General features: G+C 44.3%; 32 protein-coding genes. 4 read left to right on the forward strand and 28 right to left on the reverse strand.

All coding sequences use genetic code 11. The features are described from left to right. The 6 genes from T525_RS0109690 to T525_RS0109715 all read right to left on the reverse strand — a co-directional run. The coding region (locus T525_RS0109690; protein WP_037325592.1) for an MIP/aquaporin family protein at positions 1–575 on the reverse strand (575 nt) is incomplete at its 3' end. Positions 576–712: 137 nt separating this feature from the next. Continuing rightward, positions 713–2,212 (reverse strand): glycerol kinase GlpK, encoded by a 1,500-nt coding sequence (gene glpK / locus T525_RS0109695; RefSeq protein WP_027407046.1) that lies wholly within the window; start codon positions 2,210–2,212, stop codon positions 713–715. Between the two features lie 168 nt (positions 2,213–2,380). Next, positions 2,381–3,601 (reverse strand): anaerobic glycerol-3-phosphate dehydrogenase subunit C, encoded by a 1,221-nt coding sequence (locus T525_RS0109700; protein WP_037325593.1) that lies wholly within the window; start codon positions 3,599–3,601, stop codon positions 2,381–2,383. A gap of 19 nt (positions 3,602–3,620) precedes the next feature. Further along, entirely contained in the window at positions 3,621–4,862 is a 1,242-nt protein-coding gene (glpB, locus tag T525_RS0109705; protein ID WP_027407048.1) for an anaerobic glycerol-3-phosphate dehydrogenase subunit GlpB, read from the reverse strand. Continuing rightward, on the reverse strand, positions 4,862–6,484 hold the full coding sequence (glpA, locus tag T525_RS0109710; RefSeq protein ID WP_027407049.1) for an anaerobic glycerol-3-phosphate dehydrogenase subunit GlpA: 1,623 nt from the start codon (positions 6,482–6,484) through the stop codon (positions 4,862–4,864). Before glpA ends, glpB begins: the two co-directional genes overlap by 1 nt. Positions 6,485–6,767: 283 nt before the next feature. Beyond that, on the reverse strand, positions 6,768–7,214 hold the full coding sequence (locus tag T525_RS0109715; protein WP_027407050.1) for an Rrf2 family transcriptional regulator: 447 nt from the start codon (positions 7,212–7,214) through the stop codon (positions 6,768–6,770). Positions 7,215–7,507: 293 nt separating this feature from the next. Here T525_RS0109715 and T525_RS0109720 point away from each other — a divergent pair, with 293 nt between their 5' ends. The 3 genes from T525_RS0109720 to T525_RS0109730 all read left to right on the forward strand — a co-directional run bounded on the left by T525_RS0109720 (position 7,508) and on the right by T525_RS0109730 (position 10,070). Continuing rightward, the gene (locus T525_RS0109720; RefSeq protein ID WP_027407051.1) at positions 7,508–8,566 is read left to right on the forward strand and encodes a methionine ABC transporter ATP-binding protein; all 1,059 of its coding nucleotides are present in this window, start codon (positions 7,508–7,510) and stop codon (positions 8,564–8,566) included. Continuing rightward, on the forward strand, positions 8,535–9,188 hold the full coding sequence (locus T525_RS0109725) for a methionine ABC transporter permease (RefSeq protein WP_027407052.1): 654 nt from the start codon (positions 8,535–8,537) through the stop codon (positions 9,186–9,188). Before T525_RS0109720 ends, T525_RS0109725 begins: the two co-directional genes overlap by 32 nt. Before the next feature lie 66 nt (positions 9,189–9,254). Beyond that, positions 9,255–10,070: a MetQ/NlpA family ABC transporter substrate-binding protein gene (locus T525_RS0109730; RefSeq protein WP_027407053.1), complete on the forward strand. Its 816-nt coding sequence runs from the start codon at positions 9,255–9,257 to the stop codon at positions 10,068–10,070. Positions 10,071–10,174: 104 nt separating this feature from the next. Here T525_RS0109730 and T525_RS0109735 read toward each other — a convergent pair whose 3' ends face one another. The 5 genes from T525_RS0109735 to T525_RS0109755 form a co-directional block, all read right to left on the reverse strand. Beyond that, positions 10,175–13,216, reverse strand: a complete 3,042-nt coding sequence (locus tag T525_RS0109735) for an efflux RND transporter permease subunit (protein WP_027407054.1) — start codon at positions 13,214–13,216, stop codon at positions 10,175–10,177. Position 13,217: 1 nt separating this feature from the next. Then, on the reverse strand, positions 13,218–14,300 hold the full coding sequence (locus tag T525_RS0109740; protein ID WP_027407055.1) for an efflux RND transporter periplasmic adaptor subunit: 1,083 nt from the start codon (positions 14,298–14,300) through the stop codon (positions 13,218–13,220). Then, a complete protein-coding gene (locus T525_RS0109745) occupies positions 14,297–14,761 on the reverse strand; it encodes a MarR family transcriptional regulator (protein WP_027407056.1) in 465 nt (154 codons plus the stop codon). Before T525_RS0109745 ends, T525_RS0109740 begins: the two co-directional genes overlap by 4 nt. An 813-nt stretch (positions 14,762–15,574) precedes the next feature. Next, positions 15,575–16,876, reverse strand: coding sequence for a M18 family aminopeptidase (locus T525_RS0109750; protein ID WP_027407057.1), 1,302 nt, complete (start codon positions 16,874–16,876; stop codon positions 15,575–15,577). A gap of 42 nt (positions 16,877–16,918) precedes the next feature. Then, on the reverse strand, positions 16,919–18,115 hold the full coding sequence (locus T525_RS0109755; protein ID WP_027407058.1) for a multidrug effflux MFS transporter: 1,197 nt from the start codon (positions 18,113–18,115) through the stop codon (positions 16,919–16,921). 359 nt (positions 18,116–18,474) lie between these two features. Between T525_RS0109755 and T525_RS0109760 the strand changes: the two genes are divergently transcribed. Continuing rightward, positions 18,475–19,257 carry a DeoR/GlpR family DNA-binding transcription regulator gene (locus T525_RS0109760; protein ID WP_027407059.1) on the forward strand — a complete coding sequence of 261 codons (783 nt, stop codon included), beginning with the start codon at positions 18,475–18,477 and terminating at the stop codon, positions 19,255–19,257. 209 nt (positions 19,258–19,466) lie between these two features. On the opposite strand, the gene T525_RS0109765 is transcribed toward T525_RS0109760, so the two are convergent. The 17 genes from T525_RS0109765 to T525_RS14935 form a co-directional block, all read right to left on the reverse strand. Then, positions 19,467–21,806, reverse strand: coding sequence for an FAD-dependent oxidoreductase (locus tag T525_RS0109765; protein WP_027407060.1), 2,340 nt, complete (start codon positions 21,804–21,806; stop codon positions 19,467–19,469). 17 nt (positions 21,807–21,823) lie between these two features. Further along, positions 21,824–23,455, reverse strand: coding sequence for a glutamate synthase-related protein (locus T525_RS0109770; protein ID WP_027407061.1), 1,632 nt, complete (start codon positions 23,453–23,455; stop codon positions 21,824–21,826). After that, positions 23,443–24,549: a glutamate synthase gene (locus T525_RS0109775; RefSeq protein ID WP_027407062.1), complete on the reverse strand. Its 1,107-nt coding sequence runs from the start codon at positions 24,547–24,549 to the stop codon at positions 23,443–23,445. The genes T525_RS0109770 and T525_RS0109775 overlap by 13 nt, the downstream gene beginning before the upstream one ends. Positions 24,550–25,031: 482 nt before the next feature. Continuing rightward, complete coding sequence (locus tag T525_RS0109780; RefSeq protein WP_037325595.1) at positions 25,032–25,607, reverse strand: HD domain-containing protein; 576 nt, start codon at positions 25,605–25,607, stop codon at positions 25,032–25,034. A 314-nt stretch (positions 25,608–25,921) separates the two neighbouring features. Further along, the gene (locus T525_RS14915; protein ID WP_051533541.1) at positions 25,922–26,527 is read right to left on the reverse strand and encodes a YafY family protein; all 606 of its coding nucleotides are present in this window, start codon (positions 26,525–26,527) and stop codon (positions 25,922–25,924) included. Between the two features lie 20 nt (positions 26,528–26,547). Continuing rightward, the gene (locus T525_RS0109790; RefSeq protein WP_027407064.1) at positions 26,548–30,366 is read right to left on the reverse strand and encodes a PolC-type DNA polymerase III; all 3,819 of its coding nucleotides are present in this window, start codon (positions 30,364–30,366) and stop codon (positions 26,548–26,550) included. A gap of 121 nt (positions 30,367–30,487) precedes the next feature. Then, positions 30,488–30,862, reverse strand: a complete 375-nt coding sequence (locus tag T525_RS0109795; protein WP_027407065.1) for a hypothetical protein — start codon at positions 30,860–30,862, stop codon at positions 30,488–30,490. Further along, positions 30,859–31,233 carry a hypothetical protein gene (locus tag T525_RS0109800; protein WP_027407066.1) on the reverse strand — a complete coding sequence of 125 codons (375 nt, stop codon included), beginning with the start codon at positions 31,231–31,233 and terminating at the stop codon, positions 30,859–30,861. Before T525_RS0109800 ends, T525_RS0109795 begins: the two co-directional genes overlap by 4 nt. 137 nt (positions 31,234–31,370) lie before the next feature. Further along, the gene (locus T525_RS0109805) at positions 31,371–32,375 is read right to left on the reverse strand and encodes a hypothetical protein (RefSeq protein WP_027407067.1); all 1,005 of its coding nucleotides are present in this window, start codon (positions 32,373–32,375) and stop codon (positions 31,371–31,373) included. Positions 32,376–32,389: 14 nt separating this feature from the next. Then, positions 32,390–33,181, reverse strand: a complete 792-nt coding sequence (locus T525_RS16355) for a hypothetical protein (protein WP_072031652.1) — start codon at positions 33,179–33,181, stop codon at positions 32,390–32,392. Between the two features lie 230 nt (positions 33,182–33,411). Beyond that, the gene (locus T525_RS0109820; protein ID WP_027407068.1) at positions 33,412–33,993 is read right to left on the reverse strand and encodes a hypothetical protein; all 582 of its coding nucleotides are present in this window, start codon (positions 33,991–33,993) and stop codon (positions 33,412–33,414) included. Further along, on the reverse strand, positions 33,977–34,843 hold the full coding sequence (locus tag T525_RS0109825) for a hypothetical protein (RefSeq protein WP_027407069.1): 867 nt from the start codon (positions 34,841–34,843) through the stop codon (positions 33,977–33,979). Before T525_RS0109825 ends, T525_RS0109820 begins: the two co-directional genes overlap by 17 nt. A gap of 77 nt (positions 34,844–34,920) precedes the next feature. Then, on the reverse strand, positions 34,921–35,982 hold the full coding sequence (locus T525_RS14925; RefSeq protein ID WP_051533542.1) for an ATP-binding protein: 1,062 nt from the start codon (positions 35,980–35,982) through the stop codon (positions 34,921–34,923). A gap of 42 nt (positions 35,983–36,024) precedes the next feature. Beyond that, positions 36,025–37,170 carry a VWA-like domain-containing protein gene (locus T525_RS0109835; RefSeq protein WP_027407070.1) on the reverse strand — a complete coding sequence of 382 codons (1,146 nt, stop codon included), beginning with the start codon at positions 37,168–37,170 and terminating at the stop codon, positions 36,025–36,027. A 143-nt stretch (positions 37,171–37,313) separates the two neighbouring features. After that, positions 37,314–38,318, reverse strand: coding sequence for a WYL domain-containing protein (locus tag T525_RS0109840; protein WP_027407071.1), 1,005 nt, complete (start codon positions 38,316–38,318; stop codon positions 37,314–37,316). A gap of 153 nt (positions 38,319–38,471) precedes the next feature. Then, positions 38,472–40,523, reverse strand: coding sequence for an AAA family ATPase (locus T525_RS15690; RefSeq protein WP_051533543.1), 2,052 nt, complete (start codon positions 40,521–40,523; stop codon positions 38,472–38,474). A gap of 157 nt (positions 40,524–40,680) precedes the next feature. Continuing rightward, the coding region (locus T525_RS14935) for an Rpn family recombination-promoting nuclease/putative transposase (RefSeq protein ID WP_051533544.1) at positions 40,681–41,412 on the reverse strand (732 nt) is incomplete at its 5' end.

The raw sequence follows: 41,412 nt of genomic DNA on the forward strand, positions 1-41,412 counted from the left end.
GCGTTCATTGCATAACCAGTGCAGCCGCCAAGGGAAAGACCAAGAGCCCAGATCAAGCAACCTACGAGATAAGGGCCAAAGCCAGGAGCAAGGCCGATGGAGCCCTGAACACCCTTGGAGAAGATGCACCAAATACCGAACATCAGGAAGAAGGTAGCGATAAACTCGCCGAGGAAACCAGTCATCTGGTTACCGCAAGCATTTGCAGTGGAGAATACACCCAACTTGCTGCCTTCAGTCTCAGCCCAATGTGGGAGATATGCAAGGTAAACAATGATTGCACCGAGGATACCACCGAGAATCTGAACGATGGAAGTAGCAGCGAACTGATCCCAAGTGTAAACACCAGCCAAAGTCTTGGCAATAGTAACGGAAGGGTTGATATCTGCCTGAGGAGCACCGAGAGCAACGGAAGTGTAAACACCCATTACTACTGCGAAACACCATCCAGTAGTTGTGCAGATCCAGCCGCCACCGCGACCATAAGACTTAGCCAAAGACATGTTTGCGTTAACACCGCAACCAAATACCATCAGTACCATAGTACCGACGAACTCGCCTAACAAATTATCCATTTTTACATCCCTCTTTCATTAAAATAAATATGAATGAATACTATAATCCATATCTGACACCGGCACCCCTTATGAGCCGGTGCCAGATAATGAATCCTCACTTAATCAGCTGTTACGCTGATACTTTGGAGTAAATATTACTCCTCGTCAAGCCAATGCATGGAGTGCTTAACAGCCTTCTGCCAGCCCTTGTAAAGCTTGTCAGCCTCAGCCTTGTCCATAACAGGCTCGAAGCGAACATCAAGCTTCCAAGCAGACTTCAGGTCTTCCTTGTTTGCCCATACGCCTTCAGCAAGACCAGCGAGGTAAGCAGCACCAAGTGCAGTAGTCTCGATGATCTGAGGACGATCAACAGGAACACCAAGGATGTCAGCCTGGAACTGCATCATCAGATTGTTGGCAACAGCGCCGCCGTCAACCTTCAGGGAAGCCAACTTAATGTTGGAATCAGCTTCCATTGCGCCCAGAACATCTCTGGTCTGATAAGCAAGGGACTCAAGAGTTGCACGAACGATATGAGCCTTGGTAGTACCACGGGTAATACCGATAATCATACCGCGGGCATTCTGATCCCAGTATGGAGCACCAAGACCTACGAATGCAGGTACGAGGTAAACACCAGCAGTGTCACGAACCTTCTTGGCAACCCACTCAGAATCTGGAGCGGAATCAACCATGCGAACGCCATCACGCAGCCACTGAATAGCGGAACCTGCAACGAAGATGGAGCCCTCAAGAGCATACTCAACTTTGCCGTCGAGACCCCAAGCGATGGTAGTAACCAGACCGTTCTTGGAATCATAAATGTCAGTACCAGTGTTCATGAGCATGAAGCAGCCAGTACCATAGGTGTTCTTAGCCATACCAGGCTCGAAGCAGTTCTGGCCGAACAGTGCGGACTGCTGGTCACCTGCTGCACCGGATACAGGTACGGAAGCACCAAGGATGGATGGCTCAGTGAAGCCATAACGGCAAGAGGAAGGCTTAACCTCTGGCAGCATCTTTGCTGGAACCTTGAGGTAAGACAGGAGCTGCTCATCCCACTTCAGTTCTTTGATGTTGTACATCAGAGTACGGGAAGCGTTGGAATAGTCAGTAACATGTACTTTGCCACCAGTTAACTTCCAGATTAACCAAGTGTCAATAGTACCGAAGAGTAAGTCGCCTGCTTCTGCGCGGGCACGGGTGCCCTCTACATGCTCGAGAATCCAAGTAATCTTGGTACCAGAGAAGTAAGCATCAATGGTCAAACCAGTCTTGGTCTTGAACTCATCAGTCAGGCCCTTCTTCTTCAGATCTTCTGCAATGCTTGCAGTCTGACGGGACTGCCAAACGATTGCATTGTATACAGGACGGCCAGTGTTCTTGTCCCATACAACAGTGGTCTCACGCTGATTAGTGATACCAATGGCAGAAATGTCGTTAGCGGACAGGCCACTCTCTTCCAGAGCTTCCTTCATAACAGTAGTCATTGTGCTCCAGATCTCATCAGCATCATGCTCAACCCAACCTGGCTGTGGGAAAATCTGCGTGAATTCCTTCTGGGAAACGCCTACAATCTTGGAGTTCTCATCAAAGATGATAGCTCTGTTGCTAGTAGTACCTGCGTCTAACGCCATTACATACTTCTTTGCCATTTTAAAAATCCCCCTTAAAAAATAAAACTATTGCCAGACCAACGAGGCCTCTCTCAAACCCCATGGTCTATATATGAAATGACTCAGGCTTGGGGACTCAAAAGCGAATCCCCTATTATTATCTCCCTAAATAATATATGCCCAAATCTTTTCACCTAAGTAAGTGACTTACTGCTCGTAAGCCTTTGCCAATACCTGGATTGGATGAGTTGTCTTGGCATTGGTGCCATGCTTGATCTGCTCACGGCAAGTACCGCAATCGCAGACAACCTTATGAGCACCGCTGGCATTAATCTTGTCAAACAGCTCGGAACCAATCTTCATGGAAGTCTCATAGTTTTCCTTGTGGAAACCATAAGAACCGGACATACCGCAGCAGCCTGCGTCAGCGCTGTCGATATTTACGCCAATCTCCTTCAGGAGATCAACAGCTGGCATGCCCATACCCTGTGCACGCAGATGGCATGGTGCATGATAAATGAACTTCTTATCGGAAGAAACCTGTACCTTCTTCAGCTCACCCTGGTCTGCCAGAATAGTCAGGAACTCGAAAGCATCATATACGTTCTTTGCTGCCTGAGCCATTTCCTCCTGAGCAAAGAGCTCAGTGTACTCAGCCTTCAGCATCAAGGAACAGGAGGTGCAGCATGCGATTACAGGAATGTTCTTTGCAGCATACTCATTGATTACTGCAACATTGCTGTCTGCATGGCTTCTTGCCTCATCCAGATAGCCGCCTACAACCAGTGGGGAACCGCAGCACTTGAAGCGGTCATCCATCAGAACCTTGTAGCCGTTAGCGTTCATAACCTTAACGAAAGCAACGCCAACCTCTGGATCATTTACGTCGATAAAGCAGCCAGGGAAGAACAGAACTTCCTTGGTAAGACCCTCAGGCTGCTTGATTTCTTTGTACAGCTCGCGGAAATACTTGGTAGCAAATCTTGGAGACTTACGCTGAGGTGCAATACCCATAGCACCCATCATGCCCATAGCCTCACCGATGGACATACCGAGATTTGCGCAGCTTCTGCCAAATGGAATGCTCTTGAGCATATCAGCCATCTGGAAGTTGTGGCTCAGCATCTGATCAGCCTGGGTGTGCTTCTCTGGATGAGCCTTGTAATACTTGGCACGCTCCAGCATGTTAAGAGTTGCAACGGATACACCGTTAGGGCAGGTAATGTCGCAGTTCTTACAGTTGGAACATAACTTTAAGGAATCTTCATAATCGCTCTCATCGGAGAAGTGCATACGATTATGAGCAGGACCTACGAGTTTTGGTCCTCTATAGTCTGGATTAGCCTTGGTAACTGGGCACACTGCAACACAGGATGTGCAGGCAATACAATTATCGGCTGAATCTCTTGCTCTTTCTTCTAACTCCATAATATAATACCCCTTTCAATCAAGCCTTGGCTGCTTTATAAGCAGAAGCTAAAGCCACACCATTGCCGGAATGCTCAAAGCAGAAATCATAGCCACTGAGGTTACGGCCTGCAACATAAACGTTCTGAAGAACTACATTGCCGGACTCATTAACACCGCGGAGAGTTGCATCAACCCTTACGCCAGTCTTGGCGAAGGTCTGTTTCTTGTCGGAGAAGAGCTGCTTGTTAACCCAACGCTCCTCAACGCAATCGCACTCAATTGGGAGACCGAAAATAACTTCCTTGGCCTCACCAAAATCACGCATGGTGATACCGCCGCTGTAGAAACCGCCGGTTGCAACAATGAACTTGTCAGCATTGTAAGTCTGGAGACGAACCTCGCCACCAGCCTTAACAGCTACAGCCTTGCTGCCTTCGATAACAGCTTCTTCAGCCTTGGAATTCTCAATAACAGTGATACCCTTCTTCTTCAATGCACTCAGGAGTACATCACGGAGACGGAGACCATTTACAGATGGTGGCATTGCAGTAGTCTCAACTACTGGGCAGCCCAACTCTGCAACGATTTTCTTCCATACAACATTGCCCTTCAGACCGAGAATCTGAGGAACAACAATTACCTTGCCGGCGCCAGCGCTTTCCTTAACCTGGGAAACGAAATCAGAATAACCGGCATCAGTATCCATCCAAGAAGCTACGTCCTTGGTGGTAAGGTCACGAGCGCCCTTATAATGAGGATCTACAGTAACAACAGTGTACTTCTTGTCATTACCAAGCTCCTTGGCAAGGTTCTCTGCAACCATGTCTACATAATAATCCTTTAAGCCCTTAACGCCTACGAGAACAATCTCGGAAGCCTCAAAGCACTTGGAGCCCTGCATGGACTCTGGAATCAGGCAGGATGGCTTTAAGGTACCAACACCAGTAATCAGCCACTGCTGCTCATTGAGGGAACCAACATAAGGGAATCCCTCAGCTGCAACCACGTCCTGGAAGAACTTTACGGACTCTTCCAGAGCCTGGGTGCCAATCTTTTTATATGGATGCTCATCAGCAACTGCGCCAACAGCCTGAGCTGGGTTGGCTACAGCCTTGCCGGAGTCATCATAACCTAATACGTCGATAACGCCACTGTTAAGAGGGAAAGTACCCGCACCATAGGACAGCAGTGTTACCTTTTTGCCCTGGTCTGCGCTAACAAGAGCGGACATCAGGCCAGCAAAACCATTACCGATAACAACTACATCTGACTTGCTCATTAACGTCTACCCCCATTTACATTGAACAATACTTCATACATGCCTCTGGTCATTTCAGCCTCACGGAGAGTCTTACCTGCCATTACTGGAGTAATACCCTTCCATCTGGCCTGCAGGAAGTTCTTCATATCGCTGAGGGAATCGCCGCAGCCCTCAAGCTTGTCCTTGAACAGCTTGTTTGCAATTGCAGCACTGCGGATTGCGCAGTAGTTACCCTGGCAAGTACCCATACCAAGACGGGTTCTTCTTCTAACATCGGCTACGCTATGGCTGGTAGGCTCCTGAGCAATACGCATAACCTCTGCCATAGTAACGTTCTCGCACTCGCAGAGAACTTCACGGGTCTCTGGGTTCTCCTTCAGGGTCTTAACAACCTCAGGGAACTTATCAGTACCCAGACGGGTAGCCGCCAGATTTACACCATAGGATGGGAAGTACTGACGGGCAGCCTTCTTGTCAGCCTCGGAAACAGCTGGAACCAGATCCTCTTCTGCAGTACGGCACTTAGCAGTGTTGCCAAGTTTTGGAGCCAGAACATCGCAGAACTTCTCAGCCATGAGGCGGTAGGTAGTGAACTTACCACCGCAGATGGTCATCATACCCTTCAGACCGTCTTCCTTCTCGTGGTCGAGAGTTACGAAGCCACGGGAAGCATTACGGCCGCCATCAGCTCCCTTAGGAACATACAGCGGACGGGAGCCTGCGAATACACGGAGGATACGGTAGTCGCGCAGATGCTCGAATACGCCCTCACCAGTCTTCATGAGCTCTTCAACCTCATCCCAGGAAGTGGAAGTATCCTCAGGATCTGGAATAGTAATAGAAGAAGTACCAAGAATGGTAATGGAACCATGTGGTACGAAAATATCACCATTGGATGGCTTGCGCAGACGATTTACTACGCGGTTGGAAATTCTCTGGTTAAATGCAATCAGAGTACCCTTGGAAGGACTTACGGAGCAGTCCAGACCGGCCATCTGTGCAACCTTGCCAGCCCAAGGACCAGCAGCGTTTACCAGGATCTCGCATTCAATATCATATTCTTCCTTGGTAACGTTGTCGCGAACGGTAATGCTCTTAACAGCGCCGCCCTCAACGTTAATCTTTATAAGTTCAGTATAGGTCTTGTAACGGCCACCATAACGTGCAGCAGACAGTACATTCTGCCAGGACATACGGAAACCATCGATGGCACCATCCGGAACTTCAAAAGCGCGAACCAGTTTGCGAGAAAGGTTTGGCTCCAAACGGAGAGCCTCCTCCTTGCTCATCTCACGGGTCTTGATACCACTTTCAGCACAACCCTTTACCCAAGGATCTACGAAATCAGGATCATCACCCTCCACCTGAACGAACATACCGGAAATAGCCTCTACACAAGACTTACCGATACGACGCAGAATGGTATTTTCCTCGATACACTCTTTTGCTGCTTCCTGGTCTCTTACTGCATAGCGGGCACCACTGTGCAGAAGGCCATGATAGCGGGAGCTGGCACCATTAACCATATCAAGCTTCTCAATCAGCAGGGCATCAATGCCACGCATAGAGAGGTCACGCAGGATACCAACACCTGTAGCTCCGCCGCCAACAACGACAACCGTAGCTTTGTCCTTTACCATAACAATCCCCCATTTTCATTAATACACATATACAATTCGAGTACCCCCGAACCATTGAATTTTTGTACAATTGCACATCGATTCAAGTGTAATAGTCACAAAATTTCAATTACCTCGTACAGTTTATACCATAGTCCTTGATTTTGTCAATAAAAAAAGGACATTATAAGATAGCAATTAATAATCGTTAACTCTTAATCTGATGATTTGTCAGACCAAATTTTCCTGAAAAATAGTAATAATTAACCTCATAGCAGATAATTATTACTTATGCTAATAGGCTTTAAATAAAATACATTAGGTTATCCGGCTCTTTTAGCTTTTCTACATTATTTAATATATCCTCCAGGGAAATGGCTTCCAATGAGGATTTTATAGCATCATCAAGCTGGGAAAAGACTACTGTCTCCAGGGCCTTGTCCAAAATCGGCTGCTTTTCGGCCACCGTGGAATCCGTTTTTTCCGTCATGGTGGTTTCAATGGCTGTCAGCACTTCATATACACTTATCCCATTTGGCTCCCTGTTCAACAGATATCCTCCCTGGGAGCCCTTAATTGATATAACAAGTCCAGCCCTTTTTAATAATGAAAAAACTTGCTCCAGATAAATCTTGGAAATTCCCAGAGTTTCAGAAATGTGCAGTACGGTAATTGCCATGCCGTTTTTGTAATTGGCTGCCAGATATGACATGGCTGCCAGACCATAGCGGCCCTTTGCTGAAATACGCATAAAATCATCCTTTCGTAGTTTTAACTCATATTAATTATATATGTTTTTAATATTTTTTCAAATACCTATTGCTATAGTAGGTAAAATACCGTATAATTCATAACTATAAAACATATATGTATATTGTCCATGGACTTAATTCATTTATTACCGGATTAAACATTCCCCATACTTTCCATTTACAGTGAAAACGGGTATAATATTTTCTGTGTATTCTTTGATTTACAACTATACACATGGATTGAATATTATATTTATTTTCTTCCATATAATAATGACAGGATGTGAGTATGGTGATTGATTTATCTCATATTGAGAAAATCTATGACAGTACCGCCGGTCCGGTTCATGCCTTAAAGGATATAAGCCTTCATATTAATAAGGGCGAAATTTATGGCATTATCGGTCTCAGTGGTGCCGGCAAATCCACCCTGGTTCGCTGCATCAATCTTCTTGAGCGTCCTACCAAGGGTACAGTTACAATAGAAGGAAAAGATATCACTGCCATGAACAATGCGGAGCTCCGTGAGGCACGCAAGGGAATTGGTATGATTTTCCAGCATTTTAATTTGCTTTCAACCTCCACGGTATTTGATAACATCGCATTTCCACTGCAGCTTTCAAATACCCCAAAGGATGAAATAAAGAGCCGTGTTACCGAGCTGCTTGATCTGGTAGGGCTTGCCAACAAGGCAGACCAGTATCCATCTCAGCTTTCCGGCGGACAAAAACAGAGGGTGGGCATAGCCAGAGCTCTGGCCAGCAATCCCCACATTCTTCTTTGCGACGAGGCCACTTCTGCCTTGGATCCGCAAACCACAAAATCTATCCTTCATTTAATTAAGGATATAAATAAGAAGCTTAAGCTTACTGTGGTGGTCATCACCCATGAAATGCAGGTTATAAAGGAAATCTGTGACAAGGTGGCTGTTATTGACAAGGGTATCATTGCAGAGCAGGGTGATGTGCTGGATGTATTTATAAATCCACAAGAGCCAATAACCAAGGAATTCATCAGCGTATTGCTCAGCAATGAGCTGCCGGTGGATTTCAGAAACATTGAAATTGCCGATGAGCCTTTTGAGGACAGCATTCTTCTTATGAGACTCACCTTTATTGGCGAAACTGCCAATGACCCGATTATTTCCTCCCTGGTGAAGAAATACGATGTCAGCGCAGACCTGTTCTTTGGAAGTCTTGATGATATAAAGGGTGCCCCATTTGGCAGACTTATTATTGGTCTGGATGGCAGCCAGAAGGATATCCATTCTGCCATGGATTATCTGCGTGAACAAAAAGTTAAGATGGAGGTGATTGGCTATGTCAGCAGACATGCTTCCTCTCATCACTAAGGCTTTGGGAGAAACGGTTTACATGGTGGTTGTATCCATGATAATTTCCTCCCTTTTGGGCATTCCTTTGGGGGTACTGCTTCATACCACCTCAAAGGGTCAGATCCTGGAATGTCTTCCTGTTAATAGAGTTGTGGGTGCTGTAGTAAACGCCATCCGCTCCATTCCATTCATTATATTAATGGTAGCAATAATTCCGCTTACCCGCCTTATTGTGGGCAGCGCCATTGGAACTACTGCAGCCATGGTACCTCTGGTACTGGCTTCAGTGCCATTCATTGGCCGCCAGGTGGAAACTTCACTTAGGGAAATTCCTTACGGCATAGTGGAAGCAGCCCAGGCCATGGGAGCAACTCCGTTACAGATTATCCGCAAGGTATTTTTGCCGGAGGCCATGCCAAATATTGTGGCCCAGCTTACCACTGTTATCATCAGCCTTATTGGCGAATCTGCCATGGCGGGAGCCATTGGTGGCGGTGGCCTTGGTGATTTGGCAATCCGCTATGGTTATCAGCGTTTCCGCCCGGATATTATGATTGCCACCGTTATCGTCCTTATTATCATGGTTCAGATAGTGCAGTTTGCCGGCAACAAGCTGGCCAAGCATCTGGACAAGCGTTAATACGGGTGTAGCTTTCATTATTATTTAACGAAAGAAAAATATACACTAATTTAAGGAGGTCTTTTAATGAAAAAGGTATTACTTATTTTATCAGCCCTTGTATTTGCCATTGTGGCCCTGGCCGGCTGCGGTGCAGGCAACAAGCAGGCATCCAACGACAGCAAGACGCTGAAGGTTGGTGCCACTTCCGTTCCACACGCTGAAATTCTTGAGCAGATTAAGGATGATCTGGCCAAGGACGGCGTTAAGCTGGAAATCGTTGAGTACAGTGATTATGTACAGCCAAACCTTAATCTGAACGACAAGGAACTGGATGCCAACTACTTCCAGCACATTCCTTATCTTGAGGATTTTGTAAAGCAGCATCCTGAGGTTAAGCTGGTAAGCGCCGGTGGTATTCACATTGAGCCAATGGGTGTTTACTCCAAGAAGGTTAAGAACCTTAAGGATCTTAAGGATGGTGCTTCCATTTCTATTCCTAACGATCCTACCAACGGCGGCCGTGCTTTGGCTCTTCTTGCCAAGGCTGGTGTTATCACCCTTAAGGATGGTGTAGGGGTAACCGCTACTGTTCAGGATATCGCTTCCAACCCTAAGAACATCAAGTTCCAGGAGCTGGAGCCTGCACAGGTGCCTCGTACTCTGGATGATGTAGATGCTGCTGTTATCAACAGCAACTTTGCTATGCAGGTTCAGCTGAACCCAGTTAAGGACAACATCTTCATCGAGGATTCCACCTCTCCTTATGTTAACATCGTTGCAGTCCGCGCTGGTGATGAAAACCGCCCTGAAATTCAGGCTCTCATGAAGGCCCTGAAGTCCGAGAAGGTTAAGAAGTTCATTGCCGAGAAGTACAACGGCGCTGTAGTTGCAGCATTCTAAGATATTGTAGATAATCAAAGCAAAATTAAAGAGCTGGGGCTCACAATGTGAATTCACACATTGAGCCACAGCTCTTTTTTTGATTATTTAATTACTATATTATTTTATTCCTTTTCTACCTTATATACTGCCGCATACATGGTAGGCAGTACCAGCAGTGTCAGCACCGTTGCCACAAAAAGTCCACTGGCAATGGCCACTGCCATCGGCCCCCAGAAGTTGCTGACCATCAATGGTATCATGCCCAAAATGGCCGCTGCTGCAGTAAGCATAATCGGTCTGAAGCGCATAACCGCAGAATCCATAATGGCATCCCAAGGGGTTTCTCCCTCTTCCAAATGCTTTTGAATCTGGTCGATAAGAATAACCGAGTTTCGTATAATCATGCCACTAAGGGCCAAAACACCCAGAATAGCCACGAAACCCATGGCCTTATCAAAGATGAGCATACCTGCTGCTACACCAATAAGTCCCAAAGGTGCAGTAAGTACAGTTAGAATCATCAGCTTAGCGTTTTTCAGCTGGAACATAAGCAAAGTCATAATGGCAAATATCATGGCCGGAACAGGCTTCGTAATATTACCCATGGATTTTTCGCTGTCTTTTAAAGCACCGGCAGCCTCAATCCTATAACCCGGAGGCAGATTATCTGAAATATCCTTAACTGAAGCTAATGCCTTTTTAGTGGCATCATTGGCTGTTCCGGAAAGAATATTGCCCTGAACAATTACGCATGGAACTAATCTCTCACGACCAATAACACCATTTTCAGTCCGAAGGGATATATCTGCCAGCTGTTCTAAAGGAACATAGCCCCCCGCAGTATAAACAGGTAATTTCTTCACCGTGGATATATCTGTACGATCCACCTCTGCCATCTCCAGAACTATATCCACAGTACGGTCACCCTTATAGAACTGGGCTGCTGTGGCCCCAGTGAGCTCCGTATACACCATCTTTGAAACAGCCTGAGCAGTCAGTCCCATGGCTTTCAGCTTATCCTGATTATATTCAAGATGAAGTACCTTGCTTTTTTCATGCCAGTTAAGATGGATTTCAGTATTATTTTCATCCTGAGCCACCCGATCTGCCACCAATTCGCCGATTTCACGGACCTTTTCCTTATCAGAGCCGTAAACCTTTAGCATAATAGGATAATCAGACGGTGGACCCGTCTGAATGAACTTTATATCGTGACGAGCCTCAGGGAAGTTATTTTCAAGCTCCTCCCTGATTTTTCTGGTCAATTCAGCTCTGTTGTCCGGGTCCTTGGATACCACAATAAACTGGGAATAACTATCTATTGGAGGCTCTGGCGTAAATGGAAGCACAAATCTTGGAGCCCCTTCTCCCACATAGTAGCTGTAATTTTCAATTTCATCAGCGTGTTGATCCAGAAAATCAGCAAAGCGTTTGGACACTTCCTCGGATTTTTTTAGGGAGGCACCATCATTCAGGCGCATGGAAATAATAATTTCCGGTCTGGTGGATGGTGGGAAGAATTCATTACGAACCAACTGCATGCCCAAAATTGAAAGGGCAAATATTCCCACAGTAGCCGTAAGAACCAGCTTTTTGTGGGTCAGGAACCATGTTAAAACCTTGCGGAATATTGTATAGAATTTACTCTGATACTGAACCGCCTCCCCCTCATCATTACGCTTAACATCTACCTTAATAAGATGATAGCCATATAATGGTGCCACCATGACAGAAACAATCCAGGAAATAAGTAATGCCATGGAAATAACCGGGAACAGGGCACTACAGAATTCTGCTGCCAGACCTGCAGAAAATCCAACGGGAATAAAGCCGGCGCATGTAATAAGTGTACCCGTAAGCATCGGCTTAGCCGTAGCCTTAAAGGCATAACAGGCCGCCTCGAATCGGTCCAGCCCCGCCTCCAGCTTTACACTCATCATTTCTACGGCGATTATGGCATCATCCACCAATAATCCCAAGGCGATAATCAAGGCACCAAGGGATACCTTTTGAAGATCAATGCCCAATATATACATGCCGCAAAAAACAGCAGCCAGCACCAGCGGAATACAAAGGGCCACCACCATGCCGGTTCTTACTCCCAGACTGAGGAAGCTCACTGCCAGCACGATGATAATGGCTTCACGCAAAGTACTGATGAACTCCTCAATTGATTCCTCAACCACCTTTGGTTGGTCTGAAACCTGATGAACTTCCAGCCCCACTGGAAGCACTTCATTTACAGACTTCATCAGACTGCCCAAATCTTCGCCAAGGGTAATAATATTCTGCCCTGGCTCCATGGATACGGCTATCCCCACTGCTGGCTCACCATTATAAAACATCTTTGGGTCAGAGGGCTCTGCATAACGCATTTCCACCTTGGCAATATCACCCAGACGAAGCACCTTCCCCCCCGCATTAATAGGGGCATTTTTTATATCATCAATATTCTCAAAGGTTCCGGAATATCTTAAATATACATTGTCCGTACTGGTCTCTATCATGCCGGAGGGAGTCATCTGATTTTGCCCCTTCAAGGCATCGGACAGGGCTGTTGGACTTATGCCCAGCTCAGCCAGCTTGGCACTTTCGATTTCCACATAGACTTTTTCAGTCTGAACGCCAACCAGCTCCACCTTCTGAACACTTTTTACATTGGCCAGAATCATGCGGCGTATTTCTTCTGCCTGCTGTCGCATTTCCTCATAGGAAAAGCCATCGCCAGTTACGGCATAGAGAGAGCCATATACATCATCAAAACGGTCATTGAAATATGGTCCGTAAACCCCCTCTGGCAAATCCTTTTCAATATCATGGCAGAAATTTCTTACATCACGCCATGAAGAACGAACATCACCATTATAATCATCCTTTAAAAGCACATGAATAACAGTGGTGCCATCCCGGGTGGTACTCTTAACATAATCAATACCCGGCAAATCATTTATTTTTGATTCCAGCTTATCTGTAACCTGCTGTTCCATCTGCTCTGCAGTGGCACCAGGCCAAGCGGCAGTTACTACCATATCCCTTATAGTAAAGTTAGGATCTTCCATACGTCCCAGTTTTATATATGAAAAGATTCCCCCTACCACAAAGACAATAATGAAGTACCATACCAGGGCCCGGTTTTTCAGGGATACCTCTGTGAGATTAATCATATCATTGGTCCTCCATCAGCCTTACCTTCTGGCCCTGGCGCAGCTTGTGTACACCAGCTGTTACTACAATATCACCAACATTAAGGCCCATTACCCGCACGGAGTTATCACCAATTTCTTCAAATTTTATGTCTTTGAGACTGACAGTGTCCGTACTCTTATCTACCACCCAAACCTGGGAAGTGTCGTTTACCTGATAAATGGAAGACAATGGCAATACCAGTCCGCCTTCGCTATTTCCGAAGCTTTCCTGGCACTTTACACTGGCAGTCATGCCCAGCTGCATTCCCTTTGGAGGATTTGGAATGGAAATTCTAACCTTGTAAGTACGGGAGACTGGGTCGGCTATAGGGGAAATTTCTCTGACACTGCCCTCTGCAGTAACACCCTTTAAAGCCCAGAAGGATATCTGGGCAGTTTTTCCCAGCTGAACATCTTCAAGGCGATTTTCCGGAACGTTGATTTCTATTTCCAGCTCGTTGGACTGAACAAGAGTCAGCACAGTCTGGCCGGCACCTACCACCTGTCCGGCCTCAGCTGTAACGGAGGAAATAACCCCAGCAGCAGGAGCCACCAGAGCAGTATAGCCCAAGGCATTATGCCCTGTCTCAGCAGCGGCAACTGCCTGATTGTACTGGGCCAATGCTGAATTATAGGCAGTCTGATACTGATCCAGAACCATGGCTGGAATAGCTTCCTTTTCATAGAGCTGCTGATAACGGCTTAAATTAGATTGGGCCAGATCTAACTGAGTTTTGGCAGCTGCCACCTGGGCATCCCCCTGATTTGACTGCTGCACCACATCACGGGGATCGATGGACATAAGAACATCCCCGGAGTTTACTCTGTCACCAAGCTGAACATTGCGGCTGAGAATTTTCCCCCCAACCTGAAATGACATATTGGTTTCATAACGTCCACGTACAGTACCAGTATAAGTTCCTTCCACATTAATATCACCGTTTCCCACCTGTTTGGTTTTCACCAGCTGTGGCTTCTGCTCTTCTTCGCCATCCTTGCCGCAGCCGGAAAACAGGGAAACTGCTGTCATTATTGCCAGCAAAATTGCTATTATCTTCTTCACTTCGTTCCACGCCCCTTTTTGCCAAACACAGCCTCATAATCCGCCATGCCCAATCTCGTTGCAAGTGTATCAATTCCCTTAATCATAAATTCACCATCAGCCTCGGAAAAATCAGCCGCCAAGAAATCCATTATTTTTTTCACGATACCCTTAATAACAGGTTCAAGCTTCTTCCCTTCCTCAGTAAGAAACAACCTTTTTAAGCGGCGGTCTACATCGTCCTGCTTTCGATAAAGAAAGCCCTTTTTTTCCAGTATCTTGATTACCCTGGTAATAGCAGCCTTATCCACATGAAGAAATGAAGTCATATCATCCTGGCTGCAGCCTTCCTTATCAAATAACATCAACAGGAGGGAAAACTCAGAGTAAGTAAGCCCTAAATCCATTGTGGCCTCCACCACCAGAGCCTGAACCCTTCTTCTGATAATTCCAAAATTTACTGATGCACTGAAATAGTCCATTGATGAGCCTCCAAAAATATATCAAAAAAGAAGTTGATTTGTTCAACATTTATAAGTTTAATTCTAGCAAAGTCGCCCTATATATTCAATAAGAAAAAAATTAAATCCTACTATTTTCCTGCATAATGTACAAATCTGTTGATATATTTTCGGCAGCAATATATTTTTAGACACGAAAAAAGCTGTAAAAACGATAGGCGTTCGTTTTTACAGCCTTTTTCTTCCATTCATTTATATAATGAAAGTGGGTAAATAAAAGAGAGGGGTTTATACGCGACACAGGGGAATGTCGCTTATAAGGGGTATATCAAAGTTCCAGCAGGAGAAAAAGGATTCTATCTGGGGATCAGATGTTGTCCTTGGCTTTCCCTTTGACATGACTTATTATATGATTATCTTATGAGTATGTCAAGGGACTTTTTGGATTTTTTTTGATTTTTTTAGAAAATTTTGAGTACATGTCCCAAAATGTACATAAATCAATTGTTCAAACTGTGCCAAAACATCCCTAAATATGCCAAATATCCAATATTTTTAACTCCATGCAACCCTTTGTTTATGCTAATTCACACTATTATTGGTAACATTCTGTACCTTTGTTACAGAACATCAATGCAAGTAAAGAAATATTCCTTTTCTAAAAAGAAAAAGTGGTACATTTTTGAGTATGTTGCAAAAAGTACCACTTATCAACAGGGAGAATATTAAATTTACACAGTTTTCCAATCATTTTCCCTAGTTATCCACACTTATGAACAGTTATCAACACGGAAAATGTGGATAACTGTGGATAATACAAGGTATAACAGTTTTTTAATACCTAAACAGTTCCCTGATAACTCTGCACAGGGAACTCTGATCCACAGCACCCATAGTTTCCCTGGCAGAATGCATGGCAAGGATTGGCACGCCAATATCCACAGTCCGAACAGGAACCAGAGCGGAGGCAATAGAGCCCAGCGTTGCTCCCCCCGGCATATCGGAGCGGTTCACATAGTGCTGACACGGTATGTCATTTCCCTGACGGCACAGCCCCTTAACCATGGCCACAGCTTCAGCATCACAGGCATAGCTCTGGGATGAGGCCTGCTTGATCACAAAGCCCTTATTAAGCAGAGGACGGTTGGTTGGATCGGTCTTGTCAGGATAATTTGGATGAAGTCCGTGGGCCACGTCTACAGACAGCATAAAGCCGCCGTTAATCCCCTGCCACATCTGCTCCCTGGTATAGCCCATACAGGTATATATCCGCTCCAGAAGCTGCATAAGATTGGCAGAGGCTGCCCCCTGCTTGGTACGGCTGCCAATTTCCTCATTATCAAAAAGGGCGGTTATATTTAATCCGGCCCCCAGTGTCTCAGTTATGCCCTTAAGACAAGCTGTAACGGATGTAATATTATCAAGTCTTGGGGCGGAAACCAGCTCTCCTGCTACCCCCAGCTGGCAGCCTGCTTCATAGGGATAAATATTAAGCTCATAGGAGAGAATCTCCTCCCTGGCAACACCCAGCTCAGCAGCCAGCAAATCTACCAAAAAGGCCTGGGTACCATCAGTGCCCTTTTCACAACCAAATACTGCCGCCAGAGGAAGCATATCCTTTTGCTTGTTGAAGGCCATTCCTTCATTAATTTTCTTGTTCATGTGAATGGCCAGAGACGGAATCGTAAGCAGGGGACGGGCAAAATCCAGCAAAACCGTCTCAGGATTCATGGCATCTGATCCCCTTACCACCACCTTGCCCGCAATGGACAATGGACGGTCCAGCCACGAATAAAGTATGGCTCCGCCATAGCCCTCTGTATTCAAAAGACCATAGCCATCCTTTATTACTCCTGCCTCCGGCTTAATGCGAAATCCTGGGAAATCAGTATGGGCCGCCGCCAGCTTCAGGCTGTTCTTTGCTGTCAGATCACCATTTCCCAGGGTGAAAGCAAAAACAGATGAACCGTAAACCCTGGTAAAATATCTGCCATAACGTTGCAGTTCCCAGCCCTCGGTCCAGTCCAGCTCCTGAAATCCCGCAGCCAAAAGCTGCTCAGAAGCTGTGCTGACAGTATGCCATGGGGACGGGGACTTTCTGATAAATTCCAATAAATCCATAATATCGCCGTACATATTCCTACCTCCCGTGAAACCCTCTATATATAAAATACAAGATTATGCCTTTTTATCTTCTTTGTGTCCAGGGACAATGTACCACTGGAAGGCCACTATAGCCAGCACAAAGCCCACCAGCATCATCACTGCCATAGGAATACCGCTGTCAGTGCCAAAAATTCCCACTACAGGCATCATTACAGCACCCAGTATCATGGAAGCACATCCCAGGAGAGCTGATGCGCTGCCAGCATTTCTGCCCTGAGAGGAAAGAGCCAATGAAAAGCTTGCGGTACCCACAACGGAAAGGGGGGCAATCGCCAATAGCAACAATCCTACAATTACAGGGAAAGGAGCATTTAGCATAAAAGCTCCTATAAGAAGTGCCGACATTACAGCCTGAATAATAATAGAATATTTCAGCATATCCTCATCCCGCACCCTGCCGGCCAGCTTCCCCGGAATACCGCCGGAGAATAAAAGGGATGCTCCAATACCGCCAAAAATATAGCTGTACACCTGGGGAGAAACATTATAAATACCCTGGAAAACAAAAGAAGAGCTGCCAATATAAGTAAAGAAGGCGGCAAATTCAAACATCTGCACCAGACAATGCCCCACAAAATACTTATTTCTCATAAGTATAGGAAAGCTCAAAAGGGTTCTGGTTACATTTTTAAGACGTCGCTCCTGGGGAAGACTTTCCTTAAATATAAGTGTTGACCCTGACATAACAAGACCAACAATGGCCAGTACCCAAAATACGTGACGCCAGGTGCCAAAAGCCAGTATCTGGCCGCCCAAAACAGGGGCCAAAATAGGAGCCAGACCGTTTACCATCATTAATACTGAGAAGAATTTTGTCAGCTCCGGCCCCTTGCACATATCTCTGGCAATAGCTCTGGATATTACTATTCCACAGGCGCCGGAAAAACCCTGCACAAAACGGGCAACGAGAAAAACTATTATATCCGTTGCCAGTGCACAGATAGCGGACACAGCCATAAATACCACCATGCCTGCCAGCAAAGGCATCTTCCGCCCCTTAAGATCACTGATGGGTCCCGCGAAAATCTGGCCAATTGACATGCCCAGCATAGTCATGGTCAATGTCATCTGGGTCAAAGAAGTGCTGATACTATAATCATTTTGCAGCACCGGCAGGGCTGGCAGGTACATATCTGTAGCCAATGGGCCCATGGCAGACAAAATCCCCAAAAATATGACCAGCCAAACCGAGCTTTTTGTTGTACTCATATATGCCTCCTAAAATAATTAAAGAAGAAGCCAATCCTGGATCAGCTTCCCCTAAATCAATATAATCTTTCAACTCTTGTGGGTTAATTATATCTCATTTGTTTATTTTTTTCCATAAAGTAAAAACCATCTATATTAATGTATCTTTTATTAATTATCCGCATTGTATTAATGTGCACGAATATTTTAACAATTATGACAATGGCACACTTTTGGTATTTTTTTATAAATTCTCTTGTTTTAGCTTGTGCATTACGATATAATTATCACAAACATACTCATAATATTATCAACTTTTTATGATTTTTTACACATGAGTATCAAATGCGTTTAATCTTTGCGAGAATACAGGTGAATGAATGAAAGTCAATCGTCTCCGTAAAATCCAGGATCTGCTGGAAGAAAAGAAAAGCATTACCATTAACGACCTCTGTTCCAACTTTGACGTTTCCAAGAATACAGTTCGCCGCGACATTGCCGAGCTGGAAAAGCGTGGTATCATCAGCAAGGTATACGGCGGCGTTGTCCTCCAGGAGCAGAAAACTCCACAGGAAAAATCCGAGCCTGAGGCACCTGCGGAAAGCAGCGACGACGTTCGCAAGAAGAAAATTGCCCGCATGGCAGCCAGTCTGGTTCAGGATGATGATGTTATCTATATTGATTCCGGAACCACTACCATGCACATGATGCCTTATCTTGAGGATAAGCACAACATCACCATAGTTACTGCCAGCATTCATGTAATAAACATAGCTGCCGCATCTGCCAAATTCAACATTATTGCCACGGGTGGTACCATTTATGCCCCTACCAAGGCCTTTGTGGGACCAAGCGTGCTGAACTGCCTCAAGCAGTACAACATTTCCAAATTCTTCATCTCCAGTACGGGAATTTCCATTGAAAACGGACTTACCACAGCTTCCCAGCTGGAATGTGATATTAAGCGCTATCTGGTGGATAAGAACGGCAAGAAGATTCTTATGGTGGACAGCACAAAAATAGATTCCGCCTCTCTCATTTCCTTCTGCAAGCTGGATGAAATTGACTGTATTGTAGTGGATGAGGAGCTGCCTGAACGCTACAGGGAATTCTTCGAAGAACATGAAATAGAAGTTATTGTGTGCGACTCTGAAAATAATTAAAGCATAAACAAAAAATGCGACCTGCAGAATTTTATCTGCAAGTCGCTTTTTTATTGCTTTGTATTACAATAATATGTCGGAGACCATCTGAAGGACATTTTTTGCCTTGGTACTTAGTGAATCCAAGCTGAAAGCGCAGGATGAACTTAGTACCGCTAGGCAAAATACTAAGCGCGAGCGGTCCGAAGATGGTCTCCAACATATCACAATTACTTATTATATGTACGGTACATCTTTATTGGCTCAGGATTGTCACTGATGCTCCATACGCCGCATGGACATACACCTGCACAAACACCGCACCCGATACACCTATCAGGGTCAGATATATAGGTCCAGGAGCCGTCCTCGTTTTCAATGCGGCTGATGGCCTTTTCCGGACATGATTCCAGACACATCTTACAGTCACGGCAAGTACCGCAGCTTACGCAGCGGGTATGATCATCCGCCGGGTCCCCCAGCTGGCAGTGATGACACTTTTCAAAATATGCCTTGGAAAGGCGCTCAGCCGGAATCTTCTCCTTTTCAGGGAACGGAACAAATTCCTGTCCCATTACATAAAGATCAGCATAATATGCAGCCTTGATGCCGTCACCTATGGCATCAGTCAGACGGCCTGGCTTGATAACATCGCCGGCAGCAAATACTCCTGGCATAATGGATTTGTCCTTGTCAGTAATCAGCCAGCTGTTACGGAACTTCTTAATGGAATCATCCTCTGGCAGGAAGTCCAAAATTGGCGCCTCACCAATGGATACAATAACCTCATCTGCGGGAATAAAGCGTCCGTCATTGGCGTAAACGCCCTCCTTGGTAATCTTTTCAGTAAAGAATGGCCAAACCAGCTTGCCGCCCCGGCCCTCAACATACTGAATTTCATCAGCAAAAGCCGCCGGCTTCTGAACATCCACAGCCACCACGGACTCAGCTCCCATATCAAATGCCGCACGGCATGTATCCATACCGGAATTTCCGCATCCGATTACCACAACACGCTTGCCAACCTTTGGATTTTCGCCCCGGTTTACCTTCTTCAGGAACTCCAGCCCCATGGTCAGAAGCTCCTTGCCCTCCCAGTTAAAATAGCGGGATTCGTGGCCACCGTTGGCGATGATAACTGCATCATAGGTGTCACGGAAATGCTTGAAGCTGTCCTTAGCCACTTTGCAATTTGGAATAAACTTGACACCTATTTCCTCAATGCGCTTCAATTCAGCCTCCAACAGGTCATGGGACAATCTGCCTCTAGGAATAACCTGCTCCAGCTTACCACCCATTTTCTCCGCATCATCAAAAACGAATACCTCATGTCCCTTGCGGGCCAGCTGCCAGGCTGCAGAAAGACCTGCAACACCGCCCCCAACAATACCCACCTTTTTGCCCGTGGAAACAGTCGGCTTCTTAACCTTGGTGAAGGCGGAGAGATAGCCCAAAGGACCAATCTGAATTGCCTCATCGATACTGCCACGGGTACAGCCATCCATACACGGATTAGGGCAAACACTGCCACAAACTGAACCCGGGAACGGGGTATACTGAAGCTCCAGCTCAATGGCCTCCTGAAGTCGGCCCTGGCGAATCAAATTATAACGAAGCTGAGTAGGAATACCAGTCGGGCAGCTGAACTCACAAGGAGCCGCATACTTGGCATTATCCCAGCTTGGAACTCTCAGGCGGTAAAGTCCATTGGAAATGGTGTTATGAACCTCAAAATCATCCATGGCCACATCGGAGAAAATTCCCCCCTTCACCCATTCCTGGGTGCGGAACTCCTTAAGAGTCATTTTCTTTGTTGGTGTGGCACTCTTTTCCTCAAAGGTAAGAGGACGGAGCTTCTTCCACTGACTCCACTGGGAAAGCTCACCCTTTAATTCCTGGCGCTCTATTTTGCCAAGGAATTCCTCCATGCCGGAGGCAAGAAAATCAATATCCTCCTGCTCCAGCTCCAGACACTTAATATCCTTTGGATAGGTGGACACTGGGCCACGGACGTATACAACGCCGCCAACCATGCCCACACAGGCCCGCTCACCAAGAACGGAGTCAAACTGCTCCGAATCGTAGCCACACACAATGGCACGGCCGCCTCCCATAAACTCGAAGGAGAAGGACCCGGTATTCTTCAAAATCCACAGCTCCGGAGCCTCATATAGAGGATCGTGCTTCATCAGGGAACCGCTGCGGGTACCAGCACGGCCCCCGATAAAAATCTTGCCCCCAGCAGAGCAATGGCCTGCAGTATCACCAGCATCACCTTTAACAGTAATAACACCGCCTGCATTCAGCCAGCCCACATCTGCAGAAGTGGAGCCCTCAACGAAAATTTCAGTATTTGGCAGGCACATGGAACCAACACGCTGACCAGCATTGGTAACGTGGAAGGTAAGCTTCTTTCCTTCGCTGTTCCACAATGGACCACCTATATCATGCTGACCAGAGGCAGCAATTTCAAACTCTGTTTCTCCGGACCGTACAGCCTCCTCAATTTTAAGGAGCAGGTCCTGGGTGGACATGCGCTCATGTCCGTTCATTGTATCAATCTTAAACATACCTTACCGCTCCTTCCTTAGCACACATACTGAATTCCCAGCTTGTCCGCAATAGCCTTGTCAGTGGAAACAAGGGCATCACTGCGGCCCACAGGCAGGGAGCTGTTGCCGATAGGAGCCATAAGCTTCCTCAGCTCCGCATCGAAGGCCAGGACGTAGTCCACAATCTTCTGGGCACCCTTGTCCACATCAAGGCGCTTAACCAGACGAGGATCCTGAGTACAAATGCCCATTGGGCACTTGCCCGTATTACAGGAGTTGCAGCGCCCATGCTCATTGCCCACACAGCCCAGCAGCTGAATGAGAACCTTGCCCACGAATACGCCGTTGGCACCAAGACAGATCATCTTAAAGGCATCTGCCGCTGCATTGCCCGTAAGGCCAATACCGCCGCCGCCATAAAGAGGAATCTGGCCCTGAAGGCCCTGCTTTACTGCCGCATTGTAGCAGTCACGAATCTTGGAAACCACCGGATGACCAGTATGATCAAGGGAAACCTCATTGGCAGCACCAGTACCGCCCTGAATACCATCAAGGAAGAAGCCGCCGCAAATCTTATAAGGATCACGGAGCAAATTATTATATACGGATACAGAAGTGGCAGAAGCTGCGCACTTAATGGCAACAGGCACTCTGAAGCCAAAGGCTGCATTCAGTGATAAGTGCATCTTCTGAACAGATTCTTCTATTGAATACAGGCCCTGATGATTTGGTGGTGAGGAAAGGGTGGCCTTTGGAACACCACGGATGGCCTGAACGTGCTCAGCCACCTTGGCTGCAGGCAAAAGACCGCCATCCCCCGGCTTTGCACCCTGACCGATTTTAATAAGCACCCCCGCAGGATCTGTAACCATGTGGGGAATTGCCTTTATAATACGGTTCCAGCCGAAATGCCCGGAGGCAATCTGCAAAATAAAATACTTTAAATAATCGGATTCCATAAGCTTTACAGGCATACCGCCCTCACCGGAGCTCATGCGAACCGGCAGACCGCACTTCTCATTGAGATAAGCGCAGGCCAGGGCCACAGCCTCCCAGGCCCTTGTGGACAGAGCACCAATGGACATATCGGAAAAAATAAGGGGGTAAATCCAGTTTACTGGAGGAGCCTTGTGGTCCATAACCATCTTGCCGTTTTCCAGCCTAAATGGCAGCTCCTTTGGTGAAAGGACACGTCCCAAAGGTGAACGTATATCAAAGGTATGACGGGCAGAATCCAGAGACGGGTCTGTCATTTGGGAAATACGGCCGACCACAATACTGTCCAGAGTGCGCTGGGCATTGAGATTGGTACGGCCGCCCCGCTTGATTGGGCCACTGTCCTTTGAAAGCAGCACCTGACGGGTATCAACATTGCGGACAGGGCGAATGGCATTATTCGGGCACACCTTTTCGCACATACCGCAGCCACGGCAATAATCAGTAAGACTTGCCTTCTGGCAAATAATCGGACGGGCAATATGACGATGCTCCGGATTTGGCTGACTGTCGGTGGAAACCACAATGGACTGGGCCTGGGTCTTTACCTCAATAGCCTTAAAGGAGCAGGTGGCCACGCAGCTTCCACACATGGTACAGCGTTCAGCATTATATTCTATTTTCCAAGAAAGGTCATTAACTGACACATCCTGAGTCTTTACTGCTTCCATCTCTGTACCTCCAGTTCATTATCGATAACAATTACTTCACGCTCGTTAGGATAGATGTCCTTCTCCCTGTCCCGGTCCGGCATGATTTCATTAAGACCGCAAACCTCGGAGGAAATGGCAATCATATTTTCATCCTGGCCGAGAACAACAGGACGGAGCTTCTTGGAATCACAGCAGGTAATCATGCGATTATCCGGCAAGGTGGCAATAATAGTATTCGGGCCGTTGATTTCAAGATGGGCCAGGGACTGACGGATGGCCTTAAGCACCTCCTTGTCCTCCCGCTCCTCGATTTCCTCGAAAGGCAGAGGGGTAATGACATGCTTGTAATAATTGATAGGCCACTTCAGCTCATGAAGCACATAATGAAGGGTGTACAGGAAGCACTGGGAATCGGACTCAAAACCTATGTAGCCACGATGCAGTGACTTCTGGAATTCCTTGTTTTTTGTATAGAAGGTATTCTCCCCGTTGGCGCAAAGAGTGTAGCCCTGCAGGAAGAATGGATGGGCCGCATAACGGACAATATCATAATTGGTGTTCTGACGGCACTGTACCACAATATTTTTGGCCATGAGGCCGCCATGATCGTCCCAGAGATGGAAATAGGTGGCAATATCACGGGGATCACCGATTTCCTTTAAAGTAAGCACATCCGGCCAGAAGGAATAAACAAAGCCCTCACCTGCCTCCTCCAGCATCTTGCGGAGAGCCAGGCGGGTATCCAAAAGAACATTCTGCTTTTCCTCCTCGGAGAGCTCGTTGTAATGCTCCGGAAAATCATAATTTCTGAAAACATAATATGGCATGGCCTGAATATCCAGCCCTGGGCGCTTGTCAGGAATAGGAATCCACTCTGCCAGCTGCACAAAGTTATGGGCATCCATGTATTCCTCTACCATCTGATTGCCCTTCTGGGTGCAGGCCATGGAAAGGAGGGGTTTGTCTTTATAGTTGGCAAAAGTACCATATAAATCCTGCATAACCATGGCAAAGCCTGAATTATCATGCCCCTCCTGCTGAGGCAGCATCAAATGCAGGGCTTTGGATGGATGAACAGGCACCTTACTTTTTATTGAACCAATTCTACACATCGTAACACTCCTCCAATACTTAAAATCCTTTTTCCACCATAATCGGGACCGTATTTTACCAAAATTCTTTGTTTTGTGGACATTTGTCTTTGTGCAATACATCCCGTTTACGTAACAAATACTATTATATGTATCAATATTCTATGTGTCAATATAATTATTCATATATAAATATAACAAAATCGCCATTTTCTCAGTTTATATTTGTATTTGTCACTATTTATTCTGCATAATTATACCATATTTTAGATTTGTTATGCGGTTTTATAAAAAATATATTGTATACAACTCCAGTGAACCCTTGTCTTTTCTACGTTGACGAATTTGGCATACTATAACTGATTATGTATGTTTTGTATTGTTTTACGGTATACAAAGCATACTCCCCCAAAATAAAAAACAGACGCAAGGGGAAATGCAAAATTTTGCATCCCTTCTTACGTCTGATAATAAAGCCAATGATGAATTTACCTTTATTGATTTCATTTCTCCAGCACGAAGCCGCTCCAGGTATCGGCATATTGCAGCAGCAAAGTGAGAGGGGTTTCATGGGTGGCTACGCTACGGTTGTCCTCCACATATTGCCCATCATGATATACAATGGCCTGCACCTCTTCCTCTGTTAGGGGAAATCTTTGGGCCACCAGATAAAGGCTGCGCACCGGAACACTTAAATAGGTAAGATTATTGTTCCAAAAATAAGGGTTCTTGTATTTGCTGTCCGGGGGATTTTTGATGTAGAGAGGGTTCCCTGGCATTCCCGTTTTGCCAAGATCATGCATAAGGGCCACTATCACGCAGCTTTCATCTGAAATATCCGGGGCAATGGCTGCCTTTATTTTCAGCATGGTTTCCGCCACATTGATGCTGTGCTCCAATAAGCCCTGCTCACAGTTAAGATGATATTTAGTGGACGCAGGAGTGGTAAGATACACTGTTTCCTTTTCCACAAATTCCATCAATTCCTCAAACTGCTCCCGCCTGGTTACCACCTTATCCTTTAAAGCCTTAAGCCGCCCCATAAGCTCTGCTGTCCTAATATCCTTCTGATCTGTCATTATATCTTACCTCCAAAATGCATTTCTTACATTATTTATCTTGCCTTGGTCATAATATATCAAGATTAATGTACATTTTATTGCACATATTATATTATTTATAGTCATTCTGTTCAACATTGACCAGAATGATTATTTTCCCAACATCAATCTTTATAACGCCATTGTTCAAATTTTTCTTCTTTAGAAGAAAAATCTTCCAATTAGCGTTTCCCTAAAGGACTAACTCACTTTGTTCGTGTCGCAACGAGCTGGGAGATATGCTCGCCAGCTGTTGTAGTTTGTTTTCCCCATCTAAAGAGGTGGTGGACATCTTAAAGCTCGTTATATTTCTCCCACATTACCTGCACGTCTATTTTTATCTGGTCCCGCAGTGTCAGGGGGGATATTATCTCCACATAGGGGCCGTACTGAAGCACCCAATGGCGCAGGGCAGAATAATTGCATTTCAGCAGCACAGTGATACTGTCCCCAGCTTCTTCCTTTATGAGAAAATTTGTCCCGAACCAGTCCGTCAGAACCCACATCATGTCAGATGTGGTCCTTATCTCTGCCCACACACTTTCCCCGCTGTACATGTATATTTTTTCTGCCCTATGTTGGGGAAGCTTAAGTTCCCTGGCTGAGGCGTAATTATTACTTATATCCCTGCTGCTTTCCTCAAGGTACTCCACGTCAGTCATCTTATCCAGCCGAAAATTGATTACATCATCATATTCTTCAGTACCTCCAATTAAATATAGCTTTTCATTGGCAGAAACCACCCTACAGGGACTGACAATATATGGCTCCTGCCTTTTCAGGTGCAGTTTAAAATCAGTACCCAGATCATTGTAAAAAAATCGGATTTTCTTTTTATTCTCTATGGCAGCATTTATGACGTCCTGCCACTCCTGTATTCTATTATTCCATCTACACATAAAATCACCTTCCGGAATCCTCAAAACAGAGTCATCTGGTCACTTTCATCCATGCCATCCAGGCAGCCGTGCAAGCGCAGGGCTTCAATGCTTTTTTTATTAATACCGGTTCTTTTTTTAAGGTTTTCAATTGATAAAAAAGGTCCCTCTGCCCTTTTTTCTACAATGGCCCTGGCATCCACTGCCCCAAGCCCGTTTAGGGTTGTAAATGGCGGCAATACGGCATTTTCCTCCGTAACCATCTGAAAACGGGTTGCCCCGGATTTATACAAATCCACCCTTTTGGTTTTAAAGCCCCGAAGGTACATTTCCCAGGCCAGCTGAAGCACAACATACAAGGCCTTATCAGCATCACTTGGTGATTTCATGGCCTCAATCTCCTCCATTTTCTTCTTCACGGCATCCTTCCCCCGGACAATAATATCCGAATCAAAGGCCGCTGCCCGAATGGAAAAATAGGCCGTATAATAAGCCAGGGGATAATGGACCTTGCAGAAGGCAATTCGATAGGCCATCATTACATAAGCCGTGGCATGGGCTCTCGGAAACAGATACTCTATCTTTTGACAGGATTCAATATACCAGTCCGGGATACCGGCCTTTTTGAGTATTTCCACCACATCCTGGGTAATACCCTTGTTTTTGCGCACATTTTCCATGGTTTTGAAGGCCAATAATGGGTCCACGCCCTTATGAATGAGATACACCATAATATCATCCCTTGCCGAAATGGCATTTTGCAGGGTACAGGTGCCAGCCCTGATAAGATCCTGGGCATTACCCGTCCATACATTGGTACCATGTGAAAAGCCGGAAATCCGCACCAGATCTGAAAAGCATTTCGGATGGGTATCATCAATCATCTGACGTGTAAAAGGAGTACGAAATTCCGGAATTCCAAATGTCCCGGAATTGGCTCCCAGCTCCTCCTCTGTTATTCCCAAAGCCTTTGTACTGCTAAACAGGCTAAGGGTAGCCGGATCATCAAAGGGAATGGTCTTTGGATCGAGGTGAGTCAGATCCTCCAGCATTTTTATCACCGTGGGATCATCGTGTCCCAGTATATCCAGCTTCACCAGCCGGCTGGATATGGAGTGATAATCAAAATGTGTTGTAATGATACTGCGTGTCTTGTCACCGGCAGGGTGTTGAAGGGGCGTAAAGAAATGAACATCCATATCCCTTGGCACTACCATGATACCTGCAGGATGCTGGCCACTGGTTTGCTTAACACCAGTGCATGATGCTGCAATTTTCTTTATATATGCTTCATGTTTGGTCTGTCCCTTATCCCGATAATAATTGCGCACAAAGGCGGGAGCTGTTTTTTCCGCAATAGTTCCAATGGAACCGGCCCTAAATACATTATCCTTGCCAAATAACTCCTCGGTATATCTGTGGGCTACTGGCTGATACTCCCCGGAGAAATTTAAATCAATATCAGGCACCTTGTCCCCGTCAAATCCCAGAAATACTGCAAAGGGAATTTCATGGCCATCCTTCACCATCTTGGTGCCGCAAACAGGGCAATTCTTATCAGGCAAATCATAGCCACAGCCATAAGAACCATCCGTAACAAACTCACTGTGCTTGCAGTGAGGGCAACGCCAATGGGGTGGCAAAGGATTTACCTCGGTAATATCTGTCATGGTGGCCACAAAGGATGAGCCTACAGAGCCACGGGAACCCACCAGATAGCCATCCAGATTTGACTTGCGCACCAGCTTGTGGGCAATGAGATACAACACCGAAAACCCGTGGGCAATAATCGGCTTCAGCTCCTGGTCAATACGGTCCTGAACTATTTTCGGCAATACATCACCGTAAAGGCTTCTGGCCTTGTTGTATGTCATGGAGGTAATTTCCTCATCCGCCCCTGGAATCATTGGTGAATACAGCTCATCCGGAATAGGCTTAAATTTCTCGCACATTTCCACAATTTTCCTTGGATTGGTAACCACCGCCTCGTATGCGGCTTCTTCTCCCAGATACTGGAATTCTGCCAGCATTTCCTCAGTGTTTCTGAGATACAATGGAGGCTGCAGATCAGCATCCTCAAAGCCCTTGCCCGTCATGACAATGGCACGATATATCTGATCCTCAGGATTGAGGAAATGAACATCGCAGGTGGCAACAAGGGGCTTGTTCAGCTTCTTGGCCAGCTCCGCAACCTTCATGTTGATCTTAATAAGGTCATTGTCGTTCCTTATATTTGGGAAATCATCACATCTTACAAGAAATTCGTTGTTGCCAATGGGCTGGATTTCAAGATAGTCATAGAAATCTGCTATTTTCAGCAATTCCTCATCCTTCTCTCCCGCCACAATGGCCCTGACAAGCTCCCCCGCTTCACAGGCAGAACCGATAATTAATCCTTCCCGATATTCCTGAATCAGCTGCCGTGGCAGTCTTGGATTTTTATAGAAAAAACGCAGATGGGACATGGTTATCAGCTTATAAAGATTCCGGAGCCCATGGGGATTTTGGGCCAGCAAAATAATATGGTTGGCGCGATCCTGTCTGTAATCCTCATCCACCAGATAACCTTCCACACCATAGATAATCTTAATATCCAGTTTTTCCTTGCCCCAAACCGTCTCCATGGCTTCGGGAAAAGCCTGTACCACGCCATGATCTGTAATGGCTATGGCAGGCCACCCCCATTTTGCAGCTGTTTTTATTAAACTTTCGGCGGAAGCAACACCATCTCCGGCACTCATTTTAGTATGGCAATGAAGCTCCACACGCTTTTCTGTTGCCTTATCCTGGCGGGATTCCAAATCCACCAATAATACGCTGTCAACAAAAAGAACATTGTCATTGTCAAACTTGTCATAGCGCATTCTGCCCCTTATTTTTACAGTACCGCCAGCCTCGGCGGCCTTTTTTAAGCGGTCCAAAACCTTGGTATAATCTTCTGGCTTTTTGAAAAAGCTTTTACATGTTATGCCATCGGTATCATCAACCACCGATAAAAGAAGTATATTTGTATCCAGAAGCTGTTTCCCATCTACACTGACAATTACTCCCTGAACCACCACATCCTTCATTTCCCCTTCAAGCTGGGAAATAGGGGTAAGGCTGCCAATAATGGGCTCACCAAATACCAATGGGCTGTCATCCTTGCCAATCTGAATAGCACTCCGTTTTGGATGGAATTTTTTACTGCTGTATTTCTTTTTGCCAACCGTATCAGAAGAAGCAACACCACCTGCTTTGGAGCCGCCCCCCCGGGCTGTTTTATGTACCGGGGCCTGGGCAGCCTCCAGTGCCTCCTTATATTCCTTGGTCTCATGGAGGGTCTCCTCCACGGATATATTTTCAATTTCCTCATAAATAGACTGACACTCTATGGAGATTGGATAGCCAATTATCTTGATCCCGGCCTCGTAAAAGGCCAGTGCTACATTATTTTCCTCCAACAGGTACTTGCTGAAATCCCCATTTACCTGCAATATAATCCGGGAATCCTTGTAAATGCGGTTTGTTCCCAGCAGAATATGGTGTATGCTTTGGTTATTTCCCGCAACGTGATTTACCAGCTTTTCCCAATAGGGCTCCACCATTTCTTTCAATGAAATTACAGTCTGATAAATAATGACCTTTGCCAGGCTGTTCTTTTGGGCAACAAATTCTGTAATCCTCTTGATAATATTCTCCGGAAGCTCCCTTACGGACCAAACCAATATTTCCCACATACTGCTATTAAGGGATATTTCAACATGGCGAATGAAGGTATCCTTTAAAAGCTTTTCTTCTTTTTTATTAAGTTCCATTCCCTTGGCCAAATCAGACAGCAGCCTGCTTTTTTGCGGAACAATATAATACTTGTCCTCCATATAACCGCCTCCAAAATCCCTTGATAATTTATTTGGTGGCTATATCTTAACAAAGTGAATGTACAAATAACTGCACATAAAAAAAAACGGACTGAACTGATCAGCCCGAATCCTTAAGATTTCATATCATTATCCAGCCCTTAACACGAGCATACCTCTCATCTTTAAAATAAAAGTAAGGTGTATCGTAATAAACTGCACTCAAAGCAGTTAAAGCTTTAAATATCACATAATCCTCCGTTTCCTGTATTAAAACCAACGTCTTCACTTCCGGTGGCATAGGCATATACTCGTCACCATAAGGTCCTGGTGCATTATCACTGGATTCCTCTATATAAACTTTATCTTGCCCTAAATATTTTTTCTTATATTCTGGTTTTAATACACGTGGAATTATATCTGTCAACTGTATTGTTAATGGGGTAAATGTCACCGTAAACTCCTTGGTATGCTTATTAAGCAAATAAACTCTGAGGGCGCCTTCATATAAGCTCATAATACTATCCACCCTTTCGCATGAGTATAAAACTCATCCTTATACCTAAAAAGCTGGTTAGGGTAGTGTGTTGCATCCCAATAATCTATTGCTTTAAAGACTACTATATCCTCTGTTTCAGAGAGTAAAACCAAAGTGTCTCTCTGCAAAGGAATTTGGTACATCTCATCAATATATGGTCCTGGGGGGTCTTCACAATCTGGTTCACGATAATACTGAGAACCATTTAAATATTGCTTAGTGTATTTTTCTGTCAAAAACCCTAGCTCCGGAAATGTAGTTTCCATATCTACTTCAGTGAATGTGGACCTAAACTCTTTTGTGTGCTTATTAAGCAGATAAATTTTAAGTACGCCTTTTTTTCTTGACATAATGAATCTCCTCCTTCGCAATCTCTAACTTTCTGGTTGCTTGAAGCATATCATAAATAAGGTGCAAATTTTCGCACATTAAAACTCCCAGATGATTTTTTTATAATCACCTGGGAGTTCTGGACATCAATCCTTATTTACTTATTCTTTATTCCAAAAGAATGTTCAAATTTTACAGTTCCCGATTTCATTTCCTCCAAATCACTCTGTAATATCATATAGTGCAATTCGAGTTTATCACCTGTACCTGGAATTTCTATCTGTTCCCCGGCATAACTTGGCTCAGTATCCCCTTTAGGCATGGCTACGACACAATCTATTACATATTTTTCTTTAATCTGATTTTCCATACCCCAAATTTTCATCCAATCTTTTCCTGCATCTGAATGAATCAGCTCACTGATAAACACAGCATAGGAAATTGCCTGTTTCATGGCAGCATCAAAGGATTCCTTCTTTATATTTTCATCCTTTACTTCTATGACTACAAGCCTACTTTTATTTCCAATTTTACGCCTACATAAAATATCAACCTCACCACCAGTTTTGGATTGTTCAACATCATCATGTTTGGCAGCACTTGCTTTTAAAGCTGTCTTCATATGGATTCTGGTATTCTCAAATGATACTGGTTGGATTCCACATAATGTTTTATTAACAGAGGTTGTCTTCTCTAACTCTGAGAATAACGCACTCTCAACCATATGCTCTTCTTGTCTTGGTGCCCCCGTTGCATGATTTATATAATAATCACGAAACTTTTTAGCATTAGGGCCTTTTGACCAGTCCTCATCTTTTATCGCACCTAAATCATAACCAAAATATATACTACTATTGTTCTTTTTCTCATCCACGGACAGCTTAGGAATATTATCCTTTACTTTAATAGTTCCAACACTCTGACCTAAATATCTAAGATCAAATTTTAATTCTTTATCTTTTACCTTACCAATAGTCAAATATACATACAATGGTTTAATTTTATTAAATTGCCCCTTTGCCTCACTGAAAATGGCGCTATTAGCCACCATCTTCTTGGCATACTCTCCATATCGTTCAACCCATTCATCTTTATTTGTCTCCAGCTCTTTTTGTACCTTATTTACCCAATCTTCATAATCTTTTCTTAATGCTTCGTCCATAGTCCTTATCTCCCTCACTTATTGTTACGTTCAGCCAACCATTTCTGATGAATAGCATACCATTTTTGACTGCTTCTCCCCAATCTGGCAATTTGTCTTGGGTGAGCTAAAGGCAATACTTTAATCATTTTTCCACCAATTTCAACATCAGTACACCTTCCATATCCAATATTTTTTTTGTAATCATCAAGCCTTTTATATGATTCTTTTTCAACTATATGTAAGTATTGTTGTATTGGCTTATCTCCAAGTAAAATCAGCAAATCTGCCTGAGATTCCAGTAACTCTTTGGTAATCTCCTCAACCCGTTCATTATCGCAAAACTTTTCTGTTTTGTTAGGTACGGTCACCTCATTCAAGCCTTCATTAGCGAGTTTTTTCAAAAACGGCTTATATTTTTTAGATATCGCAGATTGCTGACCACGGTTAAGCCTACTCTCCGGCAACAAATCGCACAGCCATGCGTCCTTTCTATCAAATCCCAACGGAGCCAATATTTTTTCATCCAATGCCTTGGCCGATGGACCGTTTAAATCCTTATCTGGTAATTCGAGATGCCCCATTTCAGATGGCACACGGATTTTCTTAATTATTTCTTCCGCTTCCTTTTCATTACCATCCCAGAAAATTCTCGGCTCACTGGCCACAGCCAACGCCTTACATGCTATTTTACCATTCTTAGCAACCCATTTTGCATGGACTGCACTGGCATAAACGCCCAAAACAAAAACTTTTTTAGGGGTCCGATCCTCCTGAACCACTGGATGCACATATTCACCAAAAGGAAATTGATACTCATTGGACATAAATATTCCTCCTCGTTCTCTCGCGCTTTTCAATAAAAAAATATTATCGTTTGTATCATTCTACAAACATCTTAAAATTCCTTTACCTCTAAAACCATTCTCTTACCTCATCATCTGAGCAGATCAGGTATATCAACCAAAATGGGCATTGGGCCAATGATAAGAAAAAACATACTTTTAGGATTAGTGCCAATATAATTAATATCCATACAAGCATTGCTATTTCCTCCTTAAAGTGCCAGCATCATGGCAGCCTTTGATATAACCTTTTCCCACATGGGGTCATCCAACTTTAAAATATTTTGCCCCTTTAAAATCATAAGCATGTTGTATTTTTTTGATATTGCCAGGGTAAATATTTCACCTGTTACCTTGACCCTGTAATATTCAATGGGATACCACTTTAGATCTTTTTTGGTTATCATTTCGTAAGGGTAGGTGCCATCCTCATTTTGGGTGGTCATCATCAACACGTGGGCCTTGGTTGATGTGTCCATGGGGTGGGAAATAAGAAATTCCCCCAGGGGCGAATAACGGGGAATTGCCCACTTGAGCCGCCCCCTTTTTATTGCAGGTACTGCTGAATTTTTTGATATTCCAAGATTAATAAAGGGGAGCTTCAGCTTTAAAATTTTCTTTGCGGCTGCCCGATAAAAATCTTCGTGCTCCTCAAGCATGGCCTCTGCTTCACTCCGGTCTTCCATGAACGCCGGAACTATCACCCCTTTATATGATTCACTTCTTGACACATTTATATAATTTCTATACTTACAATAGGGCTTCAACTTACGCTCATCAGGCTCCAGCTCCATAATTATGCTCCTTTCTGTCTTTAATCAATGCTTCTGCCATTGTGATAAGGGAATATTTTTCAAACATGTTCTTTGTCAGTATTTTCCCGTTCAGCAGCACTATTTTTTCATTTAGAGAAGGTACATTAAATACCGTTGCTGTATCCCTGCCAAACCATATCTTCTTCATGGAAGCATTTTGCAGATACAGGTCCACATGGGAGGAATTAAACAAATCTGAGGTTATTCTCGTTCTTCTGAATTCATCGCTGAATATCCCCAAAGCATCCTCACCATTTGCAGTCTTGATGAAATTGTTGAAATGATTTGTAATCCCCTTGCTGGGCCATATATTTTCAAAGGACGATGAAAATTTGCAGGCACTCTCCAGAATTTCCACGTCAGTATATTCATTTATGGGAAGTGAAAGGAAAACCGCCCTTTTTGTGGATTTTATTTTCATTTTCTCATCATCAGAAATGATTATTTCTTTAAAAACTTCCTTGTTTTTTGCCCTTGTCATAAGTGCAAAATTAAGCTTTTTAACCCGTGGAAAACCTTTATATTCCTCGTACCAGCTGTCCACCAGATGCCACCAGAAGGCATTTATTTCATCCAGATGCAGCTCCTTCCAGTCCCCTTCTGAAAGAATTTTATTTTTAAAGGGCTTGCAGGAAACTATCATTTTCACCGGGGAAGACTTTGTATATGTGAATTTCAGCCCAAGATATTTAAAGTCCCTTGCCTCCGCCACACCGTGCTTTGATATAAAGCTGGAATTGGTCAGGGGATATATTTCCAATGGGTATTTATCCGTTGTAAATAATGCCTTAAATTCTTCCCTGGATAAGAAGCCTTTTACATATTCCATTTCTCATCACCTCAATTTTTACCGTCCTCTAACACTTCATTTTTTTAGCAAGCATTGTTCCTTATGCCAAAACCGTATCATTCGAGCAGAGCCTTGTTATTGCTGATAAACTGCTCCAGTTCCGGGGAATCCACCTCCATAAGCAGAAGCCTGTTAATCTCTGCCGGTGAATTTGCCGCCTTCAAATCCTCTATGGCCAGGGCTGTAAATTCCGCATCCATTAACAGCAGATAATTGATTGCATTAACAAATTTATCCTTTGGCAATCCCGCCTCTGTCAATTTATATACCAGCGACGAAATGAGGATATACTTTATATCATCCCGTTCCGGTACCTCCTTGTATGTACCGGCCATTATCTTATCCGTCACGTCCACAGCCTCCCTTTCCTTCATAAATGCCAGAAAAGACGCTGCCTCCATCTCCCCGATATTTGCTTCAATCTTGGCCCTGAGAAGCTTGCTCCCCATATCCAGCTTCCCTGTGTTCAGAATATCCGAAACTGCCTCCCAGGTCCTTGGGGAAGCAAATCGCAGTGATTCACCTTCGGGATCAAAATTATGGAAGGCCATGGGCTTAAAATTCAGATAGGCTATCACAGCCTCATTGACCTTATGGGGATAGGCAAAATCCCTTTTCCACTGGTCCAGATCATGGCTTATATTATGAATTTCAAATCTGTTGGCCAATGGGGCCGGCATTTCGGTGTAAACGCCGTTGTCATCCAGCCTGTTGCCCAAAGCCACAATATACCAGCCCTCAGGCAGGGTATATGAACCCAGCTTTCTGTCATGGATAAGCTGATAGGCCGCCGCCTGCACCCTTTTTGAAGCAGAGGTAATTTCCTCAATTAAGAGAATACCCTTTTCCCCATCCCTGTCTTCTCTTGGAAGAATGTCATTATGCAGCCACATGGTATGCAAATTATCCTCAGAAGGAAATGGTATGCCCTTAAGCTCCGTTTCCGTAAAGAGCAGCAGCCTTAAATCAATAAATCCCATATTTCTTGACTGGGCTATATCATGGGCAATGGCCGACTTGCCGATGCCCGAAGGGCCAAGGCCCAAAATGGAACGCTTTATTCCGTTATCAATATTAAAGTTGATTACCTCTGCAAAATCGTGAATATTTAAATCCATGTGAGTTTCTCCTCCACCAAAACACTTTGTATAACAAAACTTTTAAATCCTTTGCATTTGGGAAACTATTCCACCAGTAATATTTTCAGTGATTCCATAGGGGGTTATCACCCAAATGGAATTTTTCTCAGCCTTTATCTCCGGAAAACCCCCATCTGTAAGATAAATAATCAATTTGGCATTTCTGTAATTATTTCTTATATAATCCTGCACCACCTCTGGGGAAGTTCCACCCCGACCTGATATATTTATGTTCTTATATTCCTTAATAATTATTGGCGAATATACTTGGTCAGACCATGGTATGATTACTCCCGTCATTTCAAAATCATTTATCATTTTATTGATATGACCAAAGAAATCTGCCAATTCCTCCGCTAAAATTGAACACGATGTATCCACTGCCACCACCACATCTGCCAGCCTCCTTTCTTCCATATTCTCCCCGGGAAGAATCATTCTTCTGTAGAGAGTGGTTCTCAGGGGAGATTCAAAGGCGGCGTCATCTGATATTGCCGAGGAGAGAAATCTTTTAACCAGCTTGTACCATGGTACCTTTGTAGACAACAGGGCTGATACTTCCTCAAACATACACTCACCTATGGGAGAGTAGCTTTTATATGTCTCCAGCCCCCGCATTTCTTCCTTAACCTGCCATTCCTTTAGGGTACCTTTATACCGTTTAATATCCCGAGAATAGGCATCCTTATCATCTCTTAATATTTTTGATATATTGGGGTTCTTTTCCAGCAGGGAATATATTTCTTCCACTGAATAACGCTCAACTCTATGGATATCCGGCAACTCAAATACACCAAATTCCTTCTTCAAATCCAATGGAATGCCAATGTCCCCGTAGTGCTCCGAATCAATTTCCAAAATTCTGTTTACCTTTAAATCCGCGGCTAAATTCCAGAAAAATGGATCCCTGCCCTTTAATCTGAAAACATGAAGAAGAAGAATGTGATACAGCTCATGAAGCAGGACAAAATTACATTGCTCCGGAGTTATTTTTTTTATAAAATCTTCTGAAAATACTATATTCCTGCCATCTGTCCAGGCAGTTCCCTTAATAGGTGACACTCTGACCCTTGCCAGCTTCAATAAGGCCATGCCAAAATATGGCGCATTCTTCAGCAGTCTCAGGCGAATTTTTCTGACCTGAACATTGAAATCTTTTAAATCCATAATGCCTCCCCCCTAATACAAAACAGAGCTTTTATCCTGAACAAATCATAGCAAAGTCAACGTACACAATTTTGCACATTAACAAAAAATCTCTGGTGATTTATTCAACCACCAGAGATCTCCTCAAAGCTTATTTTGTGCAATTAATCCTTATACTTCCTCCACATTCTGTCTATTTCCGTTTTTATTTCCTTCCGCAGCTCCAACGGTTTCAGCAGCTCCACCTTGGGACCGTACTGGATGGCCCAATACTTCACGGCCTTGAGATTGCATTTAACCCTTATTACAATATAATCCTTCTCCTCCTGTACTATGTTGAACTTCTTCCCAAACCAGTCCAGCAGCGTTGTCATCATTTTAGGACTTGTTTTAATTTCAACCCAATCGCTTTCCCCACTGAACATGGATATGTGCTCCGCCATGTGCTTGGACAGATTAAAGCCATTGGCGTCAAATTCCTTCAGCTCCTTTGAATCCTTGCGTCTTTCCTCCAAACGCCTAACATTGGTCATTTTGTCTATGCGTAAATGTATCACATCATCATATTGATCCATATTCCCTATAAGAAAAAATTTCCCGTTATTTTCCACCATCTGATATGGATTTATGATATATGGATTACCTTCATTTTGTGGGTGTAATTTTAAATCAGTACCCACTTCGTTGTAGATGCACTGTATTTTCTTTCCTTCGGCTATGGCATCAATTATCACATCCAACGTACCCATTACCTGGTTATTTATAGTATGGTTAAGGGCCGGCAAATTACAAATATGCTTATTTTTGTCCTTAAAAGATTTGCTGCCAAAGTCATTGAGCTTGTTCATCAGCTTCTTTGCCGTATGGTTAGGTATTATTTTAGAAAAGAGCACACTGTCTATCAAAAGCCGCAGCTCCGCATCGTCAAATTCCCTTTCCACCAGCTTGTAGCCCTTTCCTTCTCCTTTTCCTTTTTCGTGTTCAATTTGCCACCCCATATCTATTAAATCATCAATATATGACTTAACAGTTCTCCGGTCACATTTAATTTCATATTCCTTTTCCAGATGGTCAATAATGCCCTGCTGGGTCAGGGCATTATTTTCATCCGTATACTCCCGCAATATATTAAGGATACACATATTTACTTTTTTCTTGCTGCCATACATATTATCACCTGCACCTGTTCAAATTCTGATTTACGTTTATATCGTTATAGATATTCAAATTCATATAATTTCCCCATTACTTCTATTCAAAGCCCCATGATTCCTGCCATAAATAATTAATCATATAGAAAGCATGGGGCTCGCCTTTGTGCGTTATACAAATCCAATGGCAGTTTTAGGCTTTTTGTATACCTTTTCCGCATTGACAGAAAAATCATCTGCCACAAGGGTGGACAGCTCTTTTCTGCCGATCTTTTTGCCCTTGGTAACCTTCACAAGCCGGTCTGATTGCTTCATAATAGCCTGCTCCAAAAGATTTCTGGCAAAGCGTCCATTGCCAAATTCAGCCTTGCTGCAGGCAACACTGAAAATCTCATGGCACTTGGCTTTTACATCTTCGTCAATTATATAACCCTTGTCCTCCACCATTAACTCCAGAATCTGAAGCATTTCATCGGCATTGTAATCCGGAAAATCCAGATGAAAGGCAATGCGGCTCCGCAACCCCTCATTTCCTGCCAAAAATTGCTCCATCTTTTCCGGATAACCGGCAAAAATCACAATAACACTGTCCCGTCTGTTCTCCATCTCCTGCACAATAGTATTGATGGCCTCCGCCCCAAAGGAATTTGTGTCATCAACAAGGGCATAGGCCTCATCAATAAACAGTATACCCCCACGGGCCTTGTTAAATTTTTCTTTGACAGTCTTGGCAGTCCAGCCCACATACCTGGCCACAAGATCAGCTCTGCCGCACTCCACAAAATTGCCGGTTTCCAATATACCTTCCTTCTTTAAAATATCAGCCAAAAGGCGGGCAACAGTAGTCTTGGCACTTCCCGGATTGCCTGTAAAAATCATGTGCTGGGAGAAGCTGTGGGTATCCATTCCCATTTTACTTCTGGCCTTTCTGATCTTGGCGGAATTAATAATCTGATCCACAAGAGTCTTAATCTCAGTAAGGCCCACCATTTTCTGCAAATCCGCATAGGGCTCGTTTTTCCCCTTTTTCACCTCAATATTAACCTTTTCAACACGCTTATAGGCGCAGTACACCTTATTAGTCAAGCCGTTGCTGAACCACTTGTTGTAGGTTTTGTATACTTCCGTTGCAGAAAAGGTCTTTGTTTTTTTAGGAAGAGCCTTGGCCAGCTCAGCACGGGTGGTTTCAAAATCCGTTTTTGCTGTAAGCCTTTCCAGATAATTTACCGCCTGTTCCTTATCCCCTTTTCCTTCACAAATTTCAATCAAAGTAACATCATCCTGCACAGCAGCAACAAGATCCTTGCCAAATCCCGGCTTCTCGGTGATTTGCACCAAAAAACACAGGGTATAGAGATGGTTGTCCCCCATCAAATTGGCAATAAAATCCACTACCTCATGATAGGCCGTGGCATACACACCATGATCCTCATCATTTCCGCTCATATCAATGGCTACCGCTGCGCCGCTGCTGGAGCTGAATAAATTGGTAAGATCCTCCTCATCATAGCATCCTTCCTTGATTTTATTTACATAGCTTACCCTTCTGCCAAGGAGCCGCTTATTCGCCTTCAATGCCAGAATAAGAATCTCAATAATGTCCCTGGCGGCTTCACTGGTGCCGGCCTTAATCATATAATGGACGGGATTTCCATAATACTTCCTTTTGTTGTCAGCAGAAAAAATGCGCTCAATTTCCTCCAATAAGGTGCCGTCCGCCATGATTTCATCGGCCATACGCAGAATTTCTTTCTTCGATACCTTTTTATCAGGGTACATCATTTCCTGGACAGTAAACTGACGATTTTCAAAATAGTCAAATCCAAGGTTTGACCAGACATTATGAAGGTAACCAAAGCCCTTTCCATTTGCTCTTTCAGTGAGATTTTTGAATTCCTTGGCAGAGATTTCCCCCTTGTTTTCAAGCCAGACCTTTTCCAATGAGTAATTCTCCAAAAAATGTTTTTTTATCCACTTTTCACAGTCATGCAAAGAAACGTTTTCCAGCTTGCATACTATCACCATTTCCAGGGACTTATATTCCCCGTTGACAACAGCCACACTTAAATTTTCGCTTAAGCCGCATTTTTCACCCAGGGAATCATTTACATCTGAAATAATGTTTTTCATCCTCCGGTCATCAACTTTCGGATTCAAAGTAGGCTTATCCTGATAGCTTTCCAGACAGGACTCGTATTTCATATTAACATGATAAATAATCATTTCCATGCACCTCCACGCTGCACACTATACACTACTATCTCTTTTTCTTTGGTTCGATTATAGCAGAGTCGATGTACATTAATTTGCACATTAAAAATACCCAGATGATTTTTTCATCTGGGTACTTGATATTTCATATTTATTATTTGGGGTCGAATCAAATCAAAGCAATGTACTGCTTCTGCTCTTCAGCTGGGAGCATAAGGGCATCCATTGCCTCCTGGGCCGACCAGCCTTTATTTTTCATTAGGTTTCGAATAGATGTAAGCCGTTCCTCAATACGGCCTTCCATACGAGCATCGTCTTTCATATCTTCAATTGCCTTGCACATATTTATCTGCTCCTCTCCTTCAGGAATCTTAAAATCAACATTGGCACACACGCTTATGGTTTGTGCTGCTTCACGACTAATAGACTTATATTTAGGATCGCTGTCCACTAATTCCATCATGCTTTGCTTGTCCTTGGAATGCTTGATAAACTTCAGCACTTCACACAAATCAGATTTAAAAATGTCCAATTCCCCATCACTCATCATGGCCGGAGACACTAAGTTAATGTGATAATCCGGTGAATATTGCAGTACTCTGTCATCAATCTCTTTTGAATACATTTCTTGCAACGATACAGAGGCATCCCATTCATCAGCTCCCCAATGTACCACAATAGTAACAACTGGCAGCAGTTCATCACTGCGATAAAAGCCACTGAGAAACTCCACATTACCATTAGCCTTATCATGGTTATTTTTATGGGAATTGGCCGCAGCAGTTACCTGGTCAGCCAAGGTCATGGCATCGTACAACATATTTTTTACGGGCATGGCTGTATGAACCTCTGACTGATTTTCCACACCCAAAATACAATATGCAGCTTTACCGTCCGTTTT

It is taken from the genome of Anaerovibrio sp. RM50, from assembly GCF_000622005.1.
Taxonomy (GTDB): domain Bacteria; phylum Bacillota; class Negativicutes; order Selenomonadales; family Selenomonadaceae; genus Anaerovibrio.

What these genes read in the sequence shown, in the direction of transcription:
- glpK (WP_027407046.1), bottom strand. Translation starts at nt 2,212, where the DNA reads ATGGCAAAGAAGTATGTAATGGCGTTAGACGCAGGTACTACTAGCAAC.
- T525_RS0109700 (WP_037325593.1), bottom strand. Translation starts at nt 3,601, where the DNA reads ATGGAGTTAGAAGAAAGAGCAAGAGATTCAGCCGATAATTGTATTGCC.
- glpB (WP_027407048.1), bottom strand. Translation starts at nt 4,862, where the DNA reads ATGAGCAAGTCAGATGTAGTTGTTATCGGTAATGGTTTTGCTGGCCTG.
- glpA (WP_027407049.1), bottom strand. Translation starts at nt 6,484, where the DNA reads ATGGTAAAGGACAAAGCTACGGTTGTCGTTGTTGGCGGCGGAGCTACA.
- T525_RS0109715 (WP_027407050.1), bottom strand. Translation starts at nt 7,214, where the DNA reads ATGCGTATTTCAGCAAAGGGCCGCTATGGTCTGGCAGCCATGTCATAT.
- T525_RS0109725 (WP_027407052.1), top strand. Translation starts at nt 8,535, where the DNA reads ATGTCAGCAGACATGCTTCCTCTCATCACTAAGGCTTTGGGAGAAACG.
- T525_RS0109730 (WP_027407053.1), top strand. Translation starts at nt 9,255, where the DNA reads ATGAAAAAGGTATTACTTATTTTATCAGCCCTTGTATTTGCCATTGTG.
- T525_RS0109735 (WP_027407054.1), bottom strand. Translation starts at nt 13,216, where the DNA reads ATGATTAATCTCACAGAGGTATCCCTGAAAAACCGGGCCCTGGTATGG.
- T525_RS0109745 (WP_027407056.1), bottom strand. Translation starts at nt 14,761, where the DNA reads ATGGACTATTTCAGTGCATCAGTAAATTTTGGAATTATCAGAAGAAGG.
- T525_RS0109750 (WP_027407057.1), bottom strand. Translation starts at nt 16,876, where the DNA reads ATGTACGGCGATATTATGGATTTATTGGAATTTATCAGAAAGTCCCCG.
- T525_RS0109755 (WP_027407058.1), bottom strand. Translation starts at nt 18,115, where the DNA reads ATGAGTACAACAAAAAGCTCGGTTTGGCTGGTCATATTTTTGGGGATT.
- T525_RS0109760 (WP_027407059.1), top strand. Translation starts at nt 18,475, where the DNA reads ATGAAAGTCAATCGTCTCCGTAAAATCCAGGATCTGCTGGAAGAAAAG.
- T525_RS0109765 (WP_027407060.1), bottom strand. Translation starts at nt 21,806, where the DNA reads ATGTTTAAGATTGATACAATGAACGGACATGAGCGCATGTCCACCCAG.
- T525_RS0109770 (WP_027407061.1), bottom strand. Translation starts at nt 23,455, where the DNA reads ATGGAAGCAGTAAAGACTCAGGATGTGTCAGTTAATGACCTTTCTTGG.
- T525_RS0109775 (WP_027407062.1), bottom strand. Translation starts at nt 24,549, where the DNA reads ATGTGTAGAATTGGTTCAATAAAAAGTAAGGTGCCTGTTCATCCATCC.
- T525_RS0109780 (WP_037325595.1), bottom strand. Translation starts at nt 25,607, where the DNA reads ATGACAGATCAGAAGGATATTAGGACAGCAGAGCTTATGGGGCGGCTT.
- T525_RS14915 (WP_051533541.1), bottom strand. Translation starts at nt 26,527, where the DNA reads ATGTGTAGATGGAATAATAGAATACAGGAGTGGCAGGACGTCATAAAT.
- T525_RS0109790 (WP_027407064.1), bottom strand. Translation starts at nt 30,366, where the DNA reads ATGGAGGACAAGTATTATATTGTTCCGCAAAAAAGCAGGCTGCTGTCT.
- T525_RS0109795 (WP_027407065.1), bottom strand. Translation starts at nt 30,862, where the DNA reads ATGAGCTTATATGAAGGCGCCCTCAGAGTTTATTTGCTTAATAAGCAT.
- T525_RS0109800 (WP_027407066.1), bottom strand. Translation starts at nt 31,233, where the DNA reads ATGTCAAGAAAAAAAGGCGTACTTAAAATTTATCTGCTTAATAAGCAC.
- T525_RS0109805 (WP_027407067.1), bottom strand. Translation starts at nt 32,375, where the DNA reads ATGGACGAAGCATTAAGAAAAGATTATGAAGATTGGGTAAATAAGGTA.
- T525_RS16355 (WP_072031652.1), bottom strand. Translation starts at nt 33,181, where the DNA reads ATGTCCAATGAGTATCAATTTCCTTTTGGTGAATATGTGCATCCAGTG.
- T525_RS0109820 (WP_027407068.1), bottom strand. Translation starts at nt 33,993, where the DNA reads ATGGAGCTGGAGCCTGATGAGCGTAAGTTGAAGCCCTATTGTAAGTAT.
- T525_RS0109825 (WP_027407069.1), bottom strand. Translation starts at nt 34,843, where the DNA reads ATGGAATATGTAAAAGGCTTCTTATCCAGGGAAGAATTTAAGGCATTA.
- T525_RS14925 (WP_051533542.1), bottom strand. Translation starts at nt 35,982, where the DNA reads ATGGATTTAAATATTCACGATTTTGCAGAGGTAATCAACTTTAATATT.
- T525_RS0109835 (WP_027407070.1), bottom strand. Translation starts at nt 37,170, where the DNA reads ATGGATTTAAAAGATTTCAATGTTCAGGTCAGAAAAATTCGCCTGAGA.
- T525_RS0109840 (WP_027407071.1), bottom strand. Translation starts at nt 38,318, where the DNA reads ATGTATGGCAGCAAGAAAAAAGTAAATATGTGTATCCTTAATATATTG.
- T525_RS15690 (WP_051533543.1), bottom strand. Translation starts at nt 40,523, where the DNA reads ATGATTATTTATCATGTTAATATGAAATACGAGTCCTGTCTGGAAAGC.